The organism is Bradyrhizobium jicamae, assembly GCF_018130215.1.
Classification (GTDB): Bacteria; Pseudomonadota; Alphaproteobacteria; order Rhizobiales; family Xanthobacteraceae; genus Bradyrhizobium; species Bradyrhizobium jicamae_A.
The window spans coordinates 1-48,548 of sequence record NZ_JAFCKQ010000059.1; the positions used below are offsets into that span (position 1 = coordinate 1).

Genomic DNA, 48,548 nt, shown 5'->3' on the forward strand with positions numbered 1-48,548 from the left:
TCACGATCGTCCGGATCGCTCGCAGCGGATGATCACGCCGCACCCGTGCTTCCAGGTCGACGTAGCTGAACAGCTCGCCCGTTCGATTGTCGCCGCCGCGCACGCATCGTCTCCGAATCTCGTCGGAGTCAATGAATCATGGTCGCCGGTCGACGGCGAGCGCCTTTTTCAACAGCCTGCTAGATCTCTCGCCTCGATCTCCCGGACCTGAGGCCCACAGATTCGTGATCATACCGTCGCTTGACGATCTAGCAACGCTAACTTAATTGATCTAGCAATGCTAGATTATGTTCAAGGTTAAGGGGAACAGGCATGATGATGCATTGGCTTGCGTCGGGAACAGCGTTGCTGGTGGCTCTCGCAATTATCGCGATCGGCATCCTTTATGTCATGCGCCCCGCGATCGCGACGCGCAGTTTCGGGCTGCCGCTTCCCGAATACGGCGCCAACACCGCCTGGTGGCTTCGCCTCAAGGGGGTGCGCGACATCGCATCGGGGTTGGCTGTCCTGGCGTTCATGATGTGGGGCGCGCCCGGCGCGGTCGGCATCATTCTGCTTGTGGAAGCCGTCATCCCCGTCGGCGACATGCTGCTCATTCTTGCAGCGAAAGGATCCGCCAGGAGCGCCTTCGGCGTGCACGGTCTCACGGCAGCAATCATGGTCCTGGCGGCCATGCCTTTGATCTCTGGAGTGGCTTGAGATGGTGCATGCTCTTTCGACCTGGCTGCTGGTTGCCGGCTTCCTTGGCGCAGGCCTCTTCAACGCGATCGGCACGTCCGGGACGCAAAGCGATTTCGCCCGGCGGGGTTACCCGCGCTGGTGGGGCATTTTGACCGGTGGACTGGAGATCGTGAGCGCCATTCTGATTGCGCTCCCCGTCAGCCGCATTGTCGGCCTGACGCTCGGGGCGATCATCATTGCGGCTGCGGTTCTGACCGTTCTGCGCCACCGCGATTTCTCGCACCTTGCGCCACTTGGTGGTTTCGTCGCCTTGATTGCGCTTGCCGCAACGCTCTAGTGAAAATCCCGGGACGGCGGCAGGATGCGGACGTTGCGGGGGTGACGGATTTTTTGCGCCGGCGTATCGACATGATCGCGGCGGTCGTCGTTGAGCGGCTCGATCAGCGCGGGCCCCGCCGGCACCGGGTGCTTGCGGCTGAGACCGCCGTTGGCGAGACCGGTCAGATCATGGGAGCGGTCGATCATCCGCTGCGCCACCAGATGCGTGACGCCCTCGGGGCTGCTCTGGATATAGCCCTCGACCAGGATCAGGCGCGCGCCCATCACCTCCTTGCGGTACTGCTCCATCACCTTCGGCCACACCACGATGTTGGCGATGCCGGTCTCGTCCTCCAGCGTCATGAACACGACGCCCTTGGCACTGCCCGGCCGCTGCCGCACCAGCACCACGCCGGCGCAACGGACACGGCGGCGGTCGTTGTCGCGGTTGATCTGATGGCAGGCGACGACGCGTTCTTTCGAAAACATCCCGCGCAGGAATTCCATCGGATGGCCCTTCAGCGACAGGCGGATGGTCTGATAGTCGGCGACCACCTGCTCGGGGCGCGGCATCTCCGGCAGCGGTTGCGCGTTTTCATCCGGCTGCTCACGCGCCGTCGCCGCCTCGAACAAGGGCAGCGGCACGTCATCGGGCAATCGCCGCACCGCCCACAGCGCCTCGCGGCGGTCGAGCCCGATCGAGCGGAATGCATCGGCATCCGCCAGCAGGATCAGCGCGCGCTTGGGCAGCGCGGTGTCGCGGGCGAATTCCTCCAGCGAGGTGAAGGGTTTTCTGTTGCGCGCGGCGATGATGCGGTCGGCCCAGTCGTGTTCATCTCCGTCCAACGCCGCACAGGAGGTAGGAGGGTTCCCTCCCCCCTTGCGGGGGAGGGTTAGGGAGAGGGGTAAGCCGCACGGGCGGTGGTCGTGGCTTACCCCTCTCTCCAACTCTCCCCCGCAAGGGGAGAGAGAGCCCAACCGTTCGTGCCTTCCTGACTCATCCACATCCGCGTTTCGTCGGCGTCGCAGCGCTTGATCCCGTTTCAACCGTTCCTCGTCTTCATCCAGCCAGTGAAACCCGTCGATCTGCCGAAAACCCAGCCGAACCGCGCAGTATTTGCCGTCCCTCTCCTCCAGCGTGTTCTGCGCAAAGCTAAAGGACACATCGACCTCGCGCACCTTGACGCCATTCTTGCGGGCGTCGCCGACGATCTGCGCCGGCGCATAGAAGCCCATCGGCTGCGAGTTGAGCAGGCCGCAGCAGAATGCGTCGGGGTGATAATGCTTCAGCCAGGAGGAGATGTAGACGAGTTGCGCGAAGCTCGCGGCGTGGCTTTCCGGAAAGCCGTAGGAGCCGAAGCCCTTGATCTGGTCGAAACAGCTGCGGGCGAAGTCCGGTGAATAGCCGCGCGCGACCATGTTGCCGACCAGCTTGTCCTCGTAGGTGCCGATGGTGCCGAGGTTGCGGAAGGTCGCCATCGAGCGGCGCAGGCCGTTGGCCTCTTCGGAGGTGAATTTTGCCGCCTCGATCGCGATCCGCATCGCCTGCTCCTGGAACAGCGGCACACCGAGCGTCTTGTGCAGCACCTTGTAGAGTTCGTCCTTGTCGCCATGCTCCGGCGACGGCGATGGATAGCTCACCTTCTCCTGACCGCTTCGCCGCCGCAGATAAGGATGCACCATGTCGCCCTGGATCGGCCCGGGGCGCACGATCGCGACCTCGATGACGAGGTCGTAGAAGGTGCGCGGCTTCAGCCGCGGCAGCATGTTCATCTGCGCCCGGCTCTCGACCTGGAACACGCCGAGCGATTCCCCGCGGCACAGCATGTCGTAGACTTCGGCATCGTCCTGCGGGACGCTGGCAAGCGCCCAGCGCTCGCCCTTGTGGTCGTCGATCAGGTCGAAGCATTTTCGGATGCAGGTCAGCATGCCCAGCGCCAGCACGTCGACCTTCATCATGTTGAGCGCATCGACGTCGTCCTTGTCCCATTCGATGAAGGTGCGGTCGTCCATCGCGGCGTTGCCGATCGGCACATAGGTGTCGAGCCGGTCCTGGGTCAGCACATAGCCGCCGACATGCTGCGAGAGATGGCGCGGAAATTCGATCAGCTCGGTGGCGAGCTCGACCGCGAGGTTGATCATCGCGTTCTTCGGATCCAGCCCGGCCTGCCGCACCTGCATGTCGTTGAGGCCCTTGCCCCAGCTGCCCCACACGGTGTCGGCGAGCGCCGCGGTGACGTCCTCGGTCAGCCCCAGTGCCTTGCCGACGTCGCGGATCGCGCTGCGCGGGCGATAATGGATGATGGTGGCGATGACGGCGGCGCGATGGCGGCCGTAGCGACGATAGACATATTGCATCACCTCCTCGCGGCGCGAATGCTCGAAATCGACGTCGATGTCCGGCGGCTCCAGCCGCTCCTTGGAGATGAAGCGCTCGAACAGGAGATCGACCTTGGTCGGATCGACCGAGGTGATGCCGAGCACGTAGCAGACCGCGGAGTTCGCCGCCGATCCGCGGCCCTGGCACAGGATGTTCTGGCTGCGTGCATAGTGCACGATGTCGTGCACGGTGAGGAAGTAATGCGCGTATTTCAGCTCGGCGATCAGCGCGAGCTCCTTGTTGAGGGTGGCGCGGAGTTTTGTATCGATCCGGCCGCCGAAATATTTGTCGACGCCGGCCCAGGTCAGGTCCTCGAGATGCTGCTGCGCGGTCTTGCCCGGCGGCACCGGCTCGTCGGGATACTGGTATTTGAGCTGGTCCAGCGAGAAGCTGATCCGATCAGCGAAGCGCATGGTCTCTGCGATCGCCGCAGGCCAGTCGCGGAACAGCCTGATCATCTCATGCGCCGGCTTGAGATGCCGCTCGGCATTGGCTTCGAGCCTGCGGCCGACCGCCTCGATCGTGGTCTTCTCGCGAATGCAGGTCAGCACGTCCTGCAACGGACGGCGCGCGGGATGGTGATAGAGCACCTCGTTGGTGGCGAGCAGCGGCACAACAGCCTTGGCCGCGAGTGCATGGAGGCGCGCAAGGCGGCGTTTGTCGTCGCCGCGATAGAGCAGGCTTGCGGCGAGCCAGACCCCGTCGGCGGCGCTCGCCTTCAGTTTTGCGAGCAGGTCGAGCGTATCAGTCGTGTCGAAGCGGTGCGGCAGGGCCAGCACCAACAACTGGCCGCCGGCGAAGTCGAGCAGATCGGCCAGCGCCAGATGGCACTCGCCCTTCTCGATCCGGACGATGTCGTCGCCGCGCTTGCCGCGGGTGAGCAATTGGCACAGCCGGCCATAGGCGGCGCGGTCGCGCGGATAGACCAGGATATCGGGCGTGCCGTCGCAAAAGACGACGCGGGCGCCGATCAGGAGCTTTGGCGGATGCGCAACCTCGTCGCTGTCGAGCTCCTTCCAGGCGCGCACCACGCCGGCCAGCGTGTTGTGATCGGCGAGCCCGATCACGGGAATACGCAGCCTGCTCGCCTCGTGCACGTAGGCGCGCGGGTCGGAGCCGCCGCGCAGGAAGGAGAAATTGCTGGTGATGCCGATCTCGGCATAGTCTGGAATTGGCATGCTCATGCGAACAGCCCGTGCACGTACCAGTTGGCGGGAACCGGCTGGCCCTCCTCATCCCGCAGCTCGCTGTCATAGAGACCGTCGCGAAAGATCCAGAAGCGCTGGCCCTCGGCGTCCTCGACGCGGAAGTAATCGCGCGTCAGCGATTGTCCGTCCTGCTTCCACCATTCCATCGCGATGCGCTCGGGACCCTCGACCCTGACCACCGCATGCAGCGCGCGGCGCCAGGTGAACTGATGCGGCGGGCCGTCGGGCACGGTCGCGAACGGCACTTTTATGGGCTCCGGCCGCTCGAACAGCCTCAGGGGTCGCAGCGGCGGCTCGCCGGCGACGCGCTCCGGCCAGGCGGCCGCGGTCGCGGCAGCCAGATGATGCTGCGCCGGCAGCGCGAGCGCCGATCGTTCGGGGATGTGGCTTTCCAGCGGCAGATGCACAACGACGCGTTGTCCGCCGATACGGGCGGCGATGCGGTCGATCAGCGCCGAGATCTCGTCATTGTCGTGCACGTTTGCATCGAGGTCGCGCTGCTGCTGCACCACGATCTCGGTGCGGCCGGCGGCGAGCCTGACGAGATCGAAGCCGAAACCGGGATCGAGCGGATCGCTCAACGCGTCGAGCCGTTCGCGGAACAGGCGGTCGATCATCTCGGGCCGCGTCACCGGGCGGCCGGTCTCGACCATGATCGAGCGCACCGCGCCGTCGGTGCGGAAGAAGCTCGCCTCCAGTTGCCGCGCGCCCTTGCCCTGCTTGTCCATCGCCGCAACCAGCATCCTGGCGAGGCTTTGCAAGGTCAGCGCGATCACGGTGTCGGTGGCAACAGGCTCGGGGAAGCGCTTCTCGACGATGTAATCGGGCAGCGGCTTGCGCGGGCTGATCGGCGCATCGCCTTGCCCGAGCGCATGGCTGAGCAAGGTGGTGAAGGCTGTGCCGAACCGCGCTGCAATCTCGTGCGGGGTACGCGCGGCGACATCGCCGATGGTCTTCAAGCCGGCGCGGCGCAGGCCTGATGTGATCGCCTCATCCGCGCCGAGCGCTGCAACCGGCAGCGGGCCGATGGCTTGCGCCTCCTCGCCGCCGGCGATGATCTTTCCCGAGACGTGCCGCGTCAGCGTGCGCGCCGCGATCGAGGTGCCTGCGATTGCGGCGCTGACGGCAAAGCCGCGGCGGCTCAGCGCATCAGTCACGATTTGCAGCAGCGCGCGCTCGCCGCCGAACAGATGCGCGCAGCCGGTGATGTCGAGGAACAGGCCATAAGGCGGATCGAGCGCCACCAGCGGCGTGAAGCGATCGCACCAGTCGGCGATGTCAGCAAGCGTTTTCGCGTCCGCCGGGGGATCGGCATCGTAGACGATGAGCTCGGGACAGATCGCGCGCGCATTGGCGAGCGGCAGCCCGATCGAGAGGCCCGCACGGACCGCCGCCTCGTCGACGGCATGGAGCAGGATGGCATTGTGGTCCTTTGCGACCACGACGCTGGGGAGTCCTGCCACCTCCCGGGCATCAACTCGCGAGGCGCTGCCCTGCGCGAGCTTCCGCTTGATGCGATCGATGGGCAGGCGTGGCAGCCAGAGGCTGAGGATACGCCGACGGTTCACTGAATTGGCACTCATCACATTTCCATTCCATGATCCATCGCCCGACCGGGCCATGACGATTGCGAACGAGCTCGGCATCGAAGCGCGGCGCGCCCCAAACACTGGCCGCCGTGCCCGGCGGCGAATGCGCCGCACGCACGATCCAGCGCGTCTCCGCGGTCGAGGGGATCGGCGTTGCCGCGATCCGCAGCACCAGCGCGCTGACGCCGGAGGCCTGGGCTGCCAAGGTCAATTTGCGGCTGGCGACCAGATCGAGCTGGCGCACATTGCCCCAGACCTCCAGCACGACAGCGCCCAGCGCATCGCAGGCGAGCGCATCCGCCGCGGTGCGCAGGCCGCTGTCGACATCGGCGGCGCGCACCGTGACCAGGAGGCGCGGATCGAGTCCGAGCTCGGCGAGCCCGCGCATCGACAGCGCACCGCTTTCGAGATCGGAAAAATCCTGCCGCACCCAGACCAGAGGCTTGCGCGGCGATATCAGCCCGGCAAGTCCCGCAATGAAGCCGGTTGCCGCCCCGCCCTGATGGCCGGCCGCGAACACCTCGTGCAGCGCGGCCGGCGCAAGCCCGCCGCGCAGCATCGCGTCTGCACCGTCATGCCCCAGCGCGACGCGGTTCGGCAGGTTCGCGTCAGACGGCGCCTCGATGCGCGCGATGCTGCCGCGCAAGGACGCAAGCGTAGCCGTGCGTGCGCCATTCATGTGCGCCGCTCCTTCCCGACCAAAATTTGAAGCCGTCACTGGTCTGAACAGAGAACCAGGTACTGGCTCATTTGTTCATGATATGTTCTAATATAAAGCTAACAGGGCCCGTGGAGTCAATCGGATTAGAGGGCTCTCTGATTCATGAGCGGAATCAATCCCATGCACATCATGCTCGACAACGACACCGATTTCGAAGGCTGGCGCAGGGCCGCGCGGCGGCTGGCGCTCAATGGCGTGACGCCGTCTGACGTCACATGGACTGTTCGCAGTGACGACGAACCCGGTCCGGCATCCGGCGACCTGCCCGATCCACCGAATGGGACGTTCAACGTCCCAGCCAGCTTCGTCGAGCTGGCAAGGACTGCGATCCTGCATCGCAAGGATGACCGCTTCGCCCTGCTCTATCGCCTCGTCTGGCGGCTGCGCAGCCATCACGACCTGCTCGGCGTCACGACCGACCCGGAAGTCGGCGAGGTCCACGCGATGGCACGCGCGGTCTATCGCGACATGGACAGGATGCAGGGGCAGCTCCGCTTCCGCGAGATCGGCCGCGAGCAGAAGGCGCATTACGTCGCCTGGTTCGAGCCCGAGCATCGCATCGTCGAACACGTCGCGCCTTTCTTCGCCAGCCGCTTCGCCGACATGCCATGGTCGATCCTGACCCCCGACGTGTCAGCGCATTGGGACGGCCACGCGATCTCGATCACGTCAGGCATCGCCAGATCCGAGATGACGGGCGAGGACCGGCTCGAGGAAACGTGGCGGCGTCACTACAGCGGCCTGTTCAATCCGGCACGTCTGAAGGTGATGGAGGCGCCGCAGGCCTATTGGAGGAACCTGCCCGAGGATTCGATCATTAAACCGCTGCTCGAAGACGCGATGCGGATGACGGGCGGCGCCTTCATCGCAAACCAGACGGCCGAACCACGCAAGCCGCGGAAGCGCGAGAGACTTAGGGACACGCCGATGGTCCGCCGGGAAACCCAAAGGAAAACCCGAGACACACACGACACGATCGCAGCCTTGCGCGAAGAGGCCGCCAATTGCCGCGCCTGCCCGCTGTGGAAGGACGCAACGCAGACCGTGTTCGGCGAAGGCCCGCAAAACGCATCGATCATGCTGGTCGGCGAGCAGCCCGGCGACAAGGAAGACCTTGCCGGCAAGCCGTTCGTCGGCCCCGCCGGCGAGATGCTCGGTCGCGCGCTTCGGGACGCCGGCATCGACCGCGGCAAGGTCTATGTCACCAATGCGGTGAAGCATTTCAAATTCGTGCCGCGCGGCAAGATTCGCCTGCACCAGAAGCCGGGCACGACCGAAATCCGCGCCTGCCGTCCCTGGTATGAACGCGAACTGGCGGTCATCAAGCCGGAGCTGGTGGTCGCGCTCGGCGCAACCGCAGCCCAGAGCGTGCTCGGAAAGATCATGCCAATCAACAAGAACCGCGGCCGCCTGATCGATCACGACAACACCAAGGTGCTGGTCACCGTGCATCCATCCTATCTGCTGCGGTTGCCGGACGAGGACGCCAGGGCACTCGAGTACCGACATTTTGTCGACGACCTGACAATCGCCGCAACGTTCCTGCGCCGATCAGCCAATGCCGCTTGAGCGGTCGCGAGTCCAAGGGAACTCCGACGCTCAAATCGGTGTAAAACATGCGGAAGCAGTCGACAAAAATCTACAACCTTTAATTGATCCATGATATGGTCGCATGCTCTGCAGGCATTGGGCGTCATGTTCACGCCATGACGTACCCTGAGGTCGGCGCGCTGCACGGTTCGACTAGCCCCAGCCGTGCAGCGCGCGGCCTCGATCTGCTGATCCCATCAAATCTCCCGAGACTTGCATAGTCCGCAGAGCTGCATTGTCAGTGCGGGTGGCCATGTGCCTGTCACGACGTTGCGCGGCCAATAGTGCCCCCGCGCGCGGCAGGCGAGGTCGCCCGGCCGCCTTGAAGCCTGGTGCATCGAAACCTCATCGCAGGCTGCGCCCTGCATTGCACCAAAACAGGCTCCGCCTTCCACCACTATCGGCGGCCTCCGCGGGCGAATTTCAATTGCCTGTCATATGCATCGATCAAAATCGGGGCCATTGGGACAGGAGATTACAATGAGCGATGTTGCGTTACCCGGCTCGATCGAGCCCGCCCTGAAAAAAGGCCCGGATCTCGACAAGGGCTTCCACCCGATGACGGGTATTATCTACATGGGCGTGGTCGCGGCCGCCCTGCTGTTCGTCGCTTACAGCATTTATGCCGACGTCGACGCCACCGGTGCGCGGGTCACGTCGTTCCTGCCCTACATCCTGCTCTTCGTCGCCCTGCTGATCGCGCTCGGCTTCGAGTTCGTCAACGGCTTCCACGACACCGCCAATGCGGTGGCGACCGTGATCTATACCCGCTCGCTGCCGGCGCATGTCGCCGTGGTCTGGTCGGGCATGTTCAACCTGTTCGGCGTGCTGCTCTCCACGGGCGCCGTCGCGTTCGGCATCGTCTCGCTGCTTCCGGTCGAGCTGATCCTGCAGGTCGGCTCGAGCGCCGGTTTTGCGATGGTGTTCGCGCTGCTGATCGCCGCCATCATCTGGAACCTCGGCACCTGGTGGCTGGGCCTGCCGGCCTCGAGCTCGCACACCCTGATCGGTTCGATCATGGGCGTCGGCATCACCAACGCCCTGCTGCGCGGCCGCGACGGCACCTCGGGCGTGGACTGGTCGCAGGCTGGCAATATCGCCAAGGCGCTGCTGTTGTCGCCGCTGTTCGGCTTCGTGCTCGCGGCGGGCCTGCTCTACATCCTGAAGGCCGTGCTGGCACGCGCGACGCCCGCTCTGTTCGGCGAGCCGGTCGGCGACCAGCCGCCGCCGTGGTGGATCCGGGGCATCCTGATCCTGACCTGCACGCTGGTCAGCTTCTTCCACGGCTCCAATGACGGCCAGAAGGGCATGGGCCTGATCATGCTGATCCTGATCGGCACCGTGCCGACCGCCTATGCGCTGAACCGCGCCCTGCCGGCGAGCCAGACCGAGCAGTTCGCGAGCTATTCGACCGCGGCCAGCAAGGTGATCGAAGCCAAGGCAGCCGGTTACAACGTGATCGGCAACCCGCGCCCGGCCGTGACCAACTATGTCGCGCAGCATCAGATCAACGAAGGCACCTATCCGTCACTCGCGGTGCTGGTGCGCGATATCGGCAAACAGGTCTCCGAGTACGGATCGATTGCCAAGTTCCCGGCGGACCAGGTCGGCAACACCCGTAACGACATGTACCTGGTCTCCGAGGCGATCCGCTTCCTGATGAAGGACAAGGAAGCCGAGCTCTCGGCCACCGACGTCGCAACGCTGAACCAGTACAAGGGCTCGCTCGATGCCGCGACGAAGTTCATCCCGAGCTGGGTCAAGTTCGCCGTCGCCATCGCGCTCGGCCTCGGCACCATGGTCGGCTGGAAGCGCATCGTCGTCACCGTCGGCGAGAAGATCGGCAAGACCCACCTGACCTACGCGCAAGGCGCCTGCGCGGAGATCACTGCGGCCGCGACGATCGCAGCCGCCGACGGCTACGGCCTGCCGGTCTCGACCACGCACGTGCTCTCGTCAGGCATCGCCGGCACCATGGCCGCCAACGGATCCGGCCTGCAATGGGCGACGATCCGCAACATCGCGATGGCCTGGGTGCTGACCCTGCCGGCCGCGATGATCCTCTCCGGCGTGCTGTACTTGCTGTTCTACCACATCTTCTGACTGCCAACGCTTTCGGCGCACCGACGCGTCGAAGAAGGCCCGCACCATGGTGCGGGCCTTCTGCGTCTAGGCGGCCGCGCAGCTCCTCGCCACTTCGGCGATGAGGCCGCGGGCCCATTTGTGCAGGCCGGATTTGGCGGTCCGCCCGCTCCAGTACATGTCGATCGAGATCGGGACGCGGAACGGCAACGGCGCGATGTGCAGGCGGCCGCGCATGCTGCGAGCCAGATGGTATGGAATGGTCGCGACCAGAGGCGTGTCCGATATCACCTGCTCCAGGCTGTCGTGGTTCGGCAGCGTCACCATCGGCGCGATCGCGATGCCCCTCGCCTTGAGCACATCGAGATAGAGCGGCTGCCACTCCCCGCTATGGGTGACGAAGACATGTTCGGCCTCGGCGTAGGCCGAAAGCGTGATCCGGCCGCGCGCGAGCGGATTGGCCGGATCCATCACGCAAACATAATGGTCGGTGAGGATGTGGCGCCGAAAGAAGCCTTCGCCGACGATCCCGACCGGTCCGAGGACGATGTCGCACTGGTTCTGCTTGAGGTGGACATTGCCGTGTCCCGCCGCATCGAGCAGCACCAGACGGACCTGCGGCGCACCGGCGCGCAAAAGCGCGCTGAACCGCGGGATCAGCGTCTTGCGTTCGTGGTGGTTGCAGGAGATTGTGACCGCGCCCTGCGCCGTCGCAGGATCGAACACGATCGGCGAAGCGAGCCCCTCGATCTCTCCGATCGTGTCCCGCGCCCATGCCACCATCGCCGCGCAGCGCTCGGTGGCGCTGACGCCATTGCCCTTGCGAACGAACAGCGGGTCTTGCATGACGCCGCGTAGCCGCTCCACGGCATAGCTGATGGTCGACTGGTTGACGTCGAGCCGCTTGGCGGCGGCGGAGAACGACTTGAGGTCGTAGACCAGAACCAGCGTGCGCAGCGTACCCATGTCGATCGCATCGACCGCAGAATGGACCGTCATCACCCCGCTCCTACATTGACCGGCCAGAGCGCTTTCGAGCGAAGCGGATACCGGTTCGCGTGAAGAAAACGCGTCAAGACAAACATCCAGGGCTTCGTTCCGATTCCATCGGAACGGAAACAGCTCCGGCAGCCTATCACATGGTCATGCAGGATTTCGATGACCAAAATCCAATCCATCGAATTGAGCGGGCAATGCCTTCCGGCTAGCCTTTGCAAAAAACACCCCGGGAGGACCAATGACCCGCGCCGTGCCCATCGTCGCAGATATCGCCTACCACGACCTGCTCGACGATCCCTATCCGATCTTCCGCCGCCTGCGCGCAACGGCACCCGCCGTCTACGTCGAAGCGGCGAAGCTGACGCTGGTGACGCGCTTTGCGGACATCGCGGCCATCGAGCGCGATCCCGCGAGCTATTCGGCCGACAATCCAACGTCCCTCGTCAACAAGGTGATGGGACCGACCTTCATGCGCAAGGACGGCGCCGAACACACGATCGGTCGCAAGGCGATCGAGCCGTCGTTCCGGCCGGCCACGATCAAGGACCACTGGGCGCCGAAATTCACCGTGATCTGCGAGCGGCTGGTCCGCGATCTCGCCGAGGCCGGCGAAGCCGACCTGTTCACGGCGCTCGCCGCGCCAATGGCCTCCCTCGCCCTGATGGAGATGATCGGCTTCGAGCCGATGCCATGGCAGCGGCTTGCCGAATGGTCGCAGGCGCTGATCGACGGTGCCGGCAATTACGCTGGCGATCCCGAAGTCGAGCGAAAAGCGATGCAGGCGGGCGCGGATGTCGACGCCGCGATCGAGGCGGTGCTCGATCGTCATCGCGAGAGTCCCAATCCCACGATCCTGTCCTCGATGGTCAATGCCGACCCGCCGATGCCGATCGAGGCCATCAGGGCCAACATCAAGGTGATCATCGGCGGCGGGCTGAACGAGCCGCGCGATGCGATCCTCACCCTCGTGCTCGGCCTGCTCGCGAACCCTGCGCAGAAGCAGAACGTTCTGGCGCAGCCGGAACTATGGCCGGCCGCGCTCGAGGAAGCAGTGCGCTGGATCTCGCCGATCGGCATGTATCCACGCCGCGCGACCCGCACGGTTGAACTGTCCGGCGTGACGTTGCCGCAGGACCTTCAGATCGGGCTCTGCGTCGGCGCGGCGAACCGCGACGACCAACGCTTTCCCGACCCGGACAGCTTTGACATCTCGCGGCCGAAGCAATCGCACCTCGCCTTCGGCGCCGGTCCGCATTTCTGCGCCGGCACCTGGGTGTCGCGGCTGACCGTCGGCAGGATCGTGGGACCGATGCTGTTCGAACGCCTGCGCAATCTGCGCCTCCGCGACGAGGCCCCGCCAATCGTGCGCGGCTGGGTGTTCCGCGGCCCGGTATCGCTGCCGGTCAGGTGGGATGCGTGAAGAGAGCGTGACGCGCTACATCCTCATGCGGCCAGCGCGCTCTCCACGATCTTCACGAAATACGAGGTACCGTAGACGATCGCATCGTCGTTGAAATTATAGGCGGGGTGATGCAGGCCCGCGCTGTCGCCATTGCCGCAGAAGATGAAGGCGCCGGGCCGCGACTCCAGCATGTAGGAAAAATCCTCGCCGCCCATCAGCGGCGGCATCTCATGCACATTGCCCTCGCCCGCGACCTCCCGGGCGATGCGGCTGGCGAATTCGGTCTGCGAACGGTGGTTGACGGTGACGGGATAGCCGCGCTTGTAGTTGAGATCGATCCTGGCGCCAGTCAGCTGGGCGACGCCCTTGACCACCTCCCCGATGCGCTTCTCCACCAGCTGCCTGACTTCCGGGGTCAGGGTGCGGACCGTGCCGCGCAACTCCGCGGTCTGCGGGATCACGTTGCGGGCGTTGCCGGCATGGAATTCGCAGATCGAGATCACGGCGGAATCGAGCGGATCGACGCTGCGCGACACCACCGACTGCAAGGCCGTGATGAGCTGCGCGCCGACCATCACGGAATCGATGCATTTGTGTGGACGCGCGGCGTGGCCGCCGAGCCCTTCGATCGAGATGTTGACCTCGTCGGTCGACGCCATGATCGGACCCGGACGGATCGCGAACGATCCGATCGGAATGCCCGGGCCGTTATGCATGCCGTAGACCTGCTCGATGCCGAAGCGGTCCATCAGCCCGTCCTTGATCATCGCCGCCGCACCCGCGCCGCCTTCTTCGGCCGGCTGGAAGATCACCACCGCCGTGCCGGCGAAATTGCGGGTCTCGGCGAGATAGCGCGCGGCACCGAGCAGCATCGCGGTGTGGCCGTCATGGCCGCAGGCATGCATCTTGCCGGGCGTCTTGGAGGCGTACGGCAGATTGGTCTCTTCCTGGATCGGCAGCGCGTCCATGTCGGCGCGCAAGCCGATCACCTTGAGGTCACCGCCATTGGCCGGCCTGTTGCCCTTGATCACGCCGACCACCCCGGTCTGGCCGAGACCGGTCACCACCTCGTCGCAGCCGAACTCCTTCAGCCGATCGGCCACGAATGATGCGGTGCGGTGCACGTCATAGAGCAGCTCGGGGTTTTCGTGGATGTTGCGGCGCCAGGCCTGGATATCGGGTTGCAGATCGGCGACGCGATTGACGATGGGCATAGGAGTTCTGGCCTCAGGGGGTTGGATTTCCGAAACTTGTCTAGCATGCAAGGGGCACTCCACCCAACAGGCGCGGCATGTCCCAGGCTCGCAGCGGCGGGCTGCAAACGCAGGGCGAGGCGGCCGGAAGTTATCGAAAGCGCCGGGTCGTGTGGTCGAGCATGCCCACATGACAGGCTTGCCGCGGCGCGACCGGGCATCCATGATCACCAGATGGAACAGAATCGCTCGGACTTCCTTCTGGTTGAACTCGCGCTCACCCAACTCGCCGCCTGGTCGGACATACTGCCTGCCGAGTGCCGCGTTTTGGGAGCCAACCTGTTCGCGGACGTGTTTTTGGCGGATGGGGCAGGCGCGGTTTACATGCTGGAAGTGTCGACGGGCTCGATTGCAAGGATCGCCGCCTCAGAGGAGGAGTTCCGCCAGGGTTGCGTTGACGATGCAAATGGTTGGCTGCTGCGTCCTTTGGTCGATCGGTGCCGCGCGGCTGGACTGAACCTTGGCGCCTCCCAATGCTACGCCTACACGACGCTTCCCCTGTTTGGCGGCAAGTACGAGGTCGACAACATCTGGATGTGCTCCTGGCGAGACTGGATCAGCTTTACGGGCTCGGTCTACGAGCAGACCAAGGACTTGCCCGACGGGGCCACCATCAAGATCAACGTGGTCGATTGAGGCTGCGGTTCGACGCCGGAGTTTTTCCGCGGAGCGCGAAGGCGAGCTGGCAGGAGTGGGGGAACGAACCCCGCTTGGCCTCGCGTGGGGAACTTTCACGAACGCAGCCCTCGCTTGAGGTGGCCCGCCGCCCCTCGAAACCTGAAGCTTTCGTAACCATTCGGATTTGCGAGGAACCTTCGCGAATGGGGCAGGTTTTCACTGCAAACCAGAGGCCTCGCCATGCGCAGCATCCGCTGGCTCGCCATCGTCCCGTTCCTCGCTCTCCTGGTCGGCCCGTTCTTCGTCAACGAGGCGACCCCGCTGATCTTCGGCCTGCCTGTCCTGCTCGCATGGATCGTGGCGTGGATCCTGATTTCGTCCCTGATCATGGCCGCCATCTACGCGAGTGATCCGGCCAACCGCGAGGACGAGCCATGAACAGCGCGCTTCCGTTCATCGCTGCCGCCGCGCTGCTGGCACTCGCCCTCGGCTTTCTCGCCCATCGCGGCAAGGACATGAACCTCGAGCAGTGGACGGTCGGCGGACGCGGTTTCGGCGCTCTCTTCGTGTTCCTGCTGCTCGCGGGCGAGATCTACACCACCTTCACATTCCTCGGCGGCAGCGGCTATGCCTACGGCAAGGGCGCGCCGGCCTATTACATTCTCGCCTACGGCACGCTTGCCTACGTGCTCTCCTATTTCATGCTGCCGCCGATCTGGCGCTACGCCAAGGAGAACCGGCTCTACTCGCAGTCGGACTTCTTCGTGCACAAATACGATAGTCCTGCGCTCGGCGTCCTTGTTGCGCTCGTCGATATCGTGGCGCTGATCCCCTACCTCGTGCTCCAGTTCAAGGGGCTCGGCATCATCGTCGACGTCGCGGGCTACGGCGCGATCTCGCCGACGCTGGCGATCTGGATCGGCGCGATCGTCGTCGCCGCCTATGTGATGGTCTCGGGCGTGCACGGCTCGGCCTGGACCTCGGTCGCCAAGGACAGCCTGATCCTCGGCGTCGTGATCTTCCTCGGCATCTACCTGCCCTATCACTACTATGGCGGGCTCGGATCGATGTTCGCCGCGATCGAGCAGGCCAAGCCGGGATTCACCGCGCTGCCGGCGCACGGCGAGAGCCTGTGGTGGTTCTCCTCGACCGTATTGCTCACTGCACTTGGCTTCTACATGTGGCCGCACGGTTTCGCATCGATCTACACGGCCAAAAACGCCACGGTGATCCGCAAGAATGCGATCGTTCTGCCGCTCTATCAGCTCATCCTGCTGTTCGTGTTTTTCGTCGGCTTTGCGGCAAGCCTGCAAATTCCCGGCCTCACGGGCTCGAACATCGACCTTGCGCTGTTCAAGCTGTCGGTCAAGACGTTCGATCCCTGGTTTGTCGGGGTGATCGGTGCGACCGGCGTGCTCACCGCCCTGGTGCCGGGCTCGATGATCCTGATGACCGCCGCGACGTTGATCGCCAACAATCTCTATCGTGTCGTCAACCCGTCGGCCGACGATCGGCAGATATCGCGGCTCGCAAAACTCCTGGTGCCTGTGGTGGCGCTGGTTGCGGTGTTCTTTACCCTGAAGGGCGGAGAGACCATCGTTGCGCTCCTGCTGATGGGCTACAGTTTCGTGACGCAGCTGTTTCCTGCCCTGGTGCTGAGCCTCGCACGCCGCAACATCGCCACGCGCGAGGGCGCAGCGGCGGGCATCATCGCCGGCGTCGCCACGGTGGCCGCCGTCAGCCTGACGGGCGCGAACTTCCACAAGTTGCCGTGGCTGCCGGTCCAGGTCCAGGACCTCAACATCGGCATCGTCGCACTGGCGGTGAATGTCATCGTGCTGATTGCGGTGAGCCTGACGATGCGGGCCGCCGCAGCGCCGGCTCGCGCGCCCGCGGAATAAATCCAGGACATCACTCGCGCCGGCGTCGCAAGCGGTCATCCCTTGTGCTTTGCGCCGGCTTTGGCCATTACTCTCAAGAACGACTGCCGGGAAGAGGACATGCCGCGAAGGCTCGAGGGTGATTTCGACTATATCGTCGTCGGCGCGGGCACGGCCGGCTGCATCATGGCCAACCGCCTCTCGGCCGATCCGAGGAAGCGCGTGCTGCTGCTGGAGGCCGGTGGCAACGACAACTGGATCTGGTTTCACATCCCGGTCGGCTACCTCTTTGCGATCGGCAATCCGCGCTCGGACTGGATGTTCAAGACCGAGGCCGAGCCGGGGCTGAATGGCCGTGCGCTCGCCTATCCCCGCGGCAAGGTGATCGGCGGCTCGTCGGCGATCAACGCCATGATCTCGATGCGCGGACAAGCCGCGGACTACGATCATTGGCGGCAACTCGGGCTTGCGGGCTGGAGCTACAGCGACGTGCTGCCCGCGTTCAGGCGGCTGGAGGATCACTTCCTCGGCGAAAGCGAACACCACGGTACAGGCGGCGGCTGGCGCATCGAGGCGCCGCGGCTGTCATGGCAAGTGCTCGACGCGGTCGGCGACGCCGCGGAAGAGATGGGCATAAAGCGCATCCCGGACTTCAACACCGGCGACAACGAAGGCACCAGCTATTTCCACGTCAACCAGAAGCGCGGCCGGCGCTGGTCGTCGGCGCGCGGCTTCCTCAAACCGGTGCTGAATCGCCAGAACCTGCGGCTCGAGACCAATGTGCTGGTCGACCGCCTGATCGTCGAGAGCGGCCGTGCGACCGGCGTGCTGTTCCGGAAAGGCGACGAGACGATCGAGGCACGCGCCAGGGGCGAAGTGATCCTGTGCGCCGGATCGATCGGATCGACGCAGGTGCTGCACCGCTCCGGCATCGGCCCGTCCGAATGGCTGTCGCCGCTCGGCATCGACATCGTGCTCGACGTGCACGGCATCGGCCGCAATCTGCAGGATCACCTGCAGCAGCGCGCGATCTACAAGGTATCAGGCGTGCAGACGCTGAACGAGACCTATTACAACCTGATCCGCCGCGGCCTGATGGGCCTCGACTATGCGTTCCGCCGCCGCGGCCCGCTGACCATGGCGCCGTCACAGCTCGGCATCTTCACGCGTTCGGATGCGACGCGATCGCGCGCCAACATCCAGTTCCATGTGCAGCCGCTCTCGCTCGACAAGTTTGGCGATCCCCTGCACCGCTTCCCCGCGATCACCGTGAGCGCCTGCAATCTGCAGCCGACCTCGCGCGGCACCGTGCGCATCCGCTCGGCCACGCCCGACGACAAGCCATCGATCGCGCCGAATTATCTCTCGACCGACGACGATCGCCAGGTCGCAGCGGACGCGATCCGCACCACAAGGCGGCTGATGAAGCAGAAGGCGCTGGAGAAGTATCATCCCGAGGAATTCCTGCCCGGCCCGTCTGTCGGCGACGACGACGCCTCGCTGGCCAGGGCCGCCGGCGACATCGGCACCACGATCTTCCATCCCGTCGGCACGGCGAAGATGGGGACGGCGAACGATCCGATGGCTGTTGTCGACGAGCGCCTGCGCTTCTACGGCCTCGACGGACTGCGTATCGCCGATGCCTCGGTCATGCCGACCATCACCTCCGGGAACACCAACACGCCGACCGCGATGATCGCCGAGAAAGGCGCGGCGATGATCCTGCAGGATGGACGCTAGTGGGATTCCGCTTCCACGAAGGATCACGAGAATGACCGGCGCCGAGAAAATATTGCTGTTCTCATATGGAACGTTGCAGCTCGAAAGCGTGCAGCTGTCGTCGTTCGGCCGCCGGCTGGCAGGGCGCCGCGACGCAATTCCGGGCTTCAAGAAGACCGTTGTCGAAGTCACCGACACCGATGTCCTGGCAAAGAGCGGTGAACGCTTTCACCCGATCGTCGTGCCGACGGATGATCGGAATGAGACCGTCGACGGAATGGTGTTCGAAATCACCGCGGAGGAACTGGCCGCGGCCGACCGCTACGAGGTCTCCGACTACAAGCGCGTCGCGGTTGTCCTGTGCTCCGGCCTGAAAGCATGGGTCTACATCAAGGCCTGACCGACCAGTTCGGCGATGATCCCGGACGACCGATCATCGCCAAGCAACGATCCGGCGACATCGTCGTTGTCACGGATGCCCTCTTGGATTTCGGCGCTTGACGACAAGACCGGCTTCGCCGGAGAGGCGCACCGCCGGTCCGGGCACGCGCCCGGCGCGACCGGGATCCTGCTTGCGCTTGGCATCGTCTATGGCGACCTCGGCACCAGCCCGCTCTATACGCTGCAGACGATCGTTCACCTGACGGGTGACGGTTTCACCCGCGAAGCTGCGCTCGGCTCGCTCTCGCTGATCTTCTGGGCGCTGATCATCACGATCTCGGTGAAGTATTGCCTGTTTGTGATGCGCGCCGACAACCACGGTGAAGGCGGCATCCTTGCGCTGATGGCGCTGACCGGCGCGCGTTGGTCCGGTCGCGGAAGGTGGCTCGTCGCGCTTGGCCTGTTTGGTGCCGCCCTGATCTACGGCGACGGCATCATCACGCCGGCGATCTCGGTGCTCAGCGCCGTCGAAGGCCTGAATGTCGCGACCAGCGCCTTCAGGCCGTACACGATGCCGATCGCCGTCGGCATTCTGATCGCCCTGTTCGCGTTTCAGCGTCACGGTACCGCAACCGTCGGCAAGGCGTTCGGTCCGGTGATGCTGCTCTGGTTCGTGACGATGGCGCTGCTCGGCATCGCCTCGGTCGTGCGGCATCCCGACGTGATCGGCGCGGTCAATCCGATGCTTGGCCTCCGGCTCCTCGCCACGCATGGCGTGCTGGGCTTCACCTTGCTCGGAGGCGTGTTCCTCGCGCTCACCGGGGGCGAAGCGCTCTACGCCGACATGGGGCATGTCGGTCGCGGGCCGATCCGCATCGCCTGGTACGGCATCGTGCTGCCCGCGCTGCTGCTCAACTACGCCGGACAGGTCGGCAACTTCGTCGCATCCCCCGATCGGACCGCCAATCCGTTCTTCAAGCTGGCGCCGGTCTGGGGCATCTACCCGCTGGTGACGCTCGCGACGCTGGCGACCATCATCGCAAGCCAGGCCATCATCACCGGCTCGTTCTCGATGACACGCCAGGCCATGCAGCTCGGATGGTTTCCCGGCGTGCGGATCAACCAGACCTCGGCCGAGGAATATGGCCAGATCTACGTGCCCTTCGTGAACTGGATGATGATGTGCCTGACCGTCGCGCTCACGATCGGCTTCGGCAGCTCGGACCGCCTCGCGGGTGCCTACGGCGCTGCCGTGTCCACGACCATGGTCCTGACCACCGCATTGCTTTACCGGGTGATGCGACGCAGGTGGCGCTGGGGCGTGCTGCACGCGGGCGCAATCGCAGGCCTGTTGCTCACGGTCGACCTTGCGTTCTTCCTCGCCAACCTCTTCAAGATCGCCGAGGGCGGCTGGATTCCGCTGCTGTTCGGCACCCTGGTGTTCGCCATCATGACCACCTGGCATTTCGGCATCGACGCGCTGCATCGGCGCAGCATGGCGCGATCGCAGCATATCGATGCGTTCTTCAACGGGCTCCGCGAGCAGCATATCACGCGCGTGCCGGGAACGGCGATATTCCTGACCCGGCTCAGCCACAGGATTCCGCCGATCATCGTCGACTATGTCAGGCAGGCACATTCGCTGCATCGAACGGCGGTCGCCCTGACGGTCAGTTTTGAAAGCGTTCCCCGCATCAGGTCCACCGATCGCATTCGTTGCGAGCAGCTTTGCGAGGGCATCTGGCACATCACCACGCATTTCGGCTTCGTCGAGATCCCCGACCTGCCGAACGTGCTCTCGAACGCGAAGGAGATCGGAGTGCCGATCCGGAACGATCCGACGTATTACGTCGAACGTCACGATCTCATCAACCGCGAGCGCCGCAATCCCATCGCCCGGCTCCGGATCGCGCTGTTTGCGTTCATGTCCCGGAATGCCGCCCACGCGATCGACCGCTTCAAGATTCCAAGCGCGTCGCTGATCGAGATCGGCAGCCGGATGGAACTGTAAGGCGTCAGGCTGCGATCGGCCGCCCGCCACAGGAAAAACGCCGTCCCCTCGAGGGGACGGCGCAACGCCACTCACGCGGTACTAAAGCCAAGTAGGCAACTCTTACGCAGGAGCGCTGACATTACGCTGACGGTTGCAAGACACCTTTGTTGCGGCCGTTCATGATCGGGAGCATCGCGCTCGGCCCGCTGCAGCGCACAATGTCATCCTTCACGAAATCGTCATCGCCCCGGCCCGCTTTGCCGGGACCGTCGGGAATAACCGCCTGCCCCCGCCAATCACCTCTCCCGGAAACCCAATCCCTGGGGCCCACGGGAGATTTTGCCATGAGCGGACACGATCACGACCATCATGATCAGGAAAAAGGCGTCAGCCGACGCAAAGTGCTGGAATGCATGACCTGGGCCGGCACCGGCGTGCTCTGGACCATCACCGGCGGCGTGCCGCATTCGCTCGGCATCGTCGGCTCGGCGGCCGCGGCCGAGCCGACCGGCATGACCTTCATGCAGATCAGCGACAGCCATGTCGGCTTCGACAAGCCCGCCAATCCGAACGCCAAGGGCACGCTGGAGGAAGCGATCGGCAAGGTCAGGGCGATGCAGGCCAAGCCGTCCTTCATGATCCACACCGGCGACATCACCCATTTGTCGAAGGCGTCCGAATTCGACGATGCCGAGCGCATCATCTCGGAGGCCAAGCTCGACGTACACTACGTGCCCGGCGAGCACGATTTCATCGACGAGGAGGTCAAGCTCTACAAGGAGCGCTACGGCCGCGGCACCGTGGGCGCGGGCTACTATTCCTTCGATGCCGGTGGTGTCCATTTCGTCGGCCTCGTCAATGTCGTCGATCTCAAGGGCGGCGGGCTCGGCAATCTCGGCAACGAGCAGCTCGAGTGGCTCGAGAACGACCTCAAGGGCCGCTCCAAATCGACGCCGATCGTGCTGTTCGCCCACATCCCGCTGTGGACGGTCTATCCGCAATGGGGCTGGGGCACCGAGGACGGCGCCCGCGCGCTCGAATACGTCAAGGGTTTTGGCTCGGTCACCGTGCTCAACGGCCACATCCACCAAGTGATGCAGAAGGTCGAGGGCAACGTCACCTTCCACACCGCGCGCTCGACAGCCTTCCCGCAGCCGGCGCCGGGGTCTGCCCCCTCGCCCGGTCCGATGAAGGTCGAGGATGCCAAGCTGCGCAGCATGCTCGGGGTCGCCAGCATCAACTTCAAGCAGAACAACCAGCCGCTGGCCATCATCGACACGCCACTGCAGGGCTAACGGAAGGACGACAAGGCCATGACTTCGATCAATCGCCGCGACTTCGGCATCGCCGTGGTCGCGACCCTGCTGCTGCCTGTGTCCGCGGCCCGCGCCGAGGACACTGCGGCTCGCGCCGGAGACGTCGCGGTGCATATCGACAACTTCTCGTTCGATCCGGCCCAGCTCAACGTGAAGGTCGGCACTACCGTGACCTGGACCAACCGGGACGACATCCCGCACACCGTGGTGTGCCCGGCCAAGTTCCGCTCCAAGGCGATGGACACCGACGGCAGCTTCTCGTTCACCTTCACGGAAGCCGGCGAATACAAGTACTTCTGTTCGCTGCATCCGCACATGACAGGCAGCATCAAGGTTGGGTAATTTGTCCACCCATGTCATCACAACCATGCCCGGCCGGTGGGTCTCCGCCCCCGGCCGGGCGCGAGCCGTTTCTGGAACTGCCGGGCAGGACACGATGGCCGTCAAAGCGCCGCAAGACGATCCCGAAAAGGCGCGGCGCTTTCGCGAGGCCGCGCTGCCCTATCTCGACGACGCCTATACGCTGGCGCGCTATCTCCTGCGCGACGCCGCCGATGCCGAGGATGCGGTGCAGGAGTGCTACCTGCGCGCCTACAAGCATTTCGACAGCTACCGCGGACCTGCGATGAAGCCGTGGCTGTTCGCGATCCTGCGCAATGTCTGCCGCGCCGAATTCGCCCGGCGCAAGACTGCGCCTGCTCCCGTCGAGGAGGTGCCTGAGAGCACCGACCAGGCGCCGCTGTGGCATGAGACCCCGGAGACGCCGGAGAAGCAGATGCTTCGCCGCTTCGACGGCGATACCGTGCGCAAGCTGATCGCGGCGCTGGCCGAGCCGTTCCGCGAGACCTTCGTGCTAAGGGAAATCCAGAATCTTTCATACCGCGAGATCGCCGACGTCGCCGCCGTGCCTGTGGGCACCGTGATGTCCCGCCTCGCGCGCGCCCGCGCCATGCTGCGATCGGCCTGGCTTGCGGAACAGGAGCAAGCGAAATGACCTGCGAGGAAGCCGAAGTGCTGCTTCACGCGCTGATCGACGGCGAACTCGACGCCGGCCATGCGCGCGAGGTGGAAGCCCATATCGAGGGGTGCGCGCATTGCACGGCCCTGATGCAGGACTATCGCGAAATCAGCCAGGCGATGGCCGAGACCGAGGTGCGCTACAAGGCGCCGCTCGAGCTGCGCCGCAAGATCGAGAAGGCGTTGCCACAACCGCAAGCGGTGCCGAGCCGGCGCTCGGTGCTGCGCGGTTTCGCGCTGGGCTCCGCGGTGTCGGCGATGGCCGCCACCGGCCTGTTCGCGATCGTGCTGCGCAATGACGACGAGCAGCGCATCGAGGCCGAAGTGGTGTCGGCGCATCTGCGCTCGCTGCAGGCGGGCCACCTCACCGACGTGATCTCGACCGACCAGCACACGGTGAAGCCGTGGTTCAACGGCAAGCTCGACGTCTCGCCGCCGGTCATCGATCTCACCGCGCAAGGCTTTACGCTGATCGGCGGCCGGCTCGACTACGTCAACGCCCGCGAGATCGGCGCCGTGGTCTACAAGCGGCGCCAGCACGTCATCAACCTGTTCGTGGCGCAGACCGCGAACACCGAACGTCGCGCGGCGACGATGACGACGCTACAGGGCTTCAACATCCGCCGCTGGAGCGACCGCGGCCTGAACTACTGGGCCGTGAGCGACATCGGCGCCGACGAGCTGTCGGAATTCGGCGAGAAGTTCGAGACCGCAATGCGGGCGAACAAGGAGGGATGAGAGTCGCAGGGCGGATTGGATCAGTAGCCCGGATGCAGCGAAGCGAAATCCGGTGCCGGTCCATCCGCGGGGAAGCTTTTCCGGATTTCGCTGCGCGTCATCCGGGCTACGGGTTCTTATGCCGACTTGCGTACCGCGTTGTCGACCAGCGTCTTGCCGAGCGACCAGATCGCGCCGGGGACCTTGTGGCTGCCCGCGATCACCTCGTCGAACGACTTTTCGATCCAGCGGCAATCCTCGTCGGTGATGACGAGCGGCGGCAGCAGCTTGATGGTGTGGAGGCCGTGGCCGGCGACCTGCGTGAGGATCTTGTGGTCCTTGAACAGCGGCACCGTGATCAGCTGGCAGAACAGCCCCTTGTTGGCGGTCTCCAGCAGATTCCACGACGCCTTCAGCCGCAGCGATTTCGGCGGACCGAATTCGACGCCGATCATCAGGCCCTTGCCGCGGACTTCCTTCATCAGTTCATAGCCCGGCACCATGCGCGTCAGCGCCAGCCGCAGCTCGGCGCCACGCTTGGCGGCCTGCTCGACCAGCTTCTCGGCCTTGATGACGTCGAGCGTCGCGATGCCGGCGGCCATTGCGAGATCGTTCTTCGCGAAGGTCGAGCCGTGCACGACCGCGCGGTCCATCTGGTTGAAGATCTTGTCGAAGATGTTCTTGCGCGTCAGCAATGCGCCGATCGGCACGTGTCCGCCCGACAGCGCCTTCGCCAGCAGCACCATGTCGGGCTCGATGCCCCAGTGCTCGATCGCAAGGAATTTCCCGGTGCGGCCGATGCCGGTCTGAATCTCGTCGGCGATGAACAGCGTGCCGTATTTGCGGCACAGCGCCAGCGCGCCCGGCAGGAACTCGTCGGTGGGCATGTTGACGCCCTTGCCCTGGATCGGCTCGACGATGAACGCACCGACCTGCCGCGACGACAACGCCTTTTCGAGCGCCGCGAGATCGTTGAACGGGATCGGGGTGCAGCCCGGTAGCAGCGGCTCGAAGCCACTGCGGAAGTTCGTATCGTCCGTCAGCGACAGCGCGCCGTAGGACAGGCCATGGAACGAGTGCGAGCAGTAGACGATGCCGGGGCGGCCGGTGGCGCCACGCGCGAACTTGATCGCGGCCTCGACGGCTTCGGCGCCGGAATTGGCGAAGAACACCTTGTCCAGATATGGAACATATTCCAGCAGCCGTTCCGCGAGCACGCCGGCGAGCGTCGAGACATCGAGCTGCACGAGATTGGGCAGATCGGCGTCGAGCACGCTCTTCAGCGCCGAGCGCAGCGCCGGGTGGTTGCGGCCGATCGCAAAAACGCCAAATCCGCTCAATAGATCGAGATAGCGAGCACCCTGACGATCGAAGAGGTATTGGCCTTGCCCCTTCTGGAAGCCGACGTCGTAGCCGATGGTCTTGAGAACGCGAACGAGTTGCTCGTTGAGGTGACGCGTGTGCATGGCACCGCGCTGCCCCTCGCGCTCCACAAAAATCTCGGAAACGTCTAAATTGGAACTTATCATTCGTTACATACGTCGGTTGTTGGCCATCTCGTCAACTTAAAACGCTCCCCAGCGGCTTTTGACCCCTGGTCGGATCGTCCACTTAAGCACAGGTATGGACCATGTTGCACTGCCCAAGAACGTTCGCGCGCACAATAGCCTTTTCAGGTTTATTTTTGGCCACCGTAGTAGCACCGGCATTGGCTGCAGACCCCACAGGCGACTGGATGGTCGCCGACGGCGTCGCCACCATTCGCGTCGCCCAGTGCAATGGCAACATGTGGGGTGCTGTGTCCTGGGAAAAAGCCCCTGGCGGCAAGGATAAGAACAATCCCGATCCGGCCAAGCAGAGCCGGCCGACGCTCAGCATGCCGATCCTGATCGACATGAAGAAGAAGCCCGGCGTCGATGCGTGGGAAGGACAGGTCTACAACGCCAAGGACGGCCAGCTCTACAGCTCGACCATCAAGCCTGTGGGCACGGACCAGCTCGAGATCCAGGGCTGCGTGCTCGGGTTCCTGTGCGGCGGCGAGACCTGGACCCGTGTCGGTCCGCCCATCCCGGCGAGCGTCGCCGGCAACCCGCCGAAGCCCGGTGCACCCAAATCGGCAGCAGCGCCGCAGCCCCCCAAAACCACCGGCTCCGTGGCACCTGCACACAAGCCGGGACAGAAGCAGGCTGCCAATACGCCGGCCGACATCGGCGATATCTGTCTGCTTCCGGAGATCGCACATCCGACGCCGACGCAATAGCGCGTTTGGATACGACGTAGATACGCGGTGCGCGTGAAGAAAACGCATGCGCCGGCTGCCCGCAACCGCAATGTCCCGTCAGGTGACGACCGTCCCGTCAGGTGACGACCGTCCCGTCAGGTGACGTCGTTGCCGACCTCTGAGTCCTTGCCGACCTCACGCGGCTTGCCCATCAGCGCGGGCTGGAACAGCAGCACCGCCGCGAGCGTGGTGACGAGCGAGAGCGCGAGCAACTTGCCCATGCTCGCGGTGCCCGGATGGCTGGACAGCCAGAGGCTGCCGAACGCAGTCGCCGTGGTCAGCGCGCTGAAGAAGATCGCCCGCGTCAGGCTCGATTGCAGCAGATTCGTTCTGCCCTGCCGCCATGCCGTGACATAATATATCTTGAAGGCGACGCCGACGCCGAGCAGCAGCGGCAGCGCAACGATGTTGGCGAAGTTGAGCGGCAAGCCGATCAGCACGCAGATTTCCATGGTCACGATGCCCGCGACCAGGAGCGGCACCAGCGTCAGCAGCACGTCGGTCACCCGCCGCAGCGCCAGCCACAGCAACACGCTGATCCCGGCCAACGCCAGGATGCCGGCGTGGATGAACGCATTGACGACGACGTCGCCGGATTTCAGAATCGAGACCGGACCGCCGACTGCGGTCGGTTCGGCAGCGAGCACCGCGTCGGCGAAGCGGCGCAGATTGTCGTTGTCGTTCGGATCGCCCTTCGGCTCCGCCTCGACACGCATCAGCCCGTCCTTCGCCTTCCAGCTCGCGACGAACTCCGGCGGCAGCGTCTGCAGCGTGATGGTCTGGGCCTGCAGCGCGCTCCTGAGCTGATTAAACACGGTCTTCATCGGCGCGACGAAGATCTCCTGCGTCTTGTTGCGGGTCGCCTCGTTCGAATCGGCGAGCTTCTGCAAGGCATCGGCCAGCCTGCGCGCTGCGACTGCACCCGGTCCCTTGCCGTCGCCCGCGTTCTTGCGCAGGGTGTCGACTGAGCTCTTCAGCGACTCGACGTTCTCCTGGTCCGAAGGTGCCGGATCGACCGTGTCAGGGTTGAGCGCAGGACCGAGCACCTGGGCCGCCTGTGCGATCAGCTTCAGCTTGGCCGGCTGGTCATCCGGCACGAAGCTGTCGAGCGACATCACGCGCGCCACTTCCGGCAATTTCTCGAGCTTGGCCTCGATCTTCTTCGCATCGGCTTCCGACTTCGTCAGCACGTTGATGGCGTTGGCGCCGGTGTTCGGGTCCTTCCGCAGATCAAGGAAGGTCGCGATCGATTCCACCTTGGGGCTTCGCAGATTGATCGGGTTGAAGTCGAACTTCATGTAGTGCAGCAGCGGCATGCCTGCGATCGCGACCAACAGCGTGCCGACGATGATCGGGATGCGGTGCTTTTCCAGGAATTCGTCGACCGGGGCCAGGAAGGCGTAGCCGACCGGATCCTTCTCGCCGGGCGGATTGAGCAGGTCGAGCAGCGCCGGCAGCAGCGTGATGCTGGTGATGAACGCGATCAGCATGCCCGCGCCGGCGATCTTGCCGAGCTCCGCGATGCCCCGGTAGTCGGTCGGCAGAAAGCAGAGGAAGCCGGCTGCCGTCGCCATCGCCGCGAGCGACAGCGGCACCGCCGAACGGCGTGCCGCGTTTTCGAGCGCAAGCGTCAGATTGTCGTTCTTGAAACGCTCGGAGCGGTAGCGGACGCTGAACTGGATGCCGAAGTCGACGCCGAGCCCGATGAACAGCACCGCAAAGGCGACCGACAGCAGGTTCAGCGAACCCACCATCATCAGGCCTGCAGCCGTGGTGATCGCAAGACCGACGAACAGGTTGACGAACACCGCGAAGATGATCTTGGCCGAATGCAACGCCATCCAGAGGATGAGCAGCACGATCACCACGGTGCCGATGCCGTTGGTGATCGCACCGTCCTGCACGGTGGCGTATTCCTCGTTGGCCATCGGCACGGGTCCGGTCAGGCGGACGCGGGCATGATATTCGGTCGGGAATTTCAGCTCGGCCGCGGCCTGGCGGATCGCATCGGTTGCGTCCTTGCCCGGCTCCAGCGCCGAATAGTCGAGGTTCGGCTTGATCTCGATGAAGGCGCGCTTGTCGGCATCGGTGAGCGGCGTGTCGCTGGTCAGCTCGCGCCACGAGAAGGTGGCATCGCCCTTGCTCAGGATGGTCTCGACCGTCTCGGAGATCAGGTTGAACGGCCGCGCCGTGTTGTCGAGCTTGACCTCGCCGCGCTTGATCCCGGCAAGGCCGGTTTCGAGCGCGCCGGTGAGGCCGCGGATCGAGGGATCGCCCGCCATGATCTCGACCAGCGGCGCGGACTGCGCGAGCTGGCCGGTTACCTTGCCGACCTCCTCGGTGGGCAGGAACAGGAGGCCATTCCTGTCGAAGAACACGCCGGAGCCAAGCGGCGTCACCGACTCGAAGTTCTTCTTGTCGGTAGTCAGCTTCTCGGCCAGCGCCTTTGCCGCCGAGCTGGTCAGCTCGGGGGTCGCGGCCTCGACCACGGCAAGGATCAGGCGGTCGCGGTCGAACGCGTCATCGAACTGGTTGTCGCGCTTGCGCCAGTCCAGGTCCGGCGAGATCAGCTTGTTGATGTCGGTGTTGATCGAGAAATTGCGGGCCGTATAGAAGCCGGCCGCGACCGCAAGGATTAGTGAAAAAATGACAACAGGCAGGGCAAAGCGCGTACAGGTCCTAACAACCGAGACAACAATATTTGTCAGCACTTCGTATCTTTCTAATCTCTGGGAAGCATGGCCGAGAACGCCCGCTGTCTAGCGGACTTCCCGGGGCCGATCTAATGTTGTTTTGGTAACTTCCCTCGACGTGATGGCGAGGGCACCAACCAGCAGGAAGCGACCGCGACAGCCGGTATAAACCGCCTCAGTGGGCGATAAAGTGACGAACAAGTGAGGGGACAGTCGGTCGCAGGCCTCGCCTCTCTTTACTATGATACCTCAAACACCCTCCTGATAGGCGCGGCATCGCCTCAAGGTGCTACCTTTTTGCCGCAAAGCCCTGTATTTCCACATGCTTGGGTGTGGATCCAGTGCGGGAACCGGGTTGGTTCGGATATTGCAACTCACGTTGCGAATGTCCGGGCGGGATAGCTGCGGCGCCGAAATGGCCGCACGGGCGTTGAATGTAGCTGGTGCAATTTGCGTAACGGACGTTCTATGGAAGTGTTTCTTGCTCAACCGCGCGGTTTCTGTGCGGGCGTCGTGCGTGCGATCGAGATCGTCGAGCGGGCGCTCGAGAAATATGGCCCACCGGTCTACGTCCGCCACGAGATCGTTCACAACAAATACGTGGTCGAAAGCCTCAAGAAGAAGGGCGCGGTCTTCGTTGAGGACCTCTCCGAAGTTCCCCCGAAGGCGGTCACCGTGTTCAGTGCCCATGGGGTGGCCAGGAGCGTCGAGGAAGAGGCCGCGGCGCGGGACCTGCCTGTACTCAACGCCACCTGCCCGCTTGTCACCAAGGTGCACAACCAGGGCAAGCGCTACATCTCCAAGGGACGCGCCCTGATCCTGATCGGGCATGCCGGTCACCCCGAGGTCGAGGGAACCATGGGTCAGGTTCCAGGCCCCGTCCTGCTGGTCCAGAGCGTCGAGGATGTTGCGGAACTCACTCTACCGGTGGACACCCCGGTGGCCTATATCACCCAGACAACGTTGTCCGTGGACGACACCAGGGACATAATCGGGGCTCTTCAAGCCAAGTTTACAGACATTCAAGGCCCTGACATCCGGGATATCTGCTATGCGACACAGAACCGCCAATCTGCGGTAAGGGACCTGAGCAAACTCGTGGACGTCATTTTGGTGGTGGGGGCCGCCAATAGTTCCAACTCAAACAGGCTTCGCGAAATCGGCACCGAGGTTGGGGTCGCGAGTTATCTTATTGCCGATGGTAACGAGCTCAACCCCGATTGGCTCAAGGATGCGAAGGCCGTCGGCATCACGGCTGGCGCCTCGGCGCCTGAAGTTCTGGTCGACGACGTGATCGAGGCCTTGCGGCGGATCGGACCGGTTTCGGTCTCGGTGCTGCCGGGCCGCGAAGAGAACATCGAATTTCGGCTGCCAGCCGAACTGACTGTGGGCTGATACGGGCTGACCTGAGACCACCTTATCCAAGTTCAGAAAGAAACCTTCGTAATGGCTATACCGTTCTTCAAGGAAATGCGTATCGGCGGATACCTGATCAAGCAGAAGCTGCTTGGCCGCAAGCGCTATCCCCTGGTGCTGATGCTGGAACCGCTATTCCGTTGCAACCTCGCCTGCGTCGGTTGCGGCAAGATCGACTATCCGGATGCGATCCTCAACCGTCGCATGACCGCCCAGGAATGCTGGGACGCGGCCGACGAATGCGGCGCGCCGATGGTGGCAATTCCCGGCGGCGAGCCGCTGATCCACAAGGAGATCGGCGAGATCGTGCGCGGCCTCGTGGCACGCAAGAAATTCGTCTCGCTCTGCACCAACGCGTTGCTGCTGGAGAAGAAGCTCGACCTGTTCGAGCCCTCGCCTTACCTGTTCTTCTCGGTGCATCTCGATGGCCTGAAGGACCATCACGACAAGGCGGTGTCGCAGAAGGGCGTGTTCGACCGCGCCGTCTCCGCGATCAAGGCGGCCAAGGCCCGCGGCTTCACCGTCAACGTCAACGCCACGATTTTCGACGGCCACCCGGCCGAGGAGATCGCAAAATTCCTCGATTTCACCACCGAGCTCGGCGTCGGCGTGTCGATGTCGCCGGGCTACGCCTATGAGCGCGCGCCCGACCAGGACCACTTCCTCAACCGCACCAAGACCAAGAAGCTGTTCCGCGACGTGTTCGCCCTTGGCAAGGGCAAGAAGTGGAACTTCATGCATTCCGGCCTGTTCCTCGACTTCCTCGCCGGCAACCAGGAATACGAGTGCACGCCGTGGGGCATGCCCGCGCGCAACATCTTCGGCTGGCAGAAGCCCTGCTATCTGCTTGGCGAAGGCTACGCCAAGACCTTCAAGGAGCTGATGGAAACCACCGACTGGGATTCCTACGGCACCGGCAAGTACGAGAAGTGCGCGGACTGCATGGCGCATTGCGGCTACGAGCCGACGGCGGCCACCGCGGCGCTGAACAACCCGCTGAAGGCGATGTGGGTCGCGCTGCGCGGCATCACGACCACTGGCCCGATGGCGCCCGAAATCGACCTCTCCAAGCAGCGTCCTGCACAGTACATCTTCTCGGAGCAGGTCCAGAAGAAGCTCTCGGAGATCCGCCGCGACGAGGCACTCGCCGCCGAACGCAAGGCCGCCGCCAAGACCGACTCGACGGCCGCCTGACCTCCGCGACCAGCTATCGATGACAGAGAAGGCCCGGCCGCACCGCGACCGGGCCTTTCTCTTTCCTTCGTCCCAAGTTCTGCCCTAACTTGCGTTATGAATGCCAAGGCCGGATTTTTACGGGGTGGCGGATGAAAAAGGGTGATGTGACCTGCCCGCATTGCGGGGCCGGATTCAGGCGGCTGGAGATATCCTCGAAGCCTGGCACGAAGGGCGAGTATCGCTGCCCGCTCTGCGATACCGGGCTCGAGGAATTGGACGGCAGCGCATTGGTCGCCTACCGCCTCACGATCCAACCATCCATTCGCTCCCTGAACGATTAGAGCGTTTTCGAGCGAAGTGGTCGCGTGAGGAAGACGCGTCAAAACAAGAGTTTGGAGAGTTCGGTTCAGATTCCGTCGGAACGGGATAGCTCTTAGCGAGAGCTCGGCGTCTCCGCTCCGAAGCGCGTTCGGTCCTGATTGAATCAGAACCGAAGCTCGCGTTGTTTAGAGGGTGTTGTCCTGAAGTTCCGAACCGCGCAAGGACGCCCATCGAGGACGATCGCTTGCGAAGAGCAATCAGGCCTCGAGCGGAACCAGGACGTCGTTGCCGAGCAGGAAGCCGCGGCAGCCACGCAGCGACCGCAGCGCGCGGTTGAAGTCGATGCCGGTCGACACCAATGCGCGCAATGTCCGCGGATTGCGTGCGATGCCGCGCAGCACCTTGCGCAGGTCGATATCGCCGTTCGGCTTCACCGCGGATTTCGCCAGGTCGGGCAGCGCCCGGTGGGCGGGATCGCTGATCACGCGCAGCGCCGTGAACGGAATGCCCGCCTTCTCGGCATAGGCCGCTGCAATGTGGCTCTCCATGTCGACGGCCGCGGCCCCCGTGATCGAGCGCAAGGCGGCCTTGCAGGCGCGTGCGGCGACCACCTGCTCGACGCCGGCCAGCCCGCCGCGGACGATCCTGCGGCGCTTGAGCGCGGCGCTGGCGATCATTTCCTCGTTCAGGGCGGACGCGGCCAGGAAGCGGGTGTCGCCGGCCATCACTTCGGTCGCGACCACGACATCGCCCGACTTGAGCGACGGGTCGAGCCCGCCGGCCACGCCGAACGAGATCACGCCACGGAAGGTGGTTGGATCAAGCGTCGCCAGCAACGCACGCAGCTGCTGCGGGTCGCTGGAACTGCAAATCACGATCATGCCGGGACCCGCTGCAATGCGAGCCTCCTGCACCAATCCAGTTACGATCAACACCGGCCGAGGATCAATCACGTTGCCTACGGTCTCGGCGGCCCCCGCCCCCAAAATCACATCCCGACCCCTACCACTCTGCTATTGGTGCTTCTCAAATTCCGATACCGCGCCAGCGCCCAGAGCGGAAAGAACTTCGAGTAGCCATGATATCGCAAGTAAAACACCCGCGGAAACCCCGTAGCCGTGTATCGCGGCTCGTCCCACAGCCCTTTTTCCGTTTGTGTTGCCTTTAGGTACTCCACTCCCCGCGCAATGGCGGGGTTTTCGACCTCTCCTGCTGCCATCAGCCCAAGCAAGGCCCATGCCGTTTGCGAAGCGGTCGATGGCGCGGCCTCATAGCCCTTGTAATCCAGCCGGTAACTGACGGCGTCCTCGCCCCAGCCGCCATCCTGATTCTGCACGGACAGCAGCCAGTCTGCTGCTTTCCGGATCATCGGGTCGTTCCGATCGATCCCCGCGACATTGAGCGCACAGAGCACGGACCAGGTGCCGTAGACGTAGTTCAGCCCCCAGCGGCCGTACCAGGAACCCTCGGCAAGCTGGGTCCGGCGCAGATAGGCGATGCCGTCGGCCATCGCCTTGCTGGTCGCGGCGGTCTCGCCGAGCTGACCCAGCATCGAGATGCAGCGCGCGGTGACGTCCTCGGTCGGCGGATCGAGCAGCGCGCCGTGATCGGAGAACGGGATGTTGTTGAGGTAATATTCGAGGTTGTTGGCGTCGAACGCCGCCCAGCCGCCGTCGCGGCTCTGCAGCCCCTCGATCCATTCGCGGCCGCGCGCGATCGCGACGTCATATTCCCTGGTTCCGGTCTGGCGCCGGACGCGATCCATCGCCATCACAACGACGGCGGTGTCGTCGAGATCGGGATAGTGGTCGTTGTTGTACTGGAACGCCCAGCCGCCCGGACGGACGTCGGGCGCCTTGACCGCCCAATCGCCCTTGAGCTCGAGCACCTGGCGCGGCTTCAGCCAGTCGAGGCCCAGCTTCGCCTTGGCGAAGGTGTCGTCGCCGCCCGCCTCCTGCAGCGCGTGGCAGGTCAGCGCGGTGTCCCACACCGGCGAGACGCAGGGCTGGCAATAAGCCTCGTGCTCGCGGATCACGAGCAGCTTGTCGAGACCGCGCCGGGTGGTGGCGCGCGGCGGATAATTCTCGTCCTTGCCGAGCGCTTCGTACATCATCACGATGTTGGCCATCGGCGGATAGATCGCGCCCATGCCGTCTTCGCCGTTCAGCCGCTCTTCGGTGAAGGCGAGCGCGGCGTCGATCGCGCGCTGGCGCAGGCTCTTCGGGAACATCGGCTCGATCACCCGCAGCACGGCATCGAGCGAGCGGAACAGGTAGAACCAGCTCGCGCTTTGATGCGGCGCCTTCGGCGCCATGCGCACCGACTTCGGATCCTCGAGGAACAATTCGTCGATGCCGACCCCCTTCGGGTTCTTCGCCTTTGGCTTCAGCGCGGCCAGTACCATCAGCGGCACCATGGTGGTGCGCGCCCAGTAGGAGATCTTGTTGATGTGGAACGGCGACCACATCGGCAGCAGCATGATCTCGATCGGCAGCACCGGCGTGGCGCGCCAGGACACGACACCGAACAGCGCCAGCAGGAAACGCGTGAAGACATTGCTGCCGGCGGCGCCACCACGCGAACGGATCGCCTCGCGCGCGCGCACCATGTGCGGCGCGTCGACTGAATCGCCGATCATCTTCAGCGCGAAGTACGACTTCACGCTCGCGCTCATGTCGAACGGGCCGTCATGCACCAGCGGCCAGCCGCCATGGGCGCCCTGCACCCGGCGCAGATAATTGCCGATCTTGGCTTCGAGCCCGGCGTCAACGGGCTCGGCGAGATAGTGGCGGAGCAGGACATACTCGGCCGGTATCGTGCTGTCGGCCTCAAGCTCGAACACCCAGTGTCCGTCGGCCTGGCGATAGCCGAGCACCGCCTCGGTGGCCCTTGAGATGCTGTTCTGCAGCGCGACGGGATCGACCGTGACGCCGTGATCTCTCGAAAGCATGTCGCTCGATATCCTCTTCATCGCGGGCCGGCCCGTGACGAGCCGGCGCCGCTGCAACAGGTTGAATCTAGCGTCTGGCGAGAACCAGATCGGCGGCGCGGTCACCCGACCGCACCGACCCCTCGATGGTTGCTGGCAACCCGGTAGCAGTCCAGTCGCCGGCAAGAAACAGGTTTTTTTGCCCGGTCGCAGGTCCCGGACGCAGGGCATTCTGCTCCGGCGTGGCCTCGAATGTGGCGCGGCGCTCGCGCACGATCTGCCAGGGCGGCAACTCGCCCGACACGCCCGCGGCCTTGCAGACGTCGTTCCAGATTGCCTGCGCCAGTTCCTCGCGCGGCCTGTCGACCAGGCGGTCGCCATTGCTGATGGTCACGGACAGACGCTGCGGAAAGGCGAACAACCACTCCACGAGGCCGCCGACGACGCCGAGGATCGGCGCCGCACCGCGCGGCGGATCGACCCGGAAATGGGCATTGACGATCGCGCGGAACTTGGTCGGTGTCTTCAGGCCCGGCAGCAGCGCGGCCGCCGCCCGCGGCGGCACCGCGAGCACCACGGCATCGCCGTCCGCCAGCGTCACGCGGTCCTCGCCGCCGAATTCGAGGTGCGCGACCCGGTCGCCGGACATCGTGAAGGCGCGCAGCTCATGGCCGAACCGGACGCTGTTGCCGCGGTCTTGCAACTGCTTCACCGCCGGCTCGATCAGGACCGAGCTCAACCCTTCGCGTGCGATCAGCGGACGGCAGGCCTGCCCGCCCGCGAGCAGCGTCTCGCGCACGATGGCGCCGGCAAGCCCGGCCGAGCCCTCCGGCGGATCGACGTTGAGGGCGGCGAGCAGCAGCGGCTGCACCAGCCGGTCATACAGCGTGCCCTGGCAGGGTATCGTCTTGCCGACCAGCGCGTCGGTGCCCGCCCAGACCAGCGGCGCCAATGCAAGGTAATCGCGCAACGACGTGTCGGGAACGCGGCGCGCCTCGTCGAACACCCAGAGCGGAAAGCGCGAGTCGCCGAGATCGAGCTGCCAGCGCTGGCCGCTCGAGAGATCGACGAACGGAAACTGCGCGCGCGCGGGACCCACCAGGCCCGCCTCGGTGCCAATCGAGCGGGCGTAGCTCACTGCATGGCTGTTGCCCGACAGCAAGAGATGGTTGCCGTTGTCGATGGTGAGGTTGGTTGCGGCGTCGAAATAGGAGCGGCAGCGGCCGCCGGCCTGCTGCGTCGCCTCGTGGACGGCGACCTCGTAGCCGGCATTGGCGAGCCGCATAGCGGCCGAGAGACCGGAAATGCCGGCGCCGATGATATGAACGGTCTTTTGCATCAGATGATCGCGTAACGAAGCAGGATGCCGATCTTGGCTGCCTTGGACACACGCACCGGCGCGCGCGGGGCGGCAAAGCCGCGCGCGATCAGCAGATCGAGGATCACGCGGTAGTATTTCGACATGATCCGCGGCGCACGGACCGCGCGGCGCGAATTGCGCCTCATGATCTCGTCGGCCTTCTGGAAATGCATCTTGGCGCGTTCGGCGAGCGGCGCGCACACTTTCGGCAGCGCGCGATCGGCGGTGACGCGCGCCGGATCATCGTTGGTGATACCGGCGTGCCAGAGCCATTCGCGCGGCAGATACAGCCGGCCGAGACCGGCATCCTCGTCGATGTCGCGCAGGATGTTGGTGAGTTGCAACGCCCGGCCGAGGTGATGCGCGAGCAGGATGCCGTCCTCCTCGGGAAGCCCGAACACCCGCACCGACAGCCGGCCGACTGCGCTCGCGACGCGATCGCAATAGAGATCGAGCGTCGCAAGGTCGGGCGCGCGGATGTCCTGCGGCACGTCCATTTCCATGCCGTCGACGATCGCGAGGAAATCCTCGCGCTTGAGGCCGAAGGTCTTCACCGAGGCGACGTAGTCCTTGAGGCGCTCTGGCGGATGACCCGCGTAGAGCGCGTCGATGTCGTCGCGCCACTGCTGCAGCGCCGCCAGGCGCTCCGGCCGCGGGCCGTCGGAATCGGCGATGTCGTCGACCTGGCGGCAGAAGCTGTAGACCTGGAACATCGCCTCGCGCTGCGCACGCGGCAGGATCCGCATCGCGGCATAGAACGAGCTGCCGGACGCCGTCGTCCCGTAATTCGCGTTGGCCGCCGCCTCGACGCTCATGCGCCCGCCGCCGTCTTGGAGAGCGGACGGCGCCCGGTGGCGCGGCGCGCGGTCTCGCCGGCCATGCCGCCGAGGCTTTGCAGCAACAGCTCGACGGGGCTCAGATGAACGCGCTCGCTGAGTGGATCGCGCACCTTCAGCATGTTGACGATCTTGTCGGCAAAGGCCTGGATCACCGAGATCTCGAGGCCGAGCCGGAAGTCCTTCACGTCGCCGGCAAGCGCCCTGCTCTCGTCGAGCAGGCTTGCGGTTCGCACCGCGAGCCCCTGCAGGCACGCCAGCAGCTGCGGCGACGACTTCGCCTCGGCCAGCATCTCGACCGTCGCGCCCGACACGGCCAGCGCATCCCGCGGCAGGTAGACGCGGTTCAGATTCCGGTAATCCTTGCCGCAATCCTGCAAATGGTTGTTGATCTGCAGTCCTGCACAAAGCGCGTCGGAGGCGGCCCAGGTCGCGGTGCTCTCGCCATGCACGTCAAGCATGAAGCGGCCGACCGGCATCGCGGAGTAACGGCAATAGTCGACCACGTCGTCCCAATTCTCGTAGCGCAGCTTCGTGACGTCCATGCGGAACGCGACCAGCATCTCTACCGCATGGCGCGGCGGCAAGCCGCGCTCGGCGAAGGCGCGGCGCAGGGTGACCGCTTCCTTCTGGGTGTCGCCGTTGCCCAGAAGCTCGGCTTCGAGCAGGTCGAGATAGCGCAGCTTCTCCGTGGCGGGCAGCGTGGCGTGATCGGCGATGTCGTCAGCGGTGCGGACGAAGTTGTAGAACGCCATGATCAGGGCGCGATGCCGCGGATGAATGATCCACGACGCGACGGGAAAATTCTCGTCGCGGTGGGTCTTTCCGGATCGCAGGTCGCTCGCGGTGGTCATCGGAAAAATTTGCTACACGGGTCATGGCACGGCACAAGCGCGAGTCGTCAGGCGCGTGCGGGTGGGTTGCGAGCCCCATATAGGGGAATACGCCGCCAAAACCAATGCTATCTGTGTGACCGTCAGCATGCGCTGGCCCGGGAACGGCATGCGTGCCGGCCCCCGGGGCCTTGACGGTCCTTGAGACCTTGAGGCGGTCTTACTGGCCGTGGGTCTTCAGCACCTGGTCGCAGGCGGCGCTGATCTTGGCGCGGTTCTGCTGCAGGCAGGCGAGAATGGTGAAGTCGCCCTGATCGATCACGGCGCGACAGTGCCTCTGCACGTCGCGTGTGCAGGCCTTCTGTTCCTCGGGCGTGCCACGCTGCTCCTGCTGAGCGAAGGCGCTGGACGAAAGCGGGACCGACAACAGGGCAAGAGCCAGGAGAAATTTACGCATCTTATTCCTTCATTTTCGACAGCAGACAATCCGTCCCCGAAAAGCACTTCGGCAAGGCCGGGACGGATTTGTAGGGAGTTTAGACGCCGCGTCACGCAGCAACGGACCCACGACAAGCACCGCTAAATGCGGCCAAATTTGCGGCGCTGTAAACCCTTGAATAAACCATTGATTCTCATTAGCTATTCGCGCACCCCTCTCGCTGGCCTGCGGCGATGGCGGAGAAACCTTCGCGCAACGGAGATGATCACGTCGTATCGTTTTCGATTCTGTCCCCCAAGTGTAACGGCCTCTCGCGCAGCAATCCTGTCGTTTGAACCTAACATACTGCGGTGACACTAAATCTTGGATGCGGCGAGGCGCTCCTTGCAAGGCAAGCGCTGATTTCAACGGGAATATTCACAATGAAGCTGTTTGGTTCCAGCCTTTCCGGTCACGCCCTCAAGGCTGCAGGCGTCGGCGCCGCACTGATGCTGTCGGTCTCTGCGGGCCACGCCCAATCCAGCGGACCGTTCGCCGGCTTCGCCGGATCCTGGGCCGGCACGGGCACGGTCGCGTTGTCCAACGGCACCACCGAACGGATCCGCTGCAAGGCCGACTACAAGGTCGCTCCATCGGGCATGAGCCTGAAGCAGAGCCTGCATTGCGCGAGCGACAGCTACAAGTTCGACCTCTCCAGCGACGTGACCAGCCAGGGCGACCGCATCTCCGGCAACTGGAGCGAGGCGAGCCGCAACATCTTCGGCAATCTGCAGGGGACCGCAGGCGGCGGCCAGATCGACGTGTTCGTCGAGGCGTCGGGCTTTGCCGCGAATCTGAGCCTGCGGACCAACGGCTCCAAGCAGAACGTGCAGATCGATTCCAAGGGCGAGATCCGCGGCGTCCAGATCACGATGACGAAGAGCTGACCAACCCCTTCGGCTAGGCCTGCACGTCGCTTCCCCAGCGCGCGCAAAAGGCCTCGATGTCGTCCGACTGGAACTCCGGCAGGCGCGCCATCATGGTTTCGAACGGCCAGTCCCACCACGCGATGCGGGCAAGCTGTGCGGCGACCTCGCGGCTGAATCGCTCGCGAATCTGACGGGCCGGTACCCCGCCGACGACGGTATAGGGCGCAACGTCGCGGCTCACCACGGCGCCGGCCGCGAGCACCGCGCCGTCTCCGACCGTGACACCGGGCAGCACGATCACGGCGTGACCGATCCACACATCATTGCCGATCACCACCCGGTCATCACGACGGTTCGCGAAGAACGCGCGATCGCGCTCCGCGGTGGCGGAATAATATTCGGGGCAATAGGTGAAACGGTGCAGCGACGGACGGTCGATCGGATGATTGGGCGCACCGATCCTCACCTGCGCGGCGATGGCGCAGAACTTGCCGATCTGCGCATCGGCGACCATGCATCCCGGGCCGAGATAGGAGAAATCGCCGAGCTCGGAATACTCGACCGCGGATTGATCGAGGATCTCGCAGCTTTTGCCGATCCGGCTCTCGCGCAGCCTGACCGTCGGATCGATGACGGTTTCCGCGAGCTTCGGCCGCGGACGAACCGCTTCATTCATTGTCGTCTTCCCCGGTCACTCGTCCCGCGCGAACCTATTGCGCAGCGTTGGGCGGGGATACCTTGGTTCCGCGAATTTTCTGCGACAGGTTGATCAGGAACATCGACGTCGGCCGCAGGATGAAGAGATCCGCGACCAGGGCCGCGACCATCGAGAACGCGCTGAGCCAGCCGAACAGGCGCAGCGACGGCAGGTCGGAGAACACCGTGACGACGAGGCCGCAGGCCAAAACCACCGTGGTCAGGATCAGCGCGGGGCCGACCAGCACGGTGGCGCGCTCGACCGCGAGCTCCGGCGTGACGCCGGGCCTGGTCTCGAGCCGCAGGCGGTTGAGGAAGTGGATGGTGGCGCTCAAGCCCAGGCCGAACGACACCGTCAGCGCAACCACGCTGGCGAATTGCAGCCCCTCCCCGAGCAGCCACAGCACCGTGCCCGACAGCACCACTGGGAAGATGCCGGGGAGAATGCAGGAAAACATCACAACGACCGAGCGGAATGCGAGGCCGATGAAGATCGCGACCAGCCCGAATTCGATCGTGAGACCGCGATTGAGCTTCTCGATCATGCTGGCACTGTTACGCGCGGCGATCGCCGACAGGCCGGTGACCGCGATCTCGTAGCCGGGATGCGCGGCGCGGACCGTGTCGAGCTCCTTGTCGAGGTGTTCGACCACCGGGAGGATTTGGCTCGAATCGAGGTCGGGCACGCGTCCCGACACCACCACTGCGTCCTGGTTCTTGTCGATGAAGCGACGCACCAGATGCTCGGGGATCAGGTCGACATATTCCTTCAATGTATTGACGTCCGTCGTGCCGGCCTTCGCCGCGAGCCAGCGGCGCAAGGTTTCCAGCGACCAGACGTTGCCGACGCCGGCGGACTTCTCGACCATCGCGTGGACGTCGGCAATCGTATTGAGCGTTTCCGGCGAGTAGAGCGAGGCGCCCTTCGGGAATTCGATCAGCACGTCGATCGGGTTGGCGCCGGTCAGCTTGGCATCGAGCCGGTTCGATGCCGCCACCGCCTGCTGCTTGTCCGGCACCTGGTCGGCCAGCCGGTAACGCGGCTGCAGGTTGGCATACACGACGCCGAGGCCGCCGACGACGAGCAGCGCGATCAGGCTGAACAGCCCGGGGCGGCCCACCATCCGCACCGCGATCCAGTAGCAGAAATTGCGCAGCGCCTGCACGCCGGCGTCGGCGCTCTGGAACTTGACGGCGAAGATCTTCTCGTTGCGCACGAACAGCACGCCGAACACCGGCACCAGTGACAGCACCGCGATCAGCGCGATGATGGTGGCGGCAAGCCCGGCCTCGCCGAACTTGCGGATCAGGTCGGAGTCCGAGAACTGCAACGCGATGAAGGAAATGCCGGCGGTGCCGTGGGTCAGCACGCAGGCCGGCCCCACCACCAGCACCGCGTTCTTGAACGCGGTGAACTTGTCCTGCCCCGCGATCAGCCTGTCGCGCGCCGCAAAGGTCAGCTGCATCGAGTCGGAAAAGCTGATCACCATGATGAGCGGCGTCATCACGTTGAGGAACATGTTGAGGTTGAAATTGGCCCAGCCGAGGCCGCCGAGCGCCAGCAGGATCGCGATCATCGGCGGGAACGCCGCCGCCACCATGAAGGAGATCTTGCGGAAGAAGATGATGGCAATGATGCAGCCGGCGAGGATACCGAGGATGTTGTAGGTCAGGCCGTCGCGCTCGACCGCGTTGCGGATCTCGAGCTGCATGACCGGTACGCCGGACAGCTCGGCGTTGAGCCCGCTGCCGGCGAGGTCGTCGGCCATGATCTTCCTGATGTCGCCGACCACCTTGCCGAGGTCGTTGCTGGCGACCACCTTGGGCTCGAGCGACATCACGATCAGCGCCAGCGTGCCGTCTTCCGACAGCAACTTGCCGCGAATGATCTCGTTGGTTTTGACGGTCTCGATGAACTTGTCGTAGGCCTCGCCCTGCGGAAGCTCGTTGGGGAACAGTGCCGCGGGCAGCTTGCCCGGCGCCGGCGCCTGGCGCGCCGAGAACAGCGACACCAGGCCGCGCACCCCGTCGACGAGCTGCATGTCGGTGACCATGTCGCGCAGCTTTCCGAGATTGTCGCGCGCAAGCAGCGTCTTGCCCTCGACCACGACGAGGACGTCGAACTCGGTCGCGGGGAAGCGCTTGGTCACCGCCTCGTACTGCTTGTAGTCCTTGGAGTTGGAGCGGAACAGCTGCGACAGCGAGTCGTCGATCTTGATCCGATGGACGCCGAACACCGCTCCGATCAACAGAATGACGAGGACGATGCAGGACAGGATCGGCGCCCGCATCGGGAACAGGCCGAGCCGCTCGATTCCGAACGCGATGCTGAGCCCCGACCGCGGCGCTTCGACCTTCTCGACGTGAACCTGACTTTCGGAGTTCTTTTCGAGCATGCGCTGTCCGTTCTGAAAACGCTCAATCTGTCTAGCTTGGGTTCCGGGCGCGAATGAGGCTCGTCGGCACGTCTGATCGGCGCTAGCCCTTGAAAACACGCGAGGTTTTACAGGTCCGCCCCCCGCCTCGCAAGCGTGACGACCACGTCAAATCGGCGCGAGGGCCGCAAAATCCGTGGTTAAGTAGCCGAATTGTCACACCCTGAGAGCGCGGGCGGCGAGGCCGCTCCGCCGCTTTCGTCCTTGAGCCCAATTCCGGTGAGCTGGCGCGCGAGGCCCTCGCGCACGAGCCACGAGATCCTGAGCGCGGCCTCCGCGTAGCCCAACCCCGCGCCATGGATATTGGACACACAGTTGCGCTCGGCGTCGGTCAGGCCGATTCGCGGTGCATAGCTGAGATAGGCCCCTAGGCTGTCAGGCGCCGACAGGCCCGGCCGCTCGCCGATCAGCATCACCACCATCTTCGCGCCGGCGAGCGCGCCGATCTCGTCGCCGAGCGCGACGCGGGCGCCGGACGCCACCGCGACCGCGCCCACCTCGATCCTGTCAGCCGCGAGCCGCGGCAAAAGTTGGCGCAGCAGGGCGACGGCGTGGACGTTGACCGCGGTCGGCGACAGGCCATCGCCGATGACGATGGCACAGGGACAAGGGGCGATGCCCCTGCCCTCCAGCATCTGCATCGACGCGGGATCGAGCATCCGGCCGAGATCGGGACGGCGCAGGTAGTCGCGCCGGCTGCGTACCTGGCTCGACACTTCGACCGGCGTGATCCCGAGCCCGGCTAGATCGGCCCTGATGCCGGCGACGTCGAAGGCCGCGTGCACGGCGTCGCGGGCACGCGCGTGGTCGCGCGTGAAGGCGAGCAGCGCGTCGGTCGGCAGGCCGGCACCGGATCGGCCGAGACCGACCCGCGCTGGCGTCAGCTCGCGCAGATCGGCAAGCGAACGGGACAGCGGCGCCGGCGGTGTGGTTCTATTCGGCAGGGACGGACGCCTCGCGCAAGCGGATCGAATAGTTGGATGCGTTCTGCCGTCCGCTGGAGGCCGCGCGCGCGAACGTGATCAGATGATGCGCGACCAGCGTCGCCGAGATCAGGCCCTCGATATCGCCGCGCTTGAGCCGGCCGAGCGCGAACTTCCAGAACACGCGCCTGTAGGTGCCGAGCACGCCGACCTTCCAGAAGATGTTGCGCAGAATGACGAGGCCGCGCCGGACATTGGCCCAGCTCTTCATCTCGGGGCTGACCGGCACCTTGATGCGATTGGCATAGGTGTGCTCGCATTGATAGCGGTAGCGATCGAACAGCTTCCCGGGCTCGTAGGCGACCTCCATGCATTTGCGCCAGGAGTTCACCACGTCCTCGTAGGGCAGCAGGAACTGCACATTGGAGTCGCGGCCCTCGTCGTCGATCAGCCGTCCCGCCTTTTCGAGACGGTCCCACAACGGCGTCTTCGGCAAGGCCTGCAGCAGGTTGATGGTCAGGAGCGGGATACGGGATTCGTCGACAAAGGAGAGCAGCGCCTTGCCGGTCTCGGGCTTGTCGGTGTCGAGCCCCATGATGATGCCGGACACCACCTCCATCCCGAAGGAATTGATGGTGCGCACGCCCTCGAGGATCGGGACCATCATGTTCTGGTCCTTGTGCATCGCCTTCAGCGCATCGGGATCCGGCGTCTCGATGCCGACGAAGATCGTCACGAAGAAGGCTTCGTGCATCTTCTCGAGGATCTCGGGACGCTTGGCTATGTTGAGCGTCGCCTCGCAGGCGAGCCGCGTGACATAGCCGGTCCTCTTCTGCCACGCGATCAGATGCGGCAGCAGCTCCATCGCGGCCTTGCGGTTGCCGATGAAATTGTCGTCGACGAAATAGATCGTATCGGTCATGCCGCAGGCGCGCAGCTTGTCGAGCTCGGCGATGATCTGCTGCGGCGTCTTCAGCCGCGGATTGCGGCCGTAGAGGCCGGGGATATCGCAGAACTCGCACTGATAGGGACAGCCGGACGAGAACTGGATGCTGCCGAGGAAGTACTTCTTGGCTTCGGCGAGCTCATAGGCCGGCAACGGGAAGTCCGCCATCGGCAGGCGATCCTTGGTCGTCAGCACCACCTGCCGGTCCGGGCGCGTGGTGTCCTCGGCCAGACGCCTGAACAGCTCGTTGGTGGCGTCGCCGAGCTCGCCGACGTGGAGGTAGTCGAACGACGGATAGTAATCGGGACAGGCGCTGACCGACGGCCCGCCGATCGCGACCGGCAGATCATGGTCATGCGCGCGACGGCAGATATCGTTCATCTGCTGACGCTGGATGTGCATACCGCTGACGAACACCGCTTCAGCCCATTCGAAATCCGCCTGCGTCGCCGGACGCAGGTTCTCGTCGATGAAGCGGACGGGCCAGTGCTCGGGCAGATAGGCCGCGATCAGCAGCAGTCCCTGCGGGGGCATGAACGCCCTGACCCCGTCAGTGAGCGGATAGGAGTATTCGAAGGTCCCGAACGACGACGTATAACGCGGGAAGACGCAGAGGATACGCCGCGCCGTCTCAATTCCCTCAGCTCTCATCAGCCGCCCTCAAGCGAAGCATCAGCAAATCTAACCATTTCATCGAACGCTGGGCCAGAAATTCTTCAACATTGTGGCGTGTGCTAACGCAGTTGTGCGGCGATGGTTGCGTTTGCAATCCCGGTCTAGGCGAGCAGCCGGGACGCAAATTCGGGCAGCAGTCCTGCATCGGCGGCAAGGCGAAAATCCTCGCCCGCGAGCCCTGCACGCAACAGCCAATCGTCAAATTCGGGGGCACGCCTGAGGCCGAAAAGGTCGCGGATATAAAGCGCGTCGTGGAACGAGGTCGACTGATAGTTCAACATCACGTCATCAGCGCCCGGCACCCCCATGATGAAGGTGACGCCGGCGGCCGCCAGCAAGGTCAGGAGATTGTCCATGTCGTCCTGATCGGCCTCGGCGTGATTGGTGTAGCAGACGTCGACGCCAAGCGGCAGGCCAAGCAGCTTGCCGCAGAAGTGATCTTCCAGCCCGGCGCGGATGATCTCCTTGCCGTCGTAGAGGTATTCGGGACCGATGAAGCCGACCACGCTGTTGACGAGCAGCGGATCGAAGGCGCGTGCGACCGCATAGGCCCGTGCCTCGCACGTCTGCTGATCGACCTGATGGTGGGCATTCGCCGACAGGGCCGAGCCCTGCCCGGTCTCGAAATACATCACATTGTCACCGACCGTGCCGCGGTGGAGCGACAGCCCCGCCTCCCGCGCTTCCCGCAGCAATGAGAGATCGACCCCGAAGCTGCGGTTCGCCGCCTCCGTGCCCGCGATCGACTGAAACACGAGGTCGACGGGCAGATCCTGCCGGATCAGGCCGAGCGTGGTCGTGACATGCGTCAGCACGCAGGCCTGCGTCGGAATCTGCAGCCGCGTGATGATGTCGTCGAGCAGTCGCAGCAAGGTCCCGATCACTTCGGGGTCGTCGCTCGCAGGGTTGATGCCGATGCAGGCGTCGCCCGATCCGAGCAACAGTCCGTCGAGGATCGAGGCGGTGATTCCCTTCGGATCGTCGAAGGGATGGTTGGGCTGCAACCGCACGCTCATCCGCCCGCCCAGGCCGATGGTGTTGCGGAAACGGGTCGTGACCTGGCACTTCCTGGCGACCAGGATCAGATCCTGGTTGCGCATCAGCTTTGAGACCGCCGCCGCCATCTCCGGCGTGACAGCGCGCGCCACCTTCCGCAGCATCTCGCCGGTTGCCGCATCCGACAGCAGCCAGTCGCGGAAACCGCCCACGGTCAGCGAGGCGATCGGCACGAACCCCGCACCGTCATGGCTGTCGAGGATCAGGCGGGTGACCTCGTCGTCCTCGTAGGGGATCACCGGTTCGTTGAGGAACTGCCTGAGCGGGACGTCGGCGAGCGCAAGCCGCGCCGCGATCCGCTCCTGGGCGGTGTCGGCCGCGATCCCGGCCAATCGATCGCCGGAACGGAGCGGTGTCGCCTTGGCGAGCAGGACGCGCAGATCATCGAACACGTAGGACGTGGCATCGATGGAATGACGGTAGACCATGGAGACGGACCAGGGAGTTGCAGGCCAGGCGGAAGATAACACTGATTTGCAGTCCCGGTGCCAGACGCGCCGCTGCAACCCGGCGCCGCATCCGACAAAAGTTGGAATGCAAAAGCAAGATGCTGATTTTCTTCCGAGAATCACGAATTCCAGAACCGCGGCAAGCTCGCGCATTAAGGAATCGTCCATGAAGATTTTGCATGATTTTTAAGCGGCCGAAGGTGCTCGCCCGGCGTTCTGGGGTGCCTTGACGTCGTCTCCGTCACACGCTCAGCCCTCTTGTTCCGGCGTCCCATGACATCCCGATTCTCGCTCGCAACCAGGCTGTATTCGATTTTCGCGCTGATTGCGGCGCTGACCGCGGCCATCACATTCCTGTCTGACTACAACACGCGGCGGAATGCCGACCTGACCGCGGCGGTCGACCTCGCGAGCCGCGCCGCGCTCAATGTCGAGCGGGTCAATTCGCTGGTCTACGCGGTGGTGATGGAATCCCGCGGCATCTACATGTCGACCGATCCGGCGACGGTGAAGAAATACGGCGACGGCCTCTTGAAGCTCAACGAGCGCGTGCTCGAAGTGGTCAAGAACTGGGAAACGCTGGTCCAGGCTGATGATGCGGAGCAGTTCGCAAGCTTCAAGAAGCGCATCGAGCAGTTCGTCGAGTTCCGCAAGGAACTGGTTCGCCGCGGAGTCGAGATCAATGCCGCCGCTGGACGCGAATGGGGCGACAACGACGCCAACCGCGCGGTGCGCACGGCCCTGAACAAGGATCTCGAGGCGCTCTCCAAGGTCTACGCCGAACGCAGCAAGAAGCTGGCGCAGCAGACCGACGCCAATAACGAACTGGCCTTTGTCCTGACCTGCCTCGGCGCGGCCGCCCTGGTCGTGGTCGTGCTCGGCGTCCTGATCATCGCACGCTCCGTCGCCCGCCCGCTGTCGCATATCACCACGACCATCAAGCGGGTTGCCGATGGCGCCGACGCGATCGAGGTCCCTCATACCGGCCGCGGCGACGAGATCGGCGCGCTGGCACGAGCCATCAAGGTGTTCCAGGAAGCCATGGAACGTAACCGCAGCCTCAACGCGCAGATCGTCCAGGACTCGGAGGCGCGCAACGCCCGCGGCCGGCATATCGAGACCTCGGTCGACGCTTTCCGCGACACGATCAGCGCCGCGCTTCGCGCGGTCCACGACAATGCCGCCGCGATGCGTGACACCGCGCAGAGCATCGCCGGCGTCGCGACAGGCGCCAGCGGCCGTGCGGTTGCGGCGGCGGGCGCGACCGAACAGGCTTCGAGCAACGTCTCCGCCGTGGCCGGCGCCGCCGAGGAGCTTTCCGCCTCGGTCCAGGAGATCGGCCGGCAGGTCAAGCAATCGTCCGGCGCGGTCGAGCAGGCCGGTGTGCGCACCGACAGGTCGATCAGCGAGATCGAGGGTCTTGCCGCCACCACCCAGCGCATCGACGGCGTGCTGAACCTGATCCAGGCAATCGCCGAGCAGACCAACCTGCTCGCCCTGAACGCGACCATCGAAGCGGCTCGCGCCGGCGATGCCGGCCGCGGCTTTGCCGTCGTCGCGCATGAGGTCAAGGCGCTGGCCGGGCAGACCGCGAAGGCCACCGCCGAGATCAGCCAGAATGTCACCCTGATCCAGACCTCGACCCGCAACTCGGTGGCCGCCGTGCGCGAGATCGGACATGCGGTGCGCGAGATCAGCGACGTCACCGCGAACATCGCAAGCGCCGTCAGCGAACAGGACGCGGCGACGCGCGAGATTTCCGCCAACGCGCAGATGGCCGCACAGGGCAATGCGACCCTGGTCGCAAACATCGGCACGCTCCGCGACGACATGGGCCAGACCAGCAAGGCGGCGGAATCGGTGCTCGCCGCGTCGAATGACCTGACCTCGACCGCCGAGACGCTGTCGCGCGAGGTCGAGCAGTTCTTCCGCGCCCTGCGAAGCGATGCGACTGGCGGCCTGCGGCGGACGGGAACCTGAGTGTAGCGCACCACCATTCCGACGTCGTCCCGGCGACGGCCAGGACCCATAACCACCGAGCTTGGCTGTGAAAGCGGACGCGGCCCTGGTGTCGCGCAACAATTCGCGTTTGGGGTAATGAGCCCCGGCCCCCGAGCGCAATTGCGCACCAGGCCTGGACGACACTGAATGCGTAGCACGGCCAATGAATCATACGCTCGCATTCTCGCGACATGAATCGTCCGAGCTTTGCATTTCGTTCCGCCCTCATCTCAGAGAGGGCGCAGGGAAAGCCGGGTGCCGATCGCACCCATGGGCCCCGTGCAATGTAGAAAGCACGGGGGTAGGACCAC

At 64.6% G+C, this 48,548-nt stretch carries 38 protein-coding genes and 1 pseudogene; 20 read left to right on the forward strand and 19 right to left on the reverse strand.

Translation table 11 applies throughout. The features are described from left to right. A pseudogene (locus JQ586_RS41380) lies at positions 1–103 on the reverse strand (IS5/IS1182 family transposase); the annotation flags it as partial. Between the two features lie 215 nt (positions 104–318). On the opposite strand from JQ586_RS41380, the gene JQ586_RS35765 reads away from it, so the two are divergent. Both JQ586_RS35765 and JQ586_RS35770 read left to right on the forward strand, forming a co-directional pair. Continuing rightward, entirely contained in the window at positions 319–699 is a 381-nt protein-coding gene (locus JQ586_RS35765) for a DUF4267 domain-containing protein (protein WP_212399379.1), read from the forward strand. A gap of 1 nt (position 700) precedes the next feature. Beyond that, entirely contained in the window at positions 701–1,018 is a 318-nt protein-coding gene (locus JQ586_RS35770) for a DoxX family protein (protein WP_212399344.1), read from the forward strand. Here the strand turns inward: JQ586_RS35770 and JQ586_RS35775 are convergent. From JQ586_RS35775 to JQ586_RS35785, 3 genes are read right to left on the reverse strand one after another with little or no spacing between them, the layout of a single operon-like run. Then, entirely contained in the window at positions 1,015–4,557 is a 3,543-nt protein-coding gene (locus tag JQ586_RS35775; protein WP_212399380.1) for an error-prone DNA polymerase, read from the reverse strand. The two genes, JQ586_RS35770 and JQ586_RS35775, sit on opposite strands and share 4 nt — an antisense overlap. A gap of 2 nt (positions 4,558–4,559) precedes the next feature. Continuing rightward, complete coding sequence (locus JQ586_RS35780) at positions 4,560–6,170, reverse strand: DNA polymerase Y family protein (RefSeq protein WP_212399345.1); 1,611 nt, start codon at positions 6,168–6,170, stop codon at positions 4,560–4,562. Then, positions 6,061–6,855, reverse strand: coding sequence for an ImuA family protein (locus tag JQ586_RS35785; RefSeq protein ID WP_212399346.1), 795 nt, complete (start codon positions 6,853–6,855; stop codon positions 6,061–6,063). Before JQ586_RS35785 ends, JQ586_RS35780 begins: the two co-directional genes overlap by 110 nt. Positions 6,856–7,017: 162 nt before the next feature. Here JQ586_RS35785 and JQ586_RS35790 point away from each other — a divergent pair, with 162 nt between their 5' ends. Both JQ586_RS35790 and JQ586_RS35795 read left to right on the forward strand, forming a co-directional pair. Then, positions 7,018–8,466 carry a UdgX family uracil-DNA binding protein gene (locus JQ586_RS35790; protein WP_212399347.1) on the forward strand — a complete coding sequence of 483 codons (1,449 nt, stop codon included), beginning with the start codon at positions 7,018–7,020 and terminating at the stop codon, positions 8,464–8,466. Between the two features lie 501 nt (positions 8,467–8,967). Further along, positions 8,968–10,590: an inorganic phosphate transporter gene (locus JQ586_RS35795; protein ID WP_212399348.1), complete on the forward strand. Its 1,623-nt coding sequence runs from the start codon at positions 8,968–8,970 to the stop codon at positions 10,588–10,590. 66 nt (positions 10,591–10,656) lie between these two features. Here the strand turns inward: JQ586_RS35795 and JQ586_RS35800 are convergent, their stop codons facing one another. After that, the gene (locus JQ586_RS35800) at positions 10,657–11,568 is read right to left on the reverse strand and encodes a LysR family transcriptional regulator (protein ID WP_212399349.1); all 912 of its coding nucleotides are present in this window, start codon (positions 11,566–11,568) and stop codon (positions 10,657–10,659) included. Positions 11,569–11,806: 238 nt separating this feature from the next. On the opposite strand from JQ586_RS35800, the gene JQ586_RS35805 reads away from it, so the two are divergent. Beyond that, the gene (locus JQ586_RS35805; RefSeq protein WP_212399350.1) at positions 11,807–12,988 is read left to right on the forward strand and encodes a cytochrome P450; all 1,182 of its coding nucleotides are present in this window, start codon (positions 11,807–11,809) and stop codon (positions 12,986–12,988) included. 23 nt (positions 12,989–13,011) lie between these two features. Here JQ586_RS35805 and JQ586_RS35810 read toward each other — a convergent pair whose 3' ends face one another. Further along, on the reverse strand, positions 13,012–14,184 hold the full coding sequence (locus JQ586_RS35810; protein WP_212399351.1) for a M20 aminoacylase family protein: 1,173 nt from the start codon (positions 14,182–14,184) through the stop codon (positions 13,012–13,014). Positions 14,185–14,397: 213 nt separating this feature from the next. Between JQ586_RS35810 and JQ586_RS35815 the strand changes: the two genes are divergently transcribed. From JQ586_RS35815 to JQ586_RS35860, 10 genes are all read left to right on the forward strand, one after another. Further along, positions 14,398–14,859, forward strand: coding sequence for a T6SS immunity protein Tdi1 domain-containing protein (locus JQ586_RS35815; RefSeq protein ID WP_212399352.1), 462 nt, complete (start codon positions 14,398–14,400; stop codon positions 14,857–14,859). Positions 14,860–15,081: 222 nt separating this feature from the next. Then, a complete protein-coding gene (locus JQ586_RS35820; RefSeq protein WP_212399353.1) occupies positions 15,082–15,279 on the forward strand; it encodes a DUF3311 domain-containing protein in 198 nt (65 codons plus the stop codon). Next, positions 15,276–16,742: a sodium:solute symporter gene (locus JQ586_RS35825; RefSeq protein ID WP_212399354.1), complete on the forward strand. Its 1,467-nt coding sequence runs from the start codon at positions 15,276–15,278 to the stop codon at positions 16,740–16,742. The genes JQ586_RS35820 and JQ586_RS35825 overlap by 4 nt, the downstream gene beginning before the upstream one ends. 99 nt (positions 16,743–16,841) lie before the next feature. Next, the gene (locus tag JQ586_RS35830) at positions 16,842–18,461 is read left to right on the forward strand and encodes a GMC family oxidoreductase (RefSeq protein ID WP_212399355.1); all 1,620 of its coding nucleotides are present in this window, start codon (positions 16,842–16,844) and stop codon (positions 18,459–18,461) included. A gap of 31 nt (positions 18,462–18,492) precedes the next feature. Beyond that, positions 18,493–18,840: a gamma-glutamylcyclotransferase family protein gene (locus JQ586_RS35835; protein WP_212399356.1), complete on the forward strand. Its 348-nt coding sequence runs from the start codon at positions 18,493–18,495 to the stop codon at positions 18,838–18,840. A gap of 75 nt (positions 18,841–18,915) precedes the next feature. Continuing rightward, positions 18,916–20,832, forward strand: coding sequence for a potassium transporter Kup (locus JQ586_RS35840; RefSeq protein ID WP_212399357.1), 1,917 nt, complete (start codon positions 18,916–18,918; stop codon positions 20,830–20,832). A gap of 326 nt (positions 20,833–21,158) precedes the next feature. Beyond that, positions 21,159–22,109: a metallophosphoesterase gene (locus JQ586_RS35845; protein ID WP_212399358.1), complete on the forward strand. Its 951-nt coding sequence runs from the start codon at positions 21,159–21,161 to the stop codon at positions 22,107–22,109. Between the two features lie 18 nt (positions 22,110–22,127). Beyond that, entirely contained in the window at positions 22,128–22,472 is a 345-nt protein-coding gene (locus JQ586_RS35850) for a cupredoxin family copper-binding protein (protein WP_212399359.1), read from the forward strand. 94 nt (positions 22,473–22,566) lie between these two features. Then, a complete protein-coding gene (locus JQ586_RS35855) occupies positions 22,567–23,124 on the forward strand; it encodes a sigma-70 family RNA polymerase sigma factor (protein ID WP_212399360.1) in 558 nt (185 codons plus the stop codon). Next, positions 23,121–23,885 (forward strand): anti-sigma factor, encoded by a 765-nt coding sequence (locus tag JQ586_RS35860; protein WP_212399361.1) that lies wholly within the window; start codon positions 23,121–23,123, stop codon positions 23,883–23,885. Before JQ586_RS35855 ends, JQ586_RS35860 begins: the two co-directional genes overlap by 4 nt. A gap of 116 nt (positions 23,886–24,001) precedes the next feature. On the opposite strand, the gene hpnO is transcribed toward JQ586_RS35860, so the two are convergent. After that, on the reverse strand, positions 24,002–25,393 hold the full coding sequence (gene hpnO, locus JQ586_RS35865) for an aminobacteriohopanetriol synthase HpnO (RefSeq protein ID WP_212399362.1): 1,392 nt from the start codon (positions 25,391–25,393) through the stop codon (positions 24,002–24,004). A gap of 101 nt (positions 25,394–25,494) precedes the next feature. Here hpnO and JQ586_RS35870 point away from each other — a divergent pair, with 101 nt between their 5' ends. Continuing rightward, a complete protein-coding gene (locus tag JQ586_RS35870) occupies positions 25,495–26,124 on the forward strand; it encodes a DUF2147 domain-containing protein (RefSeq protein ID WP_212399363.1) in 630 nt (209 codons plus the stop codon). A gap of 116 nt (positions 26,125–26,240) precedes the next feature. On the opposite strand, the gene JQ586_RS35875 is transcribed toward JQ586_RS35870, so the two are convergent. Continuing rightward, positions 26,241–28,856, reverse strand: a complete 2,616-nt coding sequence (locus JQ586_RS35875) for an MMPL family transporter (RefSeq protein WP_212399364.1) — start codon at positions 28,854–28,856, stop codon at positions 26,241–26,243. 450 nt (positions 28,857–29,306) lie between these two features. Here JQ586_RS35875 and ispH point away from each other — a divergent pair, with 450 nt between their 5' ends. Together ispH and hpnH are read left to right on the forward strand one after the other, a co-directional pair. Beyond that, the gene (gene ispH / locus JQ586_RS35880) at positions 29,307–30,233 is read left to right on the forward strand and encodes a 4-hydroxy-3-methylbut-2-enyl diphosphate reductase (RefSeq protein ID WP_212399365.1); all 927 of its coding nucleotides are present in this window, start codon (positions 29,307–29,309) and stop codon (positions 30,231–30,233) included. Between the two features lie 51 nt (positions 30,234–30,284). Then, complete coding sequence (gene hpnH / locus JQ586_RS35885) at positions 30,285–31,448, forward strand: adenosyl-hopene transferase HpnH (RefSeq protein WP_212399366.1); 1,164 nt, start codon at positions 30,285–30,287, stop codon at positions 31,446–31,448. Between the two features lie 560 nt (positions 31,449–32,008). On the opposite strand, the gene JQ586_RS35890 is transcribed toward hpnH, so the two are convergent. From JQ586_RS35890 to JQ586_RS35915, 6 genes are all read right to left on the reverse strand, one after another. Next, on the reverse strand, positions 32,009–32,743 hold the full coding sequence (locus JQ586_RS35890; protein ID WP_409334528.1) for a phosphorylase: 735 nt from the start codon (positions 32,741–32,743) through the stop codon (positions 32,009–32,011). Next, positions 32,740–34,701, reverse strand: a complete 1,962-nt coding sequence (gene shc / locus JQ586_RS35895; protein WP_212399368.1) for a squalene--hopene cyclase — start codon at positions 34,699–34,701, stop codon at positions 32,740–32,742. The genes JQ586_RS35890 and shc overlap by 4 nt, the downstream gene beginning before the upstream one ends. A 67-nt stretch (positions 34,702–34,768) precedes the next feature. Continuing rightward, positions 34,769–36,019: a hydroxysqualene dehydroxylase HpnE gene (gene hpnE / locus JQ586_RS35900; RefSeq protein WP_212399369.1), complete on the reverse strand. Its 1,251-nt coding sequence runs from the start codon at positions 36,017–36,019 to the stop codon at positions 34,769–34,771. After that, a complete protein-coding gene (gene hpnD, locus JQ586_RS35905) occupies positions 36,019–36,855 on the reverse strand; it encodes a presqualene diphosphate synthase HpnD (protein ID WP_212399370.1) in 837 nt (278 codons plus the stop codon). Before hpnD ends, hpnE begins: the two co-directional genes overlap by 1 nt. Further along, on the reverse strand, positions 36,852–37,730 hold the full coding sequence (hpnC, locus tag JQ586_RS35910) for a squalene synthase HpnC (protein WP_212399371.1): 879 nt from the start codon (positions 37,728–37,730) through the stop codon (positions 36,852–36,854). The genes hpnD and hpnC overlap by 4 nt, the downstream gene beginning before the upstream one ends. Before the next feature lie 199 nt (positions 37,731–37,929). Next, positions 37,930–38,166, reverse strand: coding sequence for a hypothetical protein (locus JQ586_RS35915; RefSeq protein ID WP_212399372.1), 237 nt, complete (start codon positions 38,164–38,166; stop codon positions 37,930–37,932). A 404-nt stretch (positions 38,167–38,570) separates the two neighbouring features. Here JQ586_RS35915 and JQ586_RS35920 point away from each other — a divergent pair, with 404 nt between their 5' ends. After that, positions 38,571–39,074, forward strand: a complete 504-nt coding sequence (locus JQ586_RS35920) for a hypothetical protein (protein ID WP_212399373.1) — start codon at positions 38,571–38,573, stop codon at positions 39,072–39,074. Positions 39,075–39,087: 13 nt separating this feature from the next. Here the strand turns inward: JQ586_RS35920 and JQ586_RS35925 are convergent, their stop codons facing one another. The 5 genes from JQ586_RS35925 to JQ586_RS35945 all read right to left on the reverse strand — a co-directional run bounded on the left by JQ586_RS35925 (position 39,088) and on the right by JQ586_RS35945 (position 46,215). Further along, positions 39,088–39,732 (reverse strand): DapH/DapD/GlmU-related protein, encoded by a 645-nt coding sequence (locus JQ586_RS35925; RefSeq protein ID WP_212399374.1) that lies wholly within the window; start codon positions 39,730–39,732, stop codon positions 39,088–39,090. Positions 39,733–39,766: 34 nt separating this feature from the next. Beyond that, complete coding sequence (locus JQ586_RS35930; protein WP_212399375.1) at positions 39,767–42,148, reverse strand: RND family transporter; 2,382 nt, start codon at positions 42,146–42,148, stop codon at positions 39,767–39,769. A 179-nt stretch (positions 42,149–42,327) separates the two neighbouring features. Next, positions 42,328–43,131, reverse strand: coding sequence for an ethanolamine ammonia-lyase subunit EutC (gene eutC / locus JQ586_RS35935; protein ID WP_409334529.1), 804 nt, complete (start codon positions 43,129–43,131; stop codon positions 42,328–42,330). After that, the gene (locus tag JQ586_RS35940) at positions 43,121–44,707 is read right to left on the reverse strand and encodes a B12-binding domain-containing radical SAM protein (RefSeq protein ID WP_212399376.1); all 1,587 of its coding nucleotides are present in this window, start codon (positions 44,705–44,707) and stop codon (positions 43,121–43,123) included. Before JQ586_RS35940 ends, eutC begins: the two co-directional genes overlap by 11 nt. Positions 44,708–44,832: 125 nt before the next feature. Next, entirely contained in the window at positions 44,833–46,215 is a 1,383-nt protein-coding gene (locus tag JQ586_RS35945) for an ethanolamine ammonia-lyase subunit EutB (protein ID WP_212399377.1), read from the reverse strand. Positions 46,216–46,509: 294 nt separating this feature from the next. Here JQ586_RS35945 and JQ586_RS35950 point away from each other — a divergent pair, with 294 nt between their 5' ends. Beyond that, positions 46,510–48,216 (forward strand): methyl-accepting chemotaxis protein, encoded by a 1,707-nt coding sequence (locus tag JQ586_RS35950; RefSeq protein ID WP_212399378.1) that lies wholly within the window; start codon positions 46,510–46,512, stop codon positions 48,214–48,216. The last annotated feature ends 332 nt before the right edge of the window (positions 48,217–48,548 follow it).

Bases quoted from the DNA above. Each gene is read 5' to 3' on its own strand.
- JQ586_RS35950 (WP_212399378.1), top strand. From the start codon at position 46,510: ATGACATCCCGATTCTCGCTCGCAACCAGGCTGTATTCGATTTTCGCG.
- hpnD (WP_212399370.1), bottom strand. From the start codon at position 36,855: ATGAGCGTCGAGGCGGCGGCCAACGCGAATTACGGGACGACGGCGTCC.
- JQ586_RS35770 (WP_212399344.1), top strand. From the start codon at position 701: ATGGTGCATGCTCTTTCGACCTGGCTGCTGGTTGCCGGCTTCCTTGGC.
- JQ586_RS35820 (WP_212399353.1), top strand. From the start codon at position 15,082: ATGCGCAGCATCCGCTGGCTCGCCATCGTCCCGTTCCTCGCTCTCCTG.
- JQ586_RS35810 (WP_212399351.1), bottom strand. From the start codon at position 14,184: ATGCCCATCGTCAATCGCGTCGCCGATCTGCAACCCGATATCCAGGCC.
- hpnE (WP_212399369.1), bottom strand. From the start codon at position 36,019: ATGCAAAAGACCGTTCATATCATCGGCGCCGGCATTTCCGGTCTCTCG.
- JQ586_RS35790 (WP_212399347.1), top strand. From the start codon at position 7,018: ATGCACATCATGCTCGACAACGACACCGATTTCGAAGGCTGGCGCAGG.
- JQ586_RS35805 (WP_212399350.1), top strand. From the start codon at position 11,807: ATGACCCGCGCCGTGCCCATCGTCGCAGATATCGCCTACCACGACCTG.
- JQ586_RS35830 (WP_212399355.1), top strand. From the start codon at position 16,842: ATGCCGCGAAGGCTCGAGGGTGATTTCGACTATATCGTCGTCGGCGCG.
- JQ586_RS35835 (WP_212399356.1), top strand. From the start codon at position 18,493: ATGACCGGCGCCGAGAAAATATTGCTGTTCTCATATGGAACGTTGCAG.
- ispH (WP_212399365.1), top strand. From the start codon at position 29,307: ATGGAAGTGTTTCTTGCTCAACCGCGCGGTTTCTGTGCGGGCGTCGTG.
- JQ586_RS35855 (WP_212399360.1), top strand. From the start codon at position 22,567: ATGGCCGTCAAAGCGCCGCAAGACGATCCCGAAAAGGCGCGGCGCTTT.
- JQ586_RS35795 (WP_212399348.1), top strand. From the start codon at position 8,968: ATGAGCGATGTTGCGTTACCCGGCTCGATCGAGCCCGCCCTGAAAAAA.
- JQ586_RS35860 (WP_212399361.1), top strand. From the start codon at position 23,121: ATGACCTGCGAGGAAGCCGAAGTGCTGCTTCACGCGCTGATCGACGGC.
- JQ586_RS35800 (WP_212399349.1), bottom strand. From the start codon at position 11,568: ATGACGGTCCATTCTGCGGTCGATGCGATCGACATGGGTACGCTGCGC.
- JQ586_RS35815 (WP_212399352.1), top strand. From the start codon at position 14,398: ATGGAACAGAATCGCTCGGACTTCCTTCTGGTTGAACTCGCGCTCACC.
- JQ586_RS35930 (WP_212399375.1), bottom strand. From the start codon at position 42,148: ATGCTCGAAAAGAACTCCGAAAGTCAGGTTCACGTCGAGAAGGTCGAA.
- hpnO (WP_212399362.1), bottom strand. From the start codon at position 25,393: ATGATAAGTTCCAATTTAGACGTTTCCGAGATTTTTGTGGAGCGCGAG.
- JQ586_RS35785 (WP_212399346.1), bottom strand. From the start codon at position 6,855: ATGAATGGCGCACGCACGGCTACGCTTGCGTCCTTGCGCGGCAGCATC.
- JQ586_RS35840 (WP_212399357.1), top strand. From the start codon at position 18,916: ATGCCCTCTTGGATTTCGGCGCTTGACGACAAGACCGGCTTCGCCGGA.
- JQ586_RS35915 (WP_212399372.1), bottom strand. From the start codon at position 38,166: ATGCGTAAATTTCTCCTGGCTCTTGCCCTGTTGTCGGTCCCGCTTTCG.
- shc (WP_212399368.1), bottom strand. From the start codon at position 34,701: ATGCTTTCGAGAGATCACGGCGTCACGGTCGATCCCGTCGCGCTGCAG.
- JQ586_RS35870 (WP_212399363.1), top strand. From the start codon at position 25,495: ATGTTGCACTGCCCAAGAACGTTCGCGCGCACAATAGCCTTTTCAGGT.
- JQ586_RS35775 (WP_212399380.1), bottom strand. From the start codon at position 4,557: ATGCCAATTCCAGACTATGCCGAGATCGGCATCACCAGCAATTTCTCC.
- JQ586_RS35845 (WP_212399358.1), top strand. From the start codon at position 21,159: ATGAGCGGACACGATCACGACCATCATGATCAGGAAAAAGGCGTCAGC.
- JQ586_RS35765 (WP_212399379.1), top strand. From the start codon at position 319: ATGCATTGGCTTGCGTCGGGAACAGCGTTGCTGGTGGCTCTCGCAATT.
- JQ586_RS35940 (WP_212399376.1), bottom strand. From the start codon at position 44,707: ATGAGAGCTGAGGGAATTGAGACGGCGCGGCGTATCCTCTGCGTCTTC.
- JQ586_RS35825 (WP_212399354.1), top strand. From the start codon at position 15,276: ATGAACAGCGCGCTTCCGTTCATCGCTGCCGCCGCGCTGCTGGCACTC.
- hpnH (WP_212399366.1), top strand. From the start codon at position 30,285: ATGGCTATACCGTTCTTCAAGGAAATGCGTATCGGCGGATACCTGATC.
- JQ586_RS35920 (WP_212399373.1), top strand. From the start codon at position 38,571: ATGAAGCTGTTTGGTTCCAGCCTTTCCGGTCACGCCCTCAAGGCTGCA.
- JQ586_RS35850 (WP_212399359.1), top strand. From the start codon at position 22,128: ATGACTTCGATCAATCGCCGCGACTTCGGCATCGCCGTGGTCGCGACC.
- JQ586_RS35945 (WP_212399377.1), bottom strand. From the start codon at position 46,215: ATGGTCTACCGTCATTCCATCGATGCCACGTCCTACGTGTTCGATGAT.
- JQ586_RS35925 (WP_212399374.1), bottom strand. From the start codon at position 39,732: ATGAATGAAGCGGTTCGTCCGCGGCCGAAGCTCGCGGAAACCGTCATC.
- hpnC (WP_212399371.1), bottom strand. From the start codon at position 37,730: ATGACCACCGCGAGCGACCTGCGATCCGGAAAGACCCACCGCGACGAG.
- JQ586_RS35780 (WP_212399345.1), bottom strand. From the start codon at position 6,170: ATGAGTGCCAATTCAGTGAACCGTCGGCGTATCCTCAGCCTCTGGCTG.